This window comes from Xanthomonas sp. NCPPB 3569 (genome assembly GCF_041475645.2).
GTDB classification, from domain to species: Bacteria; Pseudomonadota; Gammaproteobacteria; order Xanthomonadales; family Xanthomonadaceae; genus Xanthomonas; species Xanthomonas phaseoli.
Genome location: NZ_CM192969.1, coordinates 4,755,531 through 4,813,201 on the forward strand (window position 1 = coordinate 4,755,531; position 57,671 = coordinate 4,813,201).

Genomic DNA, 57,671 nt, shown 5'->3' on the forward strand with positions numbered 1-57,671 from the left:
TGGTTCGGCGCAGTGGCTGCGTGCCTGGGCCGCAGCTTGCGCGCGCGCACCGATGCCACCGGATTCGATGCCGCGTTGTGCGCGCTCGGCGTGCCCGGCGCGCCTTCCAGCATGCATGCACCGGTGCCCGGCCAATCGCTGTGGTGGCGGCTGGGCGCGGCCGCGCACTCGATCAACGGGCTGCCCACCGCCCAGATGTATCTGGAGTGGTTGCTGGCCGAGCAGGACATCACCGAGGTGACCCGATGAACGCGCCCTACCAATCGGCCGGGCACACCGAAACCGGCAAGGTGCGCCGGCTCAACGAAGACGCCTTGCTGCTGCGCGAAGACGCCGGCCTGTGGGTGGTGGCCGATGGCCTGGGTGGCCACAGCGCCGGCGATTACGCCAGCCAGTTGCTGGTGCAGCGACTGAGCGCGTTGGTGCGCCCGGCGGATCTGTGCGATTTCCTGGATGCCATCGACGACACCCTGGCGCAGATCAATCGCGAGCTGCTGCAGGTGGCGCGCGAGCGCCGCGTGGACATGATCGCCACCACCGTGGTGGTGTTGGTGCACGACCCGGATTTCATGCTGTGCGGCTGGGTCGGCGACAGCCGCATCTACGCCCAGCAGGGCGGCCCGCTGCGCCAGCTCACCCGCGACCACGTGCACGGCGTGCGCGATGACCTCACCCAGTTCGGCAGCGCACACGCCAGCGCCGCAGCGGCCGGCGTGCTCACGCGCGCGGTGGGTGCGCAAGAGCCGCTGTTCGTCGATTGGGTGTTGACGCCGAGCCTGCCGGGCACGCAGTTTCTGCTGTGCAGCGACGGCATCAACAAGGAAATTCCAGACCCGGAGCTGGATGCCGAATGCCATCGCTTCGGCGATCCACGCGCGCTGCTGGCGCGTCTGTTCGAATTGGCGATGGGGAGGGCGGCACGCGACAACGTCACCGCCGTCGTCGTTCGCCTGCAGGAGTAAGTGCATGCACGAAGACACTGCCACCGTCACCGAACTGGTCACCGCCATGCGCCGCGGCGCACTCGACCTCGATGCCGTCCTGGCCGCGCTGGGCAAGCGCGCCGCGGTACCGGAGGCCGAATACCGCGCCGGCATGGAAACGCTGTGGACGCTGCAACGCCAGCACCTACTCGACGATGCCACCGTGACCACGCTGGTAAGCCGGCTGGATGCGTTGCGCGATCGCGCGCCTGCGATTGCGCCTGCGCCATCGGCAACGCAGCAGCCAACACCCACGCCAACCGTGGTCGACGACGATGCCACGGTGGTGATGCCACGCCCCGGCCCGGCGCGCATGCTCGAAGACGACATCACCCGCGTGCAACCGGCCCAGCCCCTGCCCGGCGAGGCGCCCAGCCTCACCAGCCTGGGGCTGGGCGCACCCACCTACCTTGGCACGCAGACCGGCACCGGCACCGGCACGGCCGGTACCGCCAGCCTGTCGAGCTGGCAGCACCTGGCCGAAGCCGCCGGCGGCGATCATGCTGGTGTCGGCAGCCTGCTCAAGGGCCGCTTCCAGCTCGAACGCGAACTCGGCCGCGGCGGCATGGGCGTGGTGTATCTGGCGCGCGACGAACGCAAGGTGGAAGCGCGCGACCGCGACCCGTGGCTGGCAGTCAAGGTGCTCAGCGACGAATTCCGCCGCCACCCCGACGCACTGGTCGCCCTCCAGCGCGAAGCGCGCCGCTCGCAGAAACTGGCCCACGACAACATCGTGCGCGTGTACGACTTCGACAAGGACCGCACCCTGGTCTTCATGACCATGGAATACATCGACGGTTGCGACCTGAAAACGCTGATCCGCGAGCAGGCCTACCACGGCATGCCGCTCAAGCAGGCCTGGCCGCTGATCGATGGCATGGGCCGGGCGCTGATGCGCGCGCACACGGCCGGCATCGTGCATTCGGATTTCAAGCCCGGCAACGTCATGGTCACCCGCGATGGCGTGGCCAAGGTGTTCGACTTCGGCATCGCGCGCGCCGGCAAACACGCCGCCGATGTCGCCGGCGAACAGACCGTGTTCGATGCGGCCACGCTGGGCGCCTTGACGCCGGCCTATGCCAGCCTGGAAATGATCCGTGGACAGGCCCCCACACCGGCCGACGATCTGTACGCGCTGGGCTGCGTGTGTTTTGAATTGCTGACCGGCAAGCACCCATTCGACAAACTCAGTGCCGAAGTGGCGCTGCGCGAAGGCCGCCGCCCGCCGCCGGTGCCGGGCCTGACCCGTCGCCAGTACGCCACGTTGTGCGCGGCCGTGGCGTTCCCGGCTGCGCAGCGGCTCACGCGTGTGGACCAACTGCTCGACGGCCTGCGCCAGGTGCCGCTGCGCGAGCGCGCGCTGCCGCTGATCGGCTATGGCGCCACCGCGCTGGCGTTGGTCGGCGTGGGCGGGTGGGGCGCATCGCGTTATCTGCATCAGCGCCATCTGGACGAGGTCATCGCACGCTTCGGTGCGCAGGACCGGCAGCAATACCGCGACGAAACCCAGGTCATGCAGGCGCTGTCCAGCCTGAGCGCAGACGACCGCCGGCGCGTGCTCATGGACCGCAGCGACCTCATCGAAGATTTCCTGCTGCGCCGGCTGGACGCGCTGTGGAATCCGGCCAACGGCCGCGACGATTACCGCGGCGCGCTGCAGGTGTTCGCCTTGCGCGACCGGCTGCGGCTGTATTCGCCCGCGCTGGATGCGCGTCGCCAGGCCATCGAGCGCGAAAAGAACCAACGCCTCAACGCGCTCGACACCACGCTCAATCGCCAGCTCGATGCCGGGCTGTTGTTCCGCACCCAGCCCGACAACGCGCTGGCCACGCTCGACCAGGTGCGCCGCATCGATCCGGGCAGCAGCCTGCTGCGCCATTCGGCGCTCGAGGTACGGCTGGACGCCGCCATCGCCGAAGCAGTCGCAGCAGGGCAGCTCACCACCGCGCGGACGCAGGTAGAACAGGCGCGCGCCGCGTTCCCGGACTCGTTGCGCCTGCAGTTGCGCAGTGCCGAGGTCGGCGTGGCCGAGCAGCAGGCCAAACGCACGCCGGTGGCCGCCGCGTTGCGCGATGCGGACAGCGCGCGCAAGGCACTGGCTGCCGATCTGGCCAACCCCAGCACCGACCCGGCCTGGCGCGCGCGTATCGACGCCGAACTGGCCGCACTGCCGGCGGCCGAGCGCAGCAGCCAGGGCAGCGCGCTGGCCGAGGCCATCGGCACGGCGGTTGCCGCACAAAGCGACCCCGCACAGCTGGCGGGCGCGCAGGCGCTGGTGGATTTCGGCCTGGGCCTGGCCCCGCAATCGGCCAGCCTGCTGGCCCAGCGCACGCGCCTGCAGACGCTGGAGCACCAGCTCGAACAAGCGCTGGCACGCGAAAGCGCCGAGTCCGAACTGGCCGCGCGGATCGAATCGCTACACCGCGCCGCCGCCGCCAACGATTTGGGCAAGACCGGCGACGCACTGGCGCGCATTCGCGCGCTGCAACCGGGTCATCCGGTGTTGCGCAGCGAGGGCCCACAACTGCTCTCGCAGGTGTATCGCAACACCGCCGGCGATGCGTTCGCACAAGGGCGTTATGCGCAGGCGGCCGACCTGCTGGCGCAAGCGGTGCAGACGCTCGGCCAGCGCGCCGAATTGCGCAGCGCGCAAACCCGTTATGCGGTGGCCGCCGCCGTGATGAGCGCGGGCACGCTGGCGCCCAGCGAACGCCAGCAACTCGCCGCGCGCCTGCAGACGCTCTATCGCACCGATGCCACCGCGCTGGCGCAGCTGGAGGCGCAGATGAAGGCGGCCGGCCAATTGCCGGAAGGCGCGTTGTCGGCCCGTCTGCAACGCGCGCCCGCTGCCGATGCGCCGGCCGACGACAGCGTGCCGCCGGGCGGCGCCCCCGAGAACGCTGCGCCTGCCGCCGGCGCAAGACCGGCGCGCGGCAAATCCGCTGCCAAGCCCGCCGCTGCCGCCGCCACCGCTGCGCGCAACTCCGCCGCCGCTGTGGCAGCGCCCGCCAACGTGGACGATGCCGACAGCCTGCCGCCGCTGCCCACCGGCCCGGATCCCTGTGCCGGACTGGCCGGGCGTGCTGCAGCGTGCTTCGACACACTCGGGCAGACCCGCGGGCCGATGCTGGTGGTGATCCCGGCCATCGCCGGCGGCAAGCCGTACGCCTTGTCGCGCGGCGAAGTGGCGGTGGCCGATTTCAACCTGTTCTGCCAGGCCACTGGCCGCTGTACCGCCCAGGCCGCCGCCACCCCGGAACTGGCGCGCGCGCCGGTACGCAATATCAGCCTGACCCTGGCGCGCGCCTATCTGCGCTGGCTCACCATCGGCAGCGGCGGCTGGCGTTACCGCCTGCCCAGCGATGCCGAGTGGCTGCACGCCGCGCAGGCGGCCAGCAACTGGCGGCAGGCCGAAGACAGCAATTGCGTGCCGCCCAACGCCAGCGCCGGCGATGCCGCGCGCGCACCGGTGTCGGCGCGCGGACGCGATGCCAATCCCTGGGGCCTGATCAATCTCACCGGCAATGTCTGGGAATGGGTATCGACCGGAACCGGCGTGCAGGCGCGCGGCGGAAGTTTTTCCAGCTACTGGTCCGATTGCACGGTGCAGGCCAGCCGTGCCGACAACGGCTCGGCGCAGCCGGACGTGGGCCTGCGCGTGCTGCGGGAGCTGCCATGAGCGCCGCCCCGCCGTCGCCCGCTGCAACGGCGCATCCGGCCAATGCGCAGCTGCAGGCGCTGGCGCTGGCGCATCAGCAGGGCCAACTCGACCGCGAGCAATACCGCGCGCGCCGTCGGCGCGTACTGGACGCCGCCCGCCAGAGCCAGGGGGTGACCCTGCGCAATGCCTTGCCGAGTTCGCCTGATGCCCGGCCGGGCCCGCTGTCTGGGCATCCGGTGGCACGCAAGCTGCGCAGTCAGGTGGTAGCGGTCTTCATAATCGTGACGCTCATCGCAATAATACTGCTAACATTGCATGAATGTACGTTGGGGTTTGATCGGCGTTCAGCAAGGGGCGAGGTCAGACACGCCGATCGCCGTGCAGTCGCCGCCGTGGCGCCTGCATGCGCAGCGGGACACGTCGGCCATGCGCAACAACGGATGGTCTCAGGGGAAATGGACGTATGCGTATGACGTGTCTGGCCGCGGCGGTGTCCGCGTGCCTACTGCTGGCCGCACCTGCGTGGGCGCAGTCGCCGACCGATGCCACCGCTGCTGCGCAGTCGGCAGCGGCGGTGCCGGCCATGAAGGACCGGACCGACGCGGTCACCCTGCAGGTGCGCGGCTTTCGCGTGCGCGATGTGGGCCACTACCCGGAGGCCGGGATCGACCCGGCCCGCATGCAGGCCGTGGCCGACGCTGCCTTCGCCGAGCTGGCCCAGGGTCAGCCGGTGGTGGCGTTGCGCTTCGATCAACTGCAGGCGGTCGCCGATGCCGTCACCCGCGCCTACCGGCAGGCCGGCTTCATCGTCAGCACCGCCTATCTGCCGGCGCAGACGCCCGGGCCCGACCAACTGATCGAGATCCGCGTGCTGGAAGGGCGCATCGGCCAGATCAGCGTGCAGGGCGCCGCACGCTACCGCGGCAATGCCTTGTCGGCACCGCTGCGCCAGCTGCAAGGCCGCCCGCTGCGCAAGCAGGACGTGGACACCGCGCTGTTGTATGCGCGCGATCTGCCGGGCGTGTCGGTGTCCTCGGTGCTGCAGCCGGGGCAGAAGGACGGCGAGACCGACGTGGTGCTGGTCGCCAGCGAAGCTGCCCGCCCGTATGTGATCACCCTGGGCGGCAACAACTACGGCACCGAGCTGACCGGCCGGTATCGCGCCCAGGCCGGCATCACCTGGAATAGCCCGCTCGGCCTGGGCGATGTGTTCGCCGCCAACTACGCCTATTCGCTGGCGCCGCGGCAGAGCCAGATCGGCGCGCTGTCGTATGGCCTGCCGATCGGCAGCGTGTCCGGCCTCAGCGCGGTGATCGGCGCCAGCCGCAGCGAACTGGAAGTGCGCAACGGCGTGTTCGCCCGGCTTGGCCTGAAGGGGCCGACCTCCATCGTCTACACCGGCGCCGACTGGAAATTCATCAACACCGAAACGCTGCAGCTGCAGGGCTCGGCGCGCTATCTGCGCGAGCAATCCAAGCTCAGCGCGCTGGGCATGCAGTTGTCCGACCAGCAGTTCGATGTCGCCGAGCTGGGCCTGTCGTTGCGGCGCACCGATCTGCGCTGGCGCGGTGTGGATCTGCTGCAGGGCAGCGTGCGTCAATCCTTGCGCGACCGCTCGGCGCCGGTGGACCAGATCAGCCCCGGCCGCGACAGCTATTTCACCATCGCGCGGCTGGCCTACACGCGCCTGCAATACCTCACCCGCACGCAACGGCTGTATTTCAAGTTCAACGGCCAATACAGCGACGACACGCTGACCCCGATGGAGCAGTTTGCTGTCGGTGGGCCGGACAGCGTGCGCGCCTATCCGGTCTCCGATGCCTTGGGCGACCGCGGGTACTACACCGCGCTCGAATACCACATCGATGCTCCCGGGTTTGCCGATGCCGCATCGCCGTTCAATGGTCGGCCCTGGCGCGAACTGCTGGAGCTGGATGTCTTTGCCGACCACGCCCGCGTGTTCGCCGCCAATGGCCGCCTGGCGCCGGCCAGTTTCGATGCCGCCGGCGTGGGCCTGACCTTCCGCTTGCCGCAGTACGCCAATTTCGAATGGCGCATCAGCGCCGCGCTTCCGACCGGTGCGCGCGCTGCCTCCGACGGACGCGACGACGCCCGCCTCTACACGCGTTTCGGCTTCACTTTCTGAGGGATCTGCGCATGCACGCCACCATCCATCCCGCGACCTCGCCGCGCACGCTCCCGTTGCGCCACTGCCCGCTTGCCATTGCGCTGGCAGCTGCCCTGCTGGCCATGCCGGTCAGCGGCCTGGCCCAGGTGGCGGCCAACCAGCTGCCCACCGGCGGCAGCATCGCCGGCGGCACCGGCACCATCAATGCCGCCAACGGCAGCAGCCGGACCGTCGACCAGACCTCCGCGCGCATGGCGCTGACCTGGTCGGCGTTCGACATCGGCTCGTCGGCGACGATGATCTTCAACCAGCCCAGCACCAGTTCGGTGGTGCTCAACCTGGTGCAGAGCAGCGACGCGACACAGATCTACGGCAACCTCACTGCCAATGGGCAGGTGTTCCTGCTCAACAGCAACGGTGTGTTGATCGGAAGTACGGCCAACATCAATGTCGGCGGCTTGGTGGTCAGTACGCTGGGTACCACCGCGTTGCAGTTCATGCGCGGCGACTACAGCCTGGATGCCGGCGGCACGACCGTGGCGCAGGTCATCAACAGCGGCACCATCAACGCTTCTGCCGGGTCGGCGGTCCTGATCGGCGGCCGGGCGTCCAACAGCGGCACCATCACCGCCACCGCCGGCAACATCACCCTGGCCGGTGCCGACGCGGCCACGCTGACGTTCGAAAGCGGCGGCTTCGGCGTGTTGATCGACAAGCCGCTGCAGCTGAGTCTGGCGACCGAAGCGGTGGACAACTCCGGCACCCTGAGCGCGCCGGGCGGCGCGATCCAGCTGCAGGCGCGCGCGGCGCAAGGCCTCTTCGATCGACTCATCAACAACAGCGGCACCATTCGTGCGTCGTCGCTGTCCAATGGCCCCGACGGCAGCGTGTCGCTCATCGCCTCCGGCGGTGGCAGCCTCGATGTCGCCGGCGGCGGCAGCATCGATGCCGGTACCGGTGCGATCACCTTGAGCACCGGTCGCGGCGTGCAGCAGACCGGCATCTACACCGCCGGCAGCCTGGATGGCTTTATCGGCGGCAGCGCCACCTTCAGCGGGGCCAACAAGATCAGCAGCCTCGGCAACCTGGACGTGGGCGGCAACCTCAGCCTGAGCAACACCGTCGCGTTGTCCCAATCCGGTGCGCTGGCGGTGACGGGCACCAGCCAATTCCTGCAGTCCGGCAGCGCGCTGTCGCTGACCAACGGCAGCAATACCTTCGGTGGCTTGTTCAGCGCCAGCGGCAACGGCATTGCAGTGAACGCGGCGGGCAATCTCTCGATCGGCACCTTGACCCTCGACAGCAACAGTGCGCTGTCGTTGAGCGCCGCTGGCGCATTGACCTTGCCGACCACGGCGATCAACACCGGCAGTGCCAATCTCACCCTGTCCAGCGGCGGCGGCCTCAGCACGCGCGCTGCGCTGGCAGGCACGAACGTGGACCTTACCGGTCGCGGCGGCATCGCGCTGGCGCATGACGTGACCGCAAGCGGCACGCTGAAGCTGACCTCTACCAACACCGCGATCACCCAGACCGCCGGCAGCGTGGCCGCGACCGGCACCAGCACCATCAATGCCGGAACCGGTCCCATCACCCTGGACGGCGCGAGCAACGACTTCCAGGGCGCGGTGACGCTGACCGGCGGCAACACGCGCATCAGCGACAGCGGCGCGCTGACATTGGGTGCGGTGAACAGCAACGATCTCACCGCCACCAGTAATGGCGCGTTGAACTTAGGCAGCGGCCGGGTGGGCGGTGCGTTGCTCGCCACCAGCAACAACGGCGCGATCACGCAGTCGGGAACCGGTAGCTTGAGCATCGTCGGCACCAGCAACCTCAACGCCGGCACCGGTGTGATCACGCTGGGCAACAGCGGCAACACCTTTGGCGATCTGGTCAGCGCCAGCGGGCGCGGTATCACGTTGAATGCTGCCGGCAATCTGTCGATCGGCAGCTTGAACCTCGGCAGCAACAGCGCGCTGTCGCTGCGTGCCACCGGTGCATTGACGCTGCCGACAACCGCGATCAATACCGGCAGCGCCAATCTCACCCTGTCCAGCGGTGGCAGCCTCACCACGCGCGCCGCGTTGACGGGCACGAATGTGGACCTCACCGGTACCGCCGGCATTGCCCTGGCGCATGACGTGACCGCAAGCGGCACGCTGGCACTGACCACGACCAACAGCGCAATCACCCAGACCGCCGGCAGCGTGGCCGCCACCGGCACCAGCACCGTCAGTGCCGGAACCGGCGTCATCGAACTGGATGAAGCGGCCAACGACTTCCAAGGCGCAGTGACGCTGACCGGCGGCGCCACGCGCATCGCCGACACTGGCGCGTTGACGCTGGGTGCGCTGAATACCGGCAACCTCACCGCCACCAGCAACGGTGCGTTGAACCTGGGCAGCGGCCGCGTTGCCGGCGCCCTTGCGGCGAGCAGCGGCAATGGCGCCATCAGTCAGAGTGCCGGACTGATCGTCGATGGCACCGCCACCCTCAACGCCGGCAGCGGCGCCATTGCGCTGACCGACGGCAATAACGATTTCCGCAGCGACGTGAGCCTGACCGGCACCGGCATCAGCGTGGTCGATCGTGACGACCTGCGCATCTCCTCGATCAGCAACGGCACCAACGGCGGCATCGCCCTGACAGCGGGCGGCGCACTCACGCTGCCTGCCCAGAACCTCAGCACCGGCACCGGCGCGCTCAGCCTGACCGCCAATGGCGGTGCACTGAGTACGCTCGGCACCTTGGACGGTGGCAACGTCAGCGTGAGCGCGCGCGATGGCGTGGTGCTCAATCACAACGTCACCGCCAGCGGCCTCCTTGGCTTGACTGCCACCAACGCCGCCATCACGCAGAACGCAGGGGTGCTCGACGTCGGCGGTCTTGCGACAGTCAATGCCGGCACCGGCGCCGTTTCGCTTACGGGCGACAACGACTTCAAGAACGGCATTGCATTGACCGGCCGCACTATCGCGGTGGTCGATGCGAACGATCTGGCCGTGCTCTCGCTCAACAACGCTGGCGCCGGCGCCATTGCGCTCACCGCAGGCAACTCGCTCACGTTGCCTGGCAGCGGATTGACCAGCAGCGACAATCTGACGCTGCGTGCAGAAAACGGCACGCTCACATTGGGCGGCAATCTCGTCGGCAATGCGGTCTCGCTGTTCAGCGCCAACGCACTCTCGCTGGCGACCAGCATCGACAGCAGCACCTTGTCGGTGTCCACCCGCAACAGCGCGATCAACCAGACTGCAGGCGCCTTGCGTATCGGTTCGACTTCCAGCTTTAACGCCGGCATCGGTGCGATCGCGTTGGGCGGTGCAGGCAATCACTTCGGCGGTGCAGTGAGCCTGGCCGGCAACGGCGTGTCGATCAGCGACAGCGGCGCCTTGACGCTGGGCACGCTGAACACCGGCAACCTCACCGCCGTCAGCAACGGCGCGTTGAACCTGGGCAGCGGCCGCGTTGCCGGCACCCTTGCAGCGAGCAGCGGCAATGGCGCCATCAGTCAGAGTGCCGGACTGATCGTCGATGGCACCGCCACCCTCAACGCCGGCAGTGGCGCCGTTGCGCTGACCGACGGCAATAACGATTTCCGCAGCGGCGTCAGCCTGACCGGCGCCGGCATCAGCGTGGTCGATCGTGACGACCTGCGCATCTCCTCGATCAGCAACGGCACCAATGGCGCCATCGCCCTGACAGCGGGTGGCGCACTCACGCTGCCTGCCCAGAACCTCAGCACCGGCACCGGCGCGCTCAGCCTGACCGCCAATGGCGGTGCATTGAGTACGCTCGGCACCTTGGACGGTGGCAACGTCAGCGTGAGCGCGCGCGATGGCGTGGTGCTCAATCACAACGTCACCGCCAGTGGCATCTTGGGCCTGACCGCCACCAATGCCGCGATCACGCAGAATGCAGGGGTGCTCGACGTCGGCGGTCTTGCAACAGTCAATGCCGGCACCGGCGCCGTTTCGCTTACGGGCGACAACGACTTCAAGAACGGCATTGCATTGACCGGCGGCACCATCGCGGTGGTCGATGCGAACGATCTGGCCGTGCTCTCGCTCAACAACGCTGGCGCTGGCGCCGTTGCGCTCACCGCAGGTAACTCGCTCACGTTGCCTGGCAGCGGATTGACCAGCAGCGACAACCTGACGCTGCGTGCAGAAAACGGCACGCTGACACTGGGCGGCAATCTCGTCGGCAATGCGGTCTCGCTGTTCAGTGCCAACGCACTCTCGCTGGCGACCAGCATCGACAGCAGCACCTTGTCGGTGTCCACCCGCAACAGCGCGATCAACCAGACCGCAGGCGCCTTGCGTATCGGTTCGACTTCCAGCTTCAACGCCGGCATCGGTGCGATCGCGTTGGGCGGTGCAGGCAATCACTTCGGCGGTGCAGTGAGCCTGACCGGCAACGGCGTGTCGATCAGCGACAGCGGCGCGTTGACGCTGGGCACGCTGAACACCGGCAACCTCACCGCCACCAGCAACGGCGCGTTGAACCTGGGCAGCGGCCGCGTTGCCGGCACGCTTGCAGCGAGCAGCGGCAATGGCGCGATCAGTCAGAGTGCCGGACTGATCGTCGATGCCACCACCACCCTCGATGCCGGCAGCGGCGCCATCGCGCTGATCGACAGCAGCAACGATTTCCAGGGCAGCATGAGCCTGGCCGGCGCCGGCATCGCGGTGCGCGACAGCAACGATCTCACGCTCTCGGCGTTGACCAGCAACAACGGCGGCACGATCGCGCTGACCGCGGGCGGCAATCTGGTCCTGCCAGGCACGACGTTGAACAACGGCAGCGGCGACATCAACCTGGTCGCCAACAGCCTGAGCCTGTCTGCCGCATTGCTTGGCGACGAAGTGAGCCTGCGCGCCAACAGCGGCTTGAGCTTGGGCCAGAACATCACGGCGCGCTCGTTGTCGCTGGCCAGCAGCAATGCCGCAATCACGCAATACGGCGGCGCATTGCTGGTCAGCGGCGCCACCACGGTCGATGCGGGCACCGGCGCGATTTCGTTGCTGCAAGCCGGCAATCACTTCACCAGCGTGGACCTGACCGGCAACGGCATCGGCGTGACCGACAGCGGTAACCTCAGCCTTGCCGCATTGACCAGCACCGGCAACGGCGCGGTCGTCGTGACGGCCGGCGGTACCTTGAGCCTGCCGGCACAGGCGCTGACGGTCGGCAACAGCAACCTGACCCTGGCGTCGAACGGCGGCGCACTGAGCACGGCCGCAGACCTGGGTGGCAACGACGTCACGCTGTTCGGACGCGACGGCCTGACGCTCGGCCACACCGTCACCGCCAACACGCTTGCCCTGCGCAGCACCAACGCCGCCATCGTGCAGAACGCCGGCGCACTGGCGGTGGCGGGCGCCAGCACCGTCGATGCCGGTAGCGCCAGCATCGCGCTCAATCGCGGCAGCAACCGCTTTGGCGCCGGCATCAGTCTCACCGGTACCGGCATCACGGTGGCCGATCGCGGCAACCTCACCATCAATGCCTTGAATGCCGGCGCCAACGGCACCATCGCGTTGACCGCCGGCGGTGCACTGAACCTCTCCGCGCAGAACCTGGATACCGGCACCGCCGATCTTGCCTTGATCGCCAATGGCGGCAGCATGAGCACCGGCGGTAACTTGCGCGGCCGCAACGTCACCCTGTCCGCACGCGATGGCCTCACCATCGGCCACAGCATCATCACCACAGACGCGCTGTCGCTGAGCAGCAGCAACACCGCGATCACCCAGACCGCCGCGGCACTCGACGTTGGCACCATCACCACCGTCAATGCAGGCAGTGGCAACGTCGCGCTCGATACCGCCGGCAACACCTTCAACGGCGTGGTCAATCTCACCGCAGGCGACGTGCAGATCGCCGGCAACGCGCTCAACTTCGGTACGCTGTCCACCAATGCACTCACCGCCAACAGCAGTGGCGCACTGCATCTCGGCAGCGGCGTGGTGCGCGGCGCGTTGAACGGCACCAGCGGCAATGCAGCGATCACCCAGAGCGGCGGTCTGTCGGTCGGCGGGGCATCCACCTTGAATGCCGGCAGCGCCGACATTGCCTTGACCGATGCCAACAACGACTTCGTCGGCGCGGTTGCGCTCACCGGCAACGCCATCGCCGTGCAGGATCGCAACGACCTCAGCATCGCTGCAGTGCGCAGCGGTGCCAATGCGGCGATTTCGCTGGTCGCGGGCGGCGACTTGAACCTGCCGGCCAGCCAGATCGACGCCGGCACCGGCGCGCTGACGCTGACGGCCAACGGCGGCACCTTGCGCACTGCCGGCGCCTTGCGCGGCGGCACCGTGCAACTGACCGGCGCCAACGGCATTGCGCTGAGCAACACGGTCACGGCAGGCAGCGCGCTGCGCTTGAACAGCACCAATGCCGCCATCACCCAGGCCGGCGGCGCATTGCTGGTCGCAGGCGACACCACGGTCGATGCCGGCAGCGGTGCCATTACCCTGGAGGCGGCGGGCAACGACTTCCAGGGCGTGCTCGCCCTGACCGGCGGTGCCAGCAACGTGCGCGATGCCAATGCCTTGACCCTGGGCACGCTCAACACCGGCAACCTGCAGGTGAGCAACAGCGGTGCGCTGACCCTGGGCGTTGGCCTGGTCAATGGCGATCTGGATGCGGCCAGCAACGGCGGCGCCGTCACCCAGAGCGGCGCCTTGACCGTCACCGGCAGTACCCGCATCAACAGCGGTGGCGCCGCCATCGCATTGACCGATGCCGGCAACGATTTCCAGGCAGCGGTGAGCCTGAGCGGCGGCACGGCCAGCCTGCGCGATCGCAATGCGCTGGTGTTGGGCAACCTGGATGTGGACGCACTGGATGTCGCCAGCGGCGCCGGCCTGGATCTGGGCCAGGGGCGCATCGCCGGCGGCTTGGTCGCCCGCAGCGGCACTGCCGCCGCTGCCGCCGGCGCAAGCAGCCCCCGCTTGCAATCGACAGCGGCGCCGGTGGCGCTGGCGACCGACATCACCCAGCAGGGAGCGTTGACGGTGGTCGGCAGCAGCCTGCTCGATGCCGGCACCGGCGCGATCGTGCTGGATGCGGCCGGCAATGACTTCCAGGGCACGGTGCAGGCGCGCGGCAGCAGCATCGCCATCGTCGATCGCAACGACCTGGCGGCGACTGCGCAAGCCAGCGATGCCCTGCGCCTGCAGGCCGGTGGCCAGCTCACCACCGCTGGCGCGCTCAGCGCCAACACCATCGCCCTGCGCGGAGGCAGCGGCGTCGTACTCGATCACGACGTTGCGGCCGCCAGCCTGGCCTTGAGCAGCGGCGGGGCGATCACCCAGAACGCCGGCAACCTGCGCGCCGGGCAGCTCAGCGGCAACGCCGCCGGGGCGGTCGTGCTCACCGGCAGCGGCAACGCCATCGACACGCTCGGTGACTTCAGCGCGCAAGGCCTGGATCTGGTCAGCAACCGCTCGCTGCTGGTCAGCGGCCGCGTCGACGGCGGCCCCTCGCTGCGCTTGCGCAGCGGCGGCGAGCTGCAGCTGAGCGGCCAGCTCAGCGGTGCCGCCAGCTGGTTGCAGGCCGTCGCCGGCATCCGCCAGCGCGCCGGCAGTTCGATCACCGCCGGCCTGCTCAGCGGTGGCGCCGGCGGAGCGGTGGTGCTGGGCGATGCGGCCGGCTTCATCGACAACCGGGTCGTGCGCCTGGGCGATTTCACCGCCAGCAATGGTTTCAGCTTCACCAACGGCGGCGATCTGTTGCTGGTGCTGGCCAATGGCAGCAGCTACAGCGTGGATGCGGGCAACAGCGCGATGTTCCTGTCGGTCCGCGGCAATCTGTTCCAGGACGGCCGCGCGCCGCTGCGCAACGGCACCGGCACCTTTGCCGCCACCGGCCAGATCGGGACGCAGCAGAACCCGATCTATGTGATCGGCACCGGCACCCAGACCGTGGCGGCGATCGGCGCGCCGCCGGCGTATTTCAACGCCACGACGGTCGACGGCAGCCTGCTCGATCTGGCCGGCGGCTCAGGCTTCAATGTGCCGGCCTCGGCGTTCGCCGGCCGTGCGCAGAGTTCGGCCAGCCGCACCGTGGCCTTCGTGGACCTGTCGGCCAGCGGTACCCCGTATCGCGCCTTCGGCCTGGTCCGCCCCGGCCTGCGTCTGCCCGACGACCAGCAGCCGGCCTGCGATGCCGGCGACCCGGATGCCGTCTGCAACCCCGAGTGACTTGCCTGCCGCCGCTCACCGCGGCGGCTTCCCCGATGGAGGCCGTGCCATGCAAGACGACCGTTCCCTGGAGACCCTGCTGGCGCCGCTCGGCGACGACGCCCCGGCCGGACCGGATCTGGAATACGACCCGGAGTTCCTGCGCCTGGAGCGCGAATCGGCCATCCGCGCCGAACGCGCGCTGGGCGAGAGCGTCATCGCCGCCGAAGAACCGGACTGGGACAAGGTGCAGGCGCTGGCGCTGGAGCTGTGCCGGCGTAGCCGCGACCTGCGCGTGGCCGGCAAGCTCGGCGCTGCCTGGCTGCGCCTGCGCGGCCTGCCCGGCTGGGCCGATGCGCTGGCATTGATCCACGGCCTGCTTGAGCGCCATTGGGACAGCGTGCATCCGCAGCTGGATGCCGACGACGACAACGACCCAACCTCGCGCATCAATGCGCTGGTCGGCCTCAGCGACCCGTTGGGTGTGCTCGGCGCGCTGCGCACCACCGCGTTCGTGCAGTCGCCGCGGCTGGGCCGCTTCAGCCTGCGCGATCTGCGCGTGGCCAACGGCAGCATCAAGCTGCCCGACGGCCAGAGCGGCCCCAGCCTGGCCGAAATCGAAGCCTGCTGCCAGGACTGCGCGCCGGAAACGCTGGCCACCTCCGCGCAGGCCATCGCCGAGGCGCTGGTGCAGGCGCGCGCGATCGATGCGCTGCTGAGCGAGCGTGTCGGCACCGCTGCCCCGGACCTACGGCCGCTACTGACCGACCTGCGCGATCTGGAGCGCTTCGTGCTGCCGCATTGGCAGGCGCGGCAGGGCATCTCGGCGCTCACCGAAGACGACGCGCAGGCTGCCGACCAGGGCCACGCCACCGCCACGGCAACCAGCGCCACGCGCCGCAACGACGAGATCGCCGGCCCCGACGATGTGAAGCGGCGGCTGGACGAGATCTGCGCCTATTACGCCCGGCACGAACCGTCCAGCCCGGTGCCGATGCTGCTGCGCCGCGCGCAACGCCTGGTCGGCTGCGATTTCCTGGCGCTGATGAAAGAGTTGGCCCCGGCCGGCATCGACGAATTGCAACGCGTCACCGGCCCGCTGGAAGAAAACTGAGCCGCTGAAAACGCATCGCCAGGCAAACAAACCCGGGCAGCTGGTGTCCGGCCGGGCAGCGCACGCCAGACAGCGGTTGTGCCGGACATGCAGGGCACGCTGAGCGGTGCGCCCAGCAGTCGTGAGCACGGTTGGGCAGCGCCCAGCCGTGTGAAAGAGCGCCGGGCACTGCTGCATGCCGGCCGCCCATCATCAGCGCCACCGCAAGCGCATCACCGGTTTGCGGCGCGCGCAAGCGTGGATCTTCGCAGGCGCGGCCAAGGCAACGCACCGCAGATCAAAAACGCAACGCCACCGGGCGTCTCAACGTCCGACGCATGCCCCACGAATCCCGAATCCCAACTCCCAATCACCAGCTATAGAGCTGCCAATACACCTTATTAACCTTGTCCTTTTCCGCGTCGGTGTGGCCGTCGTGGTCGCGGTCGTACAGGAAGTAGGGCGCCCCGCGCGCTGGCGTCACCCTCACCATCTCCAGCTGGCCGTTGACGCGGTATTCGTCGACTTTGTCGCCATTGCCCATGGTCTTGCTGGTGACATCGGCGCCAGCCGGGATATCGCCACCGGCGCGGTCGCCGCCGCTGGTGGCACAGCCGCCGAGCAACAGTAACGGCAGCAGCAGAAGACGTGCTTTGTTCATTGTCGTTATCCGGATTGATCGCCGGCCAGTATGCGCTGGCGCGGTGTGCCCTGGGCGTGCAGCGTAGAATCGGGCCATGAGCAGATTAGTCCTGATCGACGGGTCCAGTTACCTGTATCGCGCGTTCCACGCGCTTCCGCCGCTGACCAATGCCCAGGGCGAGCCCACCGGCGCCTTGTTCGGCGTGGTCAACATGTTGCGCGCCACCTTGAAGGAGCGCCCGGCCTACATCGCCTTCGTGGTGGATGCGCCCGGTAAAACGTTTCGTGATGACTTGTATGCCGACTACAAGGCCAACCGACCGTCGATGCCCGAGGACCTGCGCGCGCAGGTGCAGCCGATGTGCGACATCGTGCATGCGCTGGGCATCGACATCCTGCGCATCGACGGCGTGGAAGCCGACGATGTGATCGGCACGCTGGCGCTGCAGGGCGCCGCCGATGGCCTGGCCGTCACCATCTCCACCGGCGACAAGGACTTCGCCCAGCTGGTGCGCCCGGGCATCGAACTGGTCAACACCATGAGCGGCAGCCGCATGGATTCGGACGCGGCGGTGATCGCCAAGTTCGGCGTGCGGCCCGATCAGATCGTCGACCTGCTGGCGTTGATGGGCGACACCGTCGACAACGTGCCCGGCGTGGAAAAGTGCGGCCCCAAGACCGCCGCCAAATGGCTGGCCGAATACGACTCGCTCGATGGCGTGATCGCCAATGCCGACAAGATCAAGGGCAAGATCGGCGACAACCTGCGCGCCGCGTTGCCACGCCTGCCGCTCAACCGTGCGCTGGTCATCATCAAGACCGATGTCACCCTGGCCAGCGGCCCGCGCGCGCTGGACCTGCGCGAGCCCAACGCCGAGGCGCTGGCGGTGCTGTACGCCCGCTACGGCTTCACCCAGGCGCTGCGCGAACTCGGTGGTGCGGCCGCCGCCCAGGTCGGCCTGCTGGCCGAACCGGTGGCGCTGGGCGCCGCTGCTGCCACTGCGCGCACCGAGCCGGGCCGCGCGCGCGGTACCGGCTTCGTCTCCGGCCCGGTCAACGCAGCGGTGGATCTGGATCCATCGCTGTCGGCGCCCGGCCAGTACGAAACCATCCTGACCCAGGACCAGCTCGACAGCTGGATCGCGCGGCTGCGTGCCGCCGGGCAGTTCGCCTTCGATACCGAAACCGACAGCCTGGACCCGCTGCAAGCCGATTTGATCGGCCTGAGCGTGGCGGCCGAGCCCGGCCAGGCGGCGTACCTGCCGTTCGGCCACAACTTCCCCGGCGCGCCGGTTCAACTCGACCGCACCCAGGCGTTGGCGCAACTGGCACCACTGCTCACCGACCCGGCCGTGCGCAAGCTCGGCCAGCACGGCAAGTACGACCTGCACGTGATGCGCCGGCATGGCGTGGCGCTGGCCGGCTATGCCGACGACACCTTGCTGGAGAGCTTCGTGCTCAATTCCGGCAGTGCCCGCCACGACATGGACAGCCTGGCCAAGCGCTATCTCGGCTACAACACCGTCAAGTACGAGGACGTCTGCGGCAAGGGCGCCAAGCAGATCCCGTTCGCGCAGATCAGCCTGGAGGACGCCACCCGCTACGCCGCCGAAGACGCCGACATCACCTTGCGCCTGCATCGCGTGCTCGGCCCCCGGCTGGCCAGCGAACCGGGCCTGGAGCGCGTCTACCGCGACATCGAAATGCCGCTGGTGGACGTGCTGGCCCGCATCGAGGCCAACGGCGTGTGCGTGGACGCGGACGAACTACGCCGCCAGAGCGCGGACCTGTCCAAGCGCATGCTCGCCGCCCAGCAGAAGGCCACCGAGCTGGCCGGGCGTAGCTTCAACCTGGATTCGCCCAAGCAGCTGCAGGCGCTGCTGTTCGACGAGCTCAAGCTGCCTGCGGTGGTCAAGACACCCAAGGGCCAGCCCTCGACGAATGAAGAAGCGCTGGAAGCCATCGCCGACCAGCACGAGTTGCCGCGGGTCATCCTGGAATACCGGGGCCTGACCAAGCTGCGCAGCACCTACACCGACAAGCTGCCGGAGATGATTCACCCGCAGTCCGGGCGCGTGCACACCAGCTACCACCAGGCCGGCGCCGCCACCGGCCGGCTGTCCTCGTCGGACCCGAACCTGCAGAACATCCCGATCCGCACCGAAGACGGCCGCCGCATCCGCCGCGCCTTCGTCGCCCCGGCCGGGCGCAAGCTGATCGCCTGCGACTACTCGCAGATCGAGCTGCGCATCATGGCGCACCTGTCCGGCGACCCCGGCCTGGTGGGCGCGTTCGAGTCCGGCGCCGACGTGCATCGCGCCACCGCCGCCGAAGTGTTCGGCCGCACCATCGACACCGTCAGCGCCGACGAACGCCGCGCCGCCAAGGCGATCAACTTCGGCCTGATGTACGGCATGAGCGCCTTTGGCCTGGCCCGCCAGCTCGGTATCGGCCGCGGCGAGGCGCAGGACTACATCGCGCTGTACTTCAGCCGTTACCCGGGCGTGCGCGACTTCATGGAAACCACCCGCCAGCAAGCGCGCGACAAGGGTTACGTGGAAACCGTGTTCGGCCGCCGGCTGTACCTGGATTTCATCAACGCCGGCAGCCAGGGCCAGCGTGCCGGTGCCGAGCGCGCCGCCATCAACGCGCCGATGCAGGGCACCGCCGCGGACATCATCAAGCGCGCCATGGTCAACGTGGACGGCTGGATCGCCGATCACGCGCAACACGCGAAGATGATCTTGCAGGTGCACGACGAACTGGTGTTCGAAGCCGATGTCGATTTCGTCGACACGCTGCTGCGCGAGGTCACCACGCGCATGGCGGGCGCAGCCGAATTACGCGTGCCGCTGGTAGTTGATTCGGGCGTTGGCGATAACTGGGACCAAGCGCATTGATGCGGTGAATGGGTGCGATATGCTGAATACGCAGATCAGCAATAATCCGTTCCAAACATAATGTGAATTCAGCTGAGTTAATGGAATGAATACCCCCTAAATTCTACATTTTTTTAACAGTTATCTTCACGATCCATCAATGTAGAAAATGTTGATATATCCCTCGACGGGCGCAACGCCTGTCGGTAGATCTCTCCCATCCCCTGGAGCAGATCTCGGAGCGGAAACTCCTCCCCAAGTTTCCGTTCCCTGGCCCCGCCGACCTCCCCCTGGTCTGCGGGGCTTTTTATTTGCGTCCTCCCACTATGCGCAAGCGTTGCAGCGTGAGTTGCGATGCTGCAGGCGCTTCGGTTGCGCAGGCGCGTGGCGTGTAGTGCACGCGTCAGCGACCCGCTGCAGGCAACGCGTTCGCTTGCGCCAGCGCCAATGCATGCCGCGTTGCAGCGTATGTGCCCCGCTTAACTCGCCGGGTGCGGCTATGCGGATGCATGCTGCGCCAGCGGTCTGGTAGCCACGTTACTCATTCAGGTTTATGGGAGTGCCGAAGCGCGCATTCATCTGTCGGCCTGCCGTCGTTGCGTCGCACACGCCAGCCCTGCACGCGCTTGCCGGGGCACGCTGCAATGCAGGCGATGGTGTGAGTTTGATTCTGCAGAAGAACAACGCGCCTCGCGTCACGCGATCGGCGCCTCTGCTGTGCCGTCACCGGGCGGCATGGCGCACGATGACGCAGTTGATCGAGCCGTCAGCAGGCAAGGCGCTTGCCCGCCACGCGCGCCGTAACGTGTCTGCCAGTGCCACCACCTGCGTGGACATCCGCCAGGACGCCCAGCCTACGGCGACGTTTCGATCAACCCAGCCAGTCGCGTGGAATCAGGTAATCGGCCAGACCTGCTTCGGCACTGCCTGGCTCCGGCGTGAAGCCGTACTCCCAGCGTACCCGCGGGGGCAAACTCATCAGGATGCTCTCGGCGCGCCCACCGCTCTGCAGACCAAACAGGGTGCCGCGGTCGTAGACCAGGTTGAATTCCACGTAGCGCCCACGACGGTACAGCTGGAACTCGCGTTCGCGCTCGCCATAGGGTGTGTCCTTGCGACGCTGCACGATTGGGATGTATGCATCCAGGAAGCCATCGCCCACTGCGCGCTGGTAGGCAAAGTCGCGCTCGAAGTCCTGACCCAGATCGTCGAAGAACAGCCCGCCCACGCCACGCGTCTCGTTGCGGTGGCGCAGGAAAAAGTATTCGTCGCACCAACGCTTGTGCGCGGCATAGCGCTCTTGGCCAAACGGCACGCACAGCGCCTGCGCCACGCGGTGCCAGTGCTGTACGTCTTCATCGAAGGGATAGAACGGGGTCAGGTCGAAGCCACCGCCAAACCAGGCGGCCACCACCGCGCCATCGCGCTCGGCGCGGAAGTAGCGCACGTTCATGTGCGTGGTCGGGATATACGGGTTGTGCGGATGAAACACCAGCGAGACGCCGCATGCACGCCAGGTCGCACCGGCAAGTTCGGGCCGGTGCGCACTGGCCGACGGCGGCAGGCGCGTCCCGGACACATCCGAAAAACCGATGCCGGCCTGCTCGAACACCGCACCGTCGCGCAGGATGCGGGTCCGGCCACCGCCGCCTTCTTCGCGCTTCCAAACATCCTCGGCAAAGCGTGCCTTGCCGTCGGCAGCTTCCACAGCGGCGCAGATCCGGTCCTGCAGGTCGGTCAGATAATCGCGTACACGGTCGAATTCGTTCATGTCCCAATTCTAAGCCGTGCACTGGGCGTGGTGTATCCCGCGCAAGCGCGCCCGTTTGTCGCAGTGCGATGCGCGAAACGGATGTAAGCGCAGCGATCACTGCTGGGCAATGACCAGTCGAGTTGGTCGGTGCGCAAACTCCAGCGCGGCAGCCAACAGTCAGCCAACCGTGCGAGGTGTGCTTTCGTTTCGCGACAAGACCACCAGCAAACTGTCTGGTGAGGGCGCCGCTCCCTCGAGGTCTTTGCGCTGGCTGCAGCGCCCTTGTCTGCCCACCATCGCGGGACACGCTGCAAGCACGTCCCTGTAAGCTCCTTGGCGGCATCCATGCCGCCAAGGATCCCGCGACGGTGAGCGGCCAAGGACGCGTCAAGATGGTCGTATGCCAGTGCAACCGACCGGCGACACGTGCGTGTTCTGCAGCGCCGTTTCCGTATGAAGAGCACCTTCAGCAACTGCCGACCAATGTGCTGGTGCAGTGTCCTCGCCGCAAGGATGGGTTTACGGCGTGCGCCGCAAGCGATGGGCGCGCGGTGCATTCGACCTGGGCTTGGAGATACGCCAGGCAATCGCACACGCAAGCTTCCAGTGTTTTTATGCGCAGCTGGCGAGCGAGGCGTATTGCGTTGCAAGGCAGCTGATCGGCTGCAGACTGCAGTGTCCTTACCCGCTTCCAAGTCGCTAGAGCGTTATGTACTTTGAGGTGAATGCGAAGCGTCCTGTGGCGTGCCCAGACAAGGCGTGTTGGCCGCCTGGGCAAGGCGCGCAACGCGGTCTCGGCGCGCCACAGGACGCTTCCCGGAGGGTTGGTCGCCAGCGGCACGGAGCGGGCGCCGCGCGGCTTGCCTTGGCGCCAGCCAAGCCGGCGCCACGCAGCACCCGCTCCGCACCGCTGGCGGCCAACGCATCTCATCTCAAAGTGCATCACACGCTCTAAGGTTGCGAAAACTCCGCGCGGACAGCGGGCGTGCACAACCGCCAAGCCAATGCTGCGTGGACGCAGCCGATCGCCAGCGCACCCAGGCCGGTCAGCACCAGTGACAGTTGCTGGGTGGCCTGCAAACGCGCCTGCATCTGCGGCCATTCCGGGCTTTGCAGCACATCGGCGGGCAGCAGCATCTGCACATTGTCGAACAACGGCCCGATCAACGCCAGTCCGCCGAAATTGAGCAGGCCGGTCACCAGCAACACCGCCACGAAACCAAGCCTTGCCCACTCGCGCCGCTGCAGCAGCGCCCAACTCAACCCGCAGAACGCAGCCGAGAGCACCACGCCGGCGACGGATAACGATAGCGCGTGATCGATCAGCCACTGCCAGGAGGGGGGCAGGGTGATGCCTTCGGGCAGCCCTAGCGATGCCGCACCTGGCGTCAGTGCGATCATGGCGATCTGCACCAGATTGGCCAGCACGCTGACCACCCCCAGCAACAGCGAAACCCACGCCAATGGAGTGACGAAGCCACCACGCTGCTGCGCCGATGCTGGCCGGACGGCGCTCATTGCAGCGATGCGATGTGGGCCGCCACCATCGCCTGCCCGGGCGGATCCAGCGCAGGTTGCAGTTGCGCGTACCACTCGGGCACTGCGTCGGCAGGCAGGCATTGGCGCAACAGCGGCGTGCTGCGCTCAAGAAAGGCTTCGAGGAACGGCAGCCCGCGCACGTACAGGAAGTGGCTGTCGGTGATGGACATGCCAGCGTATGCCTCGCGCAGCCATTCCAAGTGCGGCAGCGCGTGCGCGCCGTGGCCGGCGCGGGTGAGCGCGGTGAGGAAGCTGGTACGCGCGGTCGCCGGCGAGGTGGACCGCTCCTGCGCATTGAGATCGTCGAAGGTCAGCAGCCACTGCTCGCCCTGGGCGATCTCGTTGCACATCGCCGAGGTGGTTGCCAGCTGCAGTGCGTTGTGTGCGGTGGGCTCCAGCGCGTACAGCGCCAGCCAGTGCGGGTAGGCTTCGCGATAGCGGTCCAGCGCACTCAACGACAGCGCGCACAGCCGCTGCGCATCGGCACCAAGGTGGAGCTGCGCCTGCGCAGCGTTGTAGGCACCGACATGATCGCCGCGCTGAAACGCGCTCAGCGCCGGCTGTAGCACGGGGTCGATCTCGGCCGCCACCTCCGACGCGTCTGCGGCAGCGACAGACGCTGCCGTGGGTGCCGTGAGCGGCGTGTCTGCCGCAGTGCTCTTGCGTCCAAACAAACGGTCCCACAGGCCCATCGCGTCTCCCTTCCCTGCGCCCGTGGTGAGTGGAAGCGCCATCATGCCGGCGGCGCACCGGTCATGCGGCGGACCGGTGGGCAGCACGCGTGCAGCGATGGCAACTTGCCGGTCCTGCGCCAAGCTTAGAGCCACTGGCGTAGCAACAGGTGAGTGCGAAGCAACCCAGACGCCGAGGTTGGTGAGCCTGCGCACGTGCTGCGACGTGGATCCTGATCGCAACGTCGTCGCTGCCGATGGGCGGATCGGGACTGCGAGATGGCCTGACCCCGGCATCGACCAGCATGTTGCCGGTGGGGGCGCCCATGAACACCTTGATGCCTGGTGCATCTGCGTGCAATACGCGCAACACCCGAGCCCTGCGCGTGTCGTCCATCTCTATGCGCGGACGGCACGCACAGTCTCGACGGGTTTGGAGCGTGTTATGCACCTTGAGATGAGATGCGTTGACCGCCAGCGGTGCGGAGCGGGTGCTGCGTGGCGCCGGCTTGGTAGCACCAAGGCAATCTGCGCGGCGCGCGCTCCGTGCCGCTGGCGGCCAATCTTTTGGGGAAGCGTCCTGTGGCGCGCCGATACCGCGTTGCGCGCCTTGCCCAGGCGGCCAGCCTGGGACGCAGCGCAGCGCAGCGCACGCCTTGCCTCGACGCGCCACAGGACGCTTCGCGCTCACCTCAAAGTACCGAACACGCTAAGGAAGGTCTGAACAACGCGATCGGAGGATGTGGTAAGCCATATCGGTCGCGGTGACCGCGCTCAGATCCTCGGTTTTTCGCCGTTTTTGGCGCTTTTTCGGGGTATCGTCCCGATTACGGGCGCACCTACCCCGCGGCGGTAATGAACTCTTTGCGCTTCAGCCACAGATTCGACAGCGCAAACAGCATCAGCATCTGTGCGGTGTTCTTCGCCAAACCGCGATAGCGCACCTTGACGTAGCCAAACTGGCGCTTGATCACCCGAAACGGGTGTTCCACCTTTGCACGCAGGCTGGCTTTTGTGTGCTCCCAGCGCTTGGCCAACTTCAGTTCGCGCTTGTTCTTAATCTGCTTCAGCTTCGAGGGCTTCTCCGCGATCAGGTAGCGCAGTTTGCGCTTGCGCTTCATCTCCTCGCGTTTCTCAAGCCCGGTGTAGCCGCTGTCCGCGCACAGCGTGTCCTCCTTGCCGTGCAGCAGCTTGTGCGCTTGTGTGATATCGGCCACGTTGGCCGCCGTGCACTCCACGTGGTGCACCAGCCCGGAGTCATCGTCCACCCCGATGTGCGCCTTCATCCCGAAGTAGTACTGGTTGCCCTTCTTGGTTTGGTGCATCTCCGGATCGCGCTCGCCATCCTTGTTCTTGGTCGAGCTGGGCGCAGCGATGATCGTGGCGTCCACGATCGTCCCGCCGCGCAAGCTCTGCCCCTTGCGCGACAGGTGCGCGTTGACCCGATTGAACAGCTTGCGCGCCAAATCGTGCTGCTCCAACAGATGGCGGAAGTTGAGAATCGTCGTCTCGTCCGGCACCTCATCCAGCCCGCCGATCTTGGCGAAACGGCGCATCGACACCGTGTCGTACAGCGCTTCTTCCGCCGATGGATCGCTCAGTGCATACCACTGCTGCAAAAAGTGGATGCGCAGCATGGTCTCCAGCCGATACGGCTGTCGCCCCGGCTGCCCCGACTTCGGGTAGTGCGGCTCGATCAGCGCCAGCAGGTCCTTCCACGGCACGACCTGGTCCATCTCGGCCAAGAACACCTCACGCCGCGTCCGCTTGCGCTTGCCGTTGTACTCCGCGTCGCCGAAGGTCAGCTGCATCGAAATCGTCTACTCGGGTCGTTGATCGATTGTGGCAGATCACGATGGATTGTTCAGAGTTTCCTTAGTGCTCTTGCTTTCTAAATCAGTTGTGATTTAACGCACTTTAGGTCAGACGTCATGGCTAACAGCGGCCTATCCCCGTGTTATCTAAGGAAGGTCTGAACAACGCGATCGGAGGATGTGGTAAGCCATATCGGTCGCGGTGACCGCGCTCAGATCCTCGGTTTTTCGCCGTTTTTGGCGCTTTTTCGGGGTATCGTCCCGATTACGGGCGCACCTACCCCGCGGCGGTAATGAACTCTTTGCGCTTCAGCCACAGATTCGACAGCGCACACAGCATCAGCATCTGTGCGGTGTTCTTCGCCAAACCGCGATAGCGCACCTTGACGTAGCCAAACTGGCGCTTGATCACCCGAAACGGGTGTTCCACCTTTGCACGCAGGCTGGCTTTTGTGTGCTCCCAGCGCTTGGCCAACTTCAGTTCGCGCTTGTTCTTAATCTGCTTCAGCTTCGAGGGCTTCTCCGCGATCAGGTAGCGCAGTTTGCGCTTGCGCTTCATCTCCTCGCGTTTCTCAAGCCCGGTGTAGCCGCTGTCCGCGCACAGCGTGTCCTCCTTGCCGTGCAGCAGCTTGTGCGCTTGTGTGATATCGGCCACGTTGGCCGCCGTGCACTCCACGTGGTGCACCAGCCCGGAGTCATCGTCCACCCCGATGTGCGCCTTCATCCCGAAGTAGTACTGGTTGCCCTTCTTGGTTTGGTGCATCTCCGGATCGCGCTCGCCATCCTTGTTCTTGGTCGAGCTGGGCGCAGCGATGATCGTGGCGTCCACGATCGTCCCGCCGCGCAAGCTCTGCCCCTTGCGCGACAGGTGCGCGTTGACCCGATTGAACAGCTTGCGCGCCAAATCGTGCTGCTCCAACAGATGGCGGAAGTTGAGAATCGTCGTCTCGTCCGGCACCTCATCCAGCCCGCCGATCTTGGCGAAACGGCGCATCGACACCGTGTCGTACAGCGCTTCTTCCGCCGATGGATCGCTCAGTGCATACCACTGCTGCAAAAAGTGGATGCGCAGCATGGTCTCCAGCCGATACGGCTGTCGCCCCGGCTGCCCCGACTTCGGGTAGTGCGGCTCGATCAGCGCCAGCAGGTCCTTCCACGGCACGACCTGGTCCATCTCGGCCAAGAACACCTCACGCCGCGTCCGCTTGCGCTTGCCGTTGTACTCCGCGTCGCCGAAGGTCAGCTGCATCGAAATCGTCTACTCGGGTCGTTGATCGATTGTGGCAGATCACGATGGATTGTTCAGAGTTTCCTTAAAGGCGCCGGCCGGTTCAGACTGCGCGAATTTGGATAGTTTCACTAAAAAAACTTCTTTGCACTTTGAGCCCGCTTGGCTTCCTTATTTGCTGACGGCGATCGAAGGTGTTGCAGCGGTTGAATACCTCAACAAAAATGAAGCGCTGCCTTCCATGATAAAAGACGATGATGGAAAGTTGGAATTTATGGGGTTTAATACGTTGGAAGATATCCATCTAAGGAAACTCTGAACAATCCATCGTGATCTGCCACAATCGATCAACGACCCGAGTAGACGATTTCGATGCAGCTGACCTTCGGCGACGCGGAGTACAACGGCAAGCGCAAGCGGACGCGGCGTGAGGTGTTCTTGGCCGAGATGGACCAGGTCGTGCCGTGGAAGGACCTGCTGGCGCTGATCGAGCCGCACTACCCGAAGTCGGGGCAGCCGGGGCGACAGCCGTATCGGCTGGAGACCATGCTGCGCATCCACTTTTTGCAGCAGTGGTATGCACTGAGCGATCCATCGGCGGAAGAAGCGCTGTACGACACGGTGTCGATGCGCCGTTTCGCCAAGATCGGCGGGCTGGATGAGGTGCCGGACGAGACGACGATTCTCAACTTCCGCCATCTGTTGGAGCAGCACGATTTGGCGCGCAAGCTGTTCAATCGGGTCAACGCGCACCTGTCGCGCAAGGGGCAGAGCTTGCGCGGCGGGACGATCGTGGACGCCACGATCATCGCTGCGCCCAGCTCGACCAAGAACAAGGATGGCGAGCGCGATCCGGAGATGCACCAAACCAAGAAGGGCAACCAGTACTACTTCGGGATGAAGGCGCACATCGGGGTGGACGATGACTCCGGGCTGGTGCACCACGTGGAGTGCACGGCGGCCAACGTGGCCGATATCACACAAGCGCACAAGCTGCTGCACGGCAAGGAGGACACGCTGTGCGCGGACAGCGGCTACACCGGGCTTGAGAAACGCGAGGAGATGAAGCGCAAGCGCAAACTGCGCTACCTGATCGCGGAGAAGCCCTCGAAGCTGAAGCAGATTAAGAACAAGCGCGAACTGAAGTTGGCCAAGCGCTGGGAGCACACAAAAGCCAGCCTGCGTGCAAAGGTGGAACACCCGTTTCGGGTGATCAAGCGCCAGTTTGGCTACGTCAAGGTGCGCTATCGCGGTTTGGCGAAGAACACCGCACAGATGCTGATGCTGTTTGCGCTGTCGAATCTGTGGCTGAAGCGCAAAGAGTTCATTACCGCCGCGGGGTAGGTGCGCCCGTAATCGGGACGATACCCCGAAAAAGCGCCAAAAACGGCGAAAAACCGAGGATCTGAGCGCGGTCACCGCGACCGATATGGCTTACCACATCCTCCGATCGCGTTGTTCAGACCTTCCCTAACACTTTAATTGAGCGACGCCGCGAAGCGATTTGGCAGCTCATAAGGAAAACGGCATTGCCAACGCAGAGCTGCCATTAAGAGAAATCCGAAGCCGCTGATCAGGGTACCGGCCTCACCCTCGCGTACTTTTCCCGCCAAAAACCAGCGCCACCAGCAAATCGCCCGTCGTTGCGAGCATGACGCCGGCAAGGCCGGCAAGCAGCTTCAGTAGGTTTTGATAATGCATTCTTCGCGTCCTAGTTTTTGCATTACGCTGCACTTCCGAGTGGCGTTGGCTTGAGGCCTGCTAGGACTTGTGACGCCGATAGTGGTTATTGGTGCTTGTGCTGCGGTAGCTGCCACCCTTGTGCGAGGCACCGTGGCCTGCGCTGTAGTGACCGCCGTGACTGGTGGTATGGTGCGAGCCGGCGGCTCTGGTGCGCGCTTGCGCGGATGCGGTAAACAATCCTAGTGCGGCCACAGTCAGTGCCACCATGCTCCATGCCTTGCTCAACATTGTTTCTTCCCCTGAAGAAATGTGTGGCTTTGCGGCTGCATTAAGTACTGCGTGCCTTGATCCTCGCCGAGTTTTTGGGTTGCGTCAATGCGGTTGCGCGAGTGGTCGTTGGCTTTATCGGCTTTGCCCTCATCCGCCCTTCGGGCCCCTTCTCCCGCGTGCGGGAGAAGGGATTGGTGTGTTGGGTTATTGGCTGTTTTTTGCGGTTGCCGACTTGGCTGGGGTGGGTAGAGCAAGATGATTGTTGAGGTCGGTAATCTCTGGGGCGTTGCTTTCGGTCACCACACGCACCTGCGCGGTTTTTAGATTTGCCGCGTTGGTGAGCGGCAGGCGTACCTGGGCGGTGATTGGCTGCAGATTGCGTGGTGCCGCGAGTGCCGGAAACGCGCTCCGCGCCAACTCCTTGCCACGCGCATCTTCCAGCACCACAAACCCGGCCGGTGCATCGGCATGGCCGAGGCTGTGCACGGTCACTTCGATGGCATCGGCAGTCACGCGGACGTCGCCGTGGCCGATACCCAGGTCCGGGCGCAGCTCGACAGGTGTGGCTTCGGCAATGCGTTCGAGTTGCAGCACGGTGGTGCGGCCTGCGGGGAAGTCGATGTCGATGGACGCGCTTTTTTCGAAAGCAAACTCTTGCGTTTTGCTTGCGCTGTCGAGCTTGCCGTCGTTGGCTTTGCTTACGCCTTGGGTGATGCGCCATTGGCCCGGGGCGACGTTCCAGCCGGTCATGCTGGCGCGCTGAGGTTTACTGGAGGTGTTGTAGGCGATGACGGTAAAGCGGTCTTGCTGGGGTGCGGGGATAGCGATGGCGACTTGCGTGGCGGCCTCCGGGTCATTGAAGCGCCAGCTGACGGTATGGCCGGGGTAGGTTTGATTGCGCTTGAGCGCCACACCCCCTAAGCGTGCGCGTTGGAGGTTGACCGTAGGGGATTCCACGCGGTCGCTCCACCAGTGACCTTCGGTGTTCATGTAGAAGTTCTGCAGTTTCTCGCGTGCTTCGCTCCGGTAAATGGCGGCGAGATATTCGAGATTGCCGGTTTGTTCCCAGGCCACATGGTGCGGGAAGTCCGGGGCGCTGCCGTCGTCCTTGTTTGCGGCCTCGATTAACTTGCTGGCCCAGTCATTGCGCTTGCCCATGACATCGAGAAAGTTTTCGTTGAGCAGCGATAAACCGTTCGGGCCGCTGTTGGCGACGCGGTAGTTAATGGCTTTGAGATAGCGGTCTTCGCCGGTGAAGCGGTAGGCGGCCCAGAAGGTGTGCAGGGTGTCGGCGCCGCCGCTGCCTTCGAACAGTTCGCCACCGCGGGTTTTGCCGGTTTGCCAGTTGATCTCGTTGGGCAGGGCCCAGTTGCCCTTGGCGTTGGTGTAGGCGTGGGCGAGATAGCCATCCGCTAACCCGGTGACGATACGGCGGCTGTTGGGGTCGGCGTTATAGCCGCCCAGCAGGATGGCCGGGTGCACGATGGGGAAGGAGTACGGTTTTTGCCATTGCCAGTTGGGTTCGCGGTAGACGGTGCGGCCGCCGAACCAGTTGCTGGCAAACAGCAGGTGGCCTTGCGGGTTGACCTGGATGATGGTGTCGAAGGCCTTGACGGTTTGCATCAGGCGCTCGACGGTGCGCGGGTCGCCCCAGTTGAGGTATAGCAGGGCGCTGTTGAGGTTGATGCCCTCCTCGTAGGAATGCAGCTCGTCGGTTTCGATGGTGGACAGGCCGTTGGTGAACATGCCGTTGCGGTAGTTGGCATCGGACAACGCCAGCATGGAGGCGTTGAGCATGTCCGGGTCCACGCCCATCAGGGCGACGCCGGGCCATTGCTGCACCAGGTCCGAATCGTCGGAGATGCCGCCGCCGAAATCGCCGTAGGCCACCTGCCGCTGCTCGATCCACCAGCGGATATAGCGGCGCGTGGCTTTGAGGTCTTCCAGCTGCCAGAACGCCCAGGCCGGCACGCCCTTGGGCACGCTGGGCATCTCGACGGGCAAGGTGCCCTGGTTGGCGTAGCTGATGTCGTTCCAGTACTGGCGGCCGAGGGCGTGGTCCGGGTCGACGCGCAGTAAATCGGTGATGTCGGCATCCAGGCGTTTGTAGAGCAGCTGGCGCTTGGAGGTGGTGTGTTCTTCCACCAGAAAGCCCCAGTTGTCCTTGACCTGGTTGAAGCGGTCGGCGACGTGCTCTTTGATGGCCTCGGCGCGCGACTTGAACACCAGCTGCAGCTGGGTGCCATCGAGCGCGTTGGCATCGAAGCCGGGCGCGGCGGCGGCGATGCTGAGCATCAGGCTGTCGTTGCTGAGGATTCTGTCGCGCAGGTCCAGCCACAGCGTGCGGGCCTGGCCGGGGGCGACGGCGACCGAGACGTCGATCATGTCGCGTGCGGGCCAGATGGGGTCCTTGATGCGGATGTTGAGCGGGATGCTGCCGTTGTGGGTGGCCGGCAGGTTCAGCGCCGGCAGGGTGATGGCGATGCCGTCCAGGCCGTCGTGCATGTTTTCCCAGCCGTAGGACCAGCTGCGCATCAGCGCCTGGTCCGGCGGCGGGTTGCCCAGGCTGGACGGCACCAGGATGTGCACGATGGGTTGCTGCGCGCTTGCTGCGGCCTTGTCGCTGGGGCGCTTGCGGGCGGGCGCCTTCGTGGGCAGCGCGATCACGGTCTGGCGCTCGCCCGGTGGGTAGCGGCCGGCGATGACATCGCGCAGCTCGGCAAGGTTGTCGTAGTCGGGCTGGATGTCGCTGCGCACGGTGTAGCTGAGTTGCGCGCTGCCTTTGGGCACCTGCCCTGGTTGCACGTTGTAGGCCCAAATTTCCTGGATGGGGGTTTCCTGCGCGGTGTTGGCAAAGCGCAGCGTGCCGCCGCGGCGCTCGGGGAACTGGTCCACGCTGCGCACCACGCCTTGGCTGCGTGCGAACAGCGGTTGCGGTGGTGCGTTGGGCGCGGCGTACGTGGCTTGGCCGTAAGCGGCGCCGCGCAGCTCGATGCGGTTGAAAGGTTCGTCCGGCAAGGTGAGGTCGAGCGCTTTTCCGCCTTCGACATAGGTGTTCCAGTCCGGCAACTGGAAGTAGTCGTTGCGGCCGGGCAGGCGCGAGCGGTTGTAGACGCCGGGCCAGGTGGTTTCGGCGATGCCGTCGGTGGCCTTCCACATCCATTGCTTGAGATCGCGTGCGTCGGTGAATTCCACCTTGCGGATGCGGGTGACCGGTGCGGTCAATGCAGGCGGTGCGTGGCCGTTGTCCCAGCCGTAGCGGTGCAGGAAGGCGGCGTGTTGCGCATCCGCAGCGATGGCCGGGGCGGTGGTGGGTTCCTGCAGGCGTGCGAGCGCACTGGCGCCTGCGCCATCGAGCATGCGGTCGTAGATGCGGATCTCGTCGAAGTCGCTGCCGCGCAGGAAGTTGTAGCGGCTCTGCACCTGGTGCGGCGACATCACCCGGCCGGCCAGGCCGAACTGGTCGAGCGCGGCATCGTAATCGAGCGCGCCACCGTTGGCGCAGGGTGCACCGCAGTCCACGCGTGCGGCTTCCTTGCCGTCCACGTACAGGCGCACGCCGCGGGTTTCGTCCCAGGCGAAGGCGATGTGGGTCCAGTCATTGGGCTTTGGCAGCGTGTCGAGCTTGAAGGAGACACGGGTGCGCGCGAGGTTGGCGTCGGTGACGAAGGCATCGAAGCCGTGGCCGTTCCAGTCGATGCGCAGCCAGGCCATGTCCCAGCTGGTGTGGTCGGCGTAGCCGACGCGGAAGATCACGAACGGCGCTTCGCCGACCGGGTAACGCGCGCGCCAGAAAAAGCCGAGCGTGCCGCGCTGGGTGTAGAGATTGCCGGGCGCATTCCACGACAGCACGCCGTCGTCGGCCCATTCGATGGCGTTGCCGCGTTTGCCGGTGGGCACCAGCGCGATCTTGTCGCGGAAGTTGGGCACGCCATCGCCGCGGGCGACATCGGCTTGCAGACCCTGGTCGGCCGAGACGCGGAACAACAGCTCCGGTGCATCGGCAGCGGCCGCACGCACCGGCAGCGCAACCAACAACAGCACACCCATCCACCACTTCTGCACGCTCACTGCCTGACTCCTCAAAACGCATCGCCGCACGGGATCACCGCGCGGCGAATATTCGATACTGCATGGCGTTGACAGCCCCACGCCGGCACGGGTCTGCCACATGTCCTGCCCGGCGCCGCGATGGCCTGCATAGACTACGCGGTGCCAGGCTGCGCTTGCATCGCACCTGGGCCACCACCGCATGCACGCTGATGACCCAGGCGGTCGTCGTGCGCGGCGCGAAAGGGTGCAGTGCACACCACTGCATTGCGTGCAGCGATGTACGGCTACCGGTGCGTCGTACAGATGCGTTGCAACGTCCATATCACGCCCGCTACGCGATGTGCGTAGCGGGCAGATATCTTTTGGCGCGACTTGGCTGCACTTAGAACTTGTAGCGCAGGCCCAGCAAGTACTGGCGGCCGGTTTCGGTGTACTGCAGCGGCAACTCGCCGGTCTGCGGCGACCACACCCATTCGTCGGACGCTTCGTTGGTGAGGTTGATACCCTCCAGGCTCAGTTCCAGTTGCTTGCTGATCTTGTAGCGCAACGAGGCGTCGATCATGGTGGTACCGGTCATGCCGTGCACGCCATCGACGTTGAATCCCGCTTCGGTGCCGGGGGCCTGGGTCAGGTAGTCGTCGCGATTGGTGGCCGAGATGCGGCCGGCGAAAGACTCGCCCTCGTAGAACAAGGTCGCATTCCACGACGAGCGCGACAGCCCGGTCAGGTCGTTCTTCATCACCGGTGCGCCGGTGCTGGACAGGTACTGGATCTGCGAATCCACCCAGGTGTAGTTCAGTTGCACGCCCAGGTTGGCCCACTTGCCCGGCAGGAACGTAAATGGCTGGACATAGTTCGCTTCCACGCCCTTCAACTCGCCACCGGGTGTATTCAATGGAATGCTGAAGGTGAAGTCGTCGTTGATGCTGGCGCCGGTGCCATCCAGCAAGGAGGCCGGCAAGCCACTGCTGGCATACGGGCGCACTTCGCGTGCGGTCTGGATGAAACTTTCGATGTCCTTGTAGAACACGCCGACACCGAGCATCGCGCCTTCGTTGAAGTACCACTCCAGGCCAAGATCGACATTGGTGGCTTCGATCGGATCCAGATCCGGGTTGCCGCCGGACACGGTGCGTGCGCCACCGGCCACGGCCACGGTCACACCGGGCGTGAGGCTGCCCAGCCCGGGGCGCGACATCACCTTGGCCGCGCCCAGACGCAGCAGCAGGTCGGGCGCGAGCTCGGCCACCAGGTTGAACGAGGGCAACGTGTTGTTGTATTTGCGGCCCACCGTGGTCAGCGCCGGCGCGTTGTTGATCAACGCATAGCCGGTGGATTCCTGCTCGGTGCGCACATAGCGCACGCCGAAATTACCCGACAGCGGGATGGAGCCCAGGTCGGTGGAGAACTCGCCCATCAACCAGACGCCGCGGTCCTTTTCTTCGACGCTGCGGGTGTTGTTGGCACGCGGCGCCACGGCGTAGGTGCCGGCGTTGCTGTAGATGCCGAGCTGGTTGGCCACTGCATCCAGGTTGGGAACGACCCAGTTGGACGGGCTGCCGTTGATGCCCTTCAGGCCGGCCTGCTCGGTCAGGTCCGTCGGCACGATACGGGTGCCATCGGCGAAGGTCGGCACCGCAATTTCGCTGGCGCGACGCAGTTCAACCGTGCTGAAGGTGTAGTCCTTGGCCAGCACGCCACCCTTGAGGCGGAACCCGGGGCTGATGTTCCAGTTGAAGTCGATCTGCGCCGTATCGAAATCGTTGTCCACCGTCTGCGGACGCAGGCGGATTTCGGCCAGTTCCCACCCGGCAGGATTGGTCGGGTCGATGCCGTAGTTCAGCACCGGCGCACGGTTGTTGCCGCGATAGTCGTAGCTGTAGCCGTCGACGTCGTACTTGTCCATGATGATGGTGGTCTGCACCGGGTTCTCGTGCGCCGAGCGCGAGGTACCGACACGGCCGGACACGGAGAAGGCATCGCTGAAGCGGTGCTCCAGATCCAGGCTGACCTGCTTGAACTCGGTGTTCCACTCGTCGTGGCGGTTTTCCGAGCGGATATCGACGTTGTCGAATTCGCCGTACACCAGCGCGTTGTTGCGGATCTCACCATTGCGCACGATGGTGGCCGGCTTGCCGTCGCGGTCGGCGCGCCGCGGCGTGCCGCTGTCGCGACCGCGGCTGAAGGAGATGGCCTCGATGTAATGCTCATCGCGCGTGGCGTCGATCTTGGAGTACAGCGCGTCCAGCGAGATGGTGGTGCGGTCGGTGGGCTTCCACTGCAACGACCCGGTCACGCCCAGGCGCTGCTGGTCGTGTTCCATCTGCACATAACGCGGGAAGCGCGGGTGGTACACGTCGGCCGAGCGTGCGGCCGCAAAGGGCGATGCCGCACTGAAGTTGCCGTTGCTCGTCCCATTGGCCCAGCGGCCGGTGTTGGAGCCTTCTTCCAGCACCTGCCGTTCGGTATAGGCCACCGACAGCAAGGCGCCGAAGGTGTTGTCGGCCCAGGTATTGGCGATCAGCGCCGCTACACGCGGGTTGGCCTTCTCGGCCATGGCGTTGTAGGCCGCCTGGCCGCTGGCGGCAAACGTAAAGCCGCTGTAGTCGAACGGGCGCGCGGTGCGCAGGTCGATGGTGGCCCCCAGCGAGCCCTCTTCCACATCGGCCGAGGCCGTCTTGCGCGCGATCAGCTGCGAGAACAGGTCCGAGGCGAAGACGTTGAAGTCGAAGCCGCGGCCGCGGTTGGTGCCACCGCTCTGGTCGCCGGCGCCCACGGTGGTGAGCGCTTCCATGCCGTTGATGCGGACGCGGGTGAATTCCGGGCCCAGGCCACGCACCGTGATGGCGCGGCCTTCACCGGCGTCACGGGTGATCACCACGCCGGGAATGCGCTGCAGCGACTCGGCCAGGTTGAGGTCGGGGAACTTGCCGATGTCCTCGGCAACGATGGCATCGACCACGCCGGCTTCGCCGCGCTTGATGTCCAGCGCCTTCTCGACGCTGGCGCGGTAACCGGTCACCGTGACAGTGTCCAGGTCGACGGCGGGCTCGGCGGGCGATGGGGCGGCGTCTTGTGCGGCAGCCTGGCCGCTCAGCGCCATCCCGATCGACAGCGCAAGCAAGGTAACCGGTGTCTTCCGGCTGGTGGTCCGAAATTGCATGTCCTCCCCTCCCAAGGGTCCATGAACAATGTGAAATAGCGGGTTGAGAGCGGCAATGACACCGCTGGTCAAAATGACGTTACCAGCTGAATCGTCCCGTAACATCTTGCAGCGCAGCAGAAAACGCCACCAAATTTCCGAAAAACGGGTGCAAGCGGTCACTTCACGTCGCATCATGGCCGTAGCAGCCGGCATTTCGCGCCGGCTAGAATGACACCGATGGTCATCTCAGTGCGCGACGGCGCCCCCACCCGTCACGTACCACCCAGCCGAGGTAATTGCCGCATGAGCCGTGCCCGTATCCTGTGTTTTGGTGAGTTATTGCTGCGCCTGGGGGCGCCTGGCCATGCGCTGCTGCTGCAGCAGCCTCGGCTGGACGTGCACTGCGGCGGCGCGGAGGCCAACGTCGGCGTCTCGCTGGCGCATTTCGGCCATGCCGTGGCCATGGTCAGCACGGTGGCGGACAACCCGTTGGGCGCCGCGGTGCTGGGCGAACTGCGCCGGCACGACGTGGATACCCGCCATGTGCGGCGCGTGGACGGCCGCATGGGTCTGTATTTCCTGACGACCGGTGCGATCCATCGCCCCAGCGAAGTGATCTACGACCGCGCCGACTCGGCCTTTGCACTGGCACCGGCCGATGCCTACGACTGGCCGCGTCTGCTGGAAGGCGTGCAGTGGCTGCACCTGTCCGGGGTGAGCCCGGCATTGGGCGCGGAGGTGGCGCAGGCCACGCTGGCGGCGGCACGTGCCGCGCGTGCGGCCGGGGTGAAGGTGTCGTTCGACGGCAACTACCGGCCCAAGTTGTGGCAACGCTGGCAGGGCGATGCGCGCGGCATCCTGCATCAGCTGTTTGCCTGCGCGGATGTGGTGTTTGCCGATTACCGCGACATCGGCGTGGTGCTGGGCGGCGAGTTCGCGCAGGACACGCTGGAAGCGCGCGTGGAAGCGGCCGCGCAGCAGGCCTTCGCTGCATTCCCGCAGCTGCAGTTGATGGCCTGCACGCAACGCGTGGCGCATCACGTGGACCACCACAGCCTGGGCGCGATGCTGGTGCCGCGCGACGGCGCCGTGGCGCGTGCACCCAGCGAAGAACTCACCCCCATCATCGACCGCATTGGCGGCGGCGACGCGTTTGCGGCCGGCGTGCTGCACGGCCTGATCGAAGGCTGGTCGCTGGAGGATACGGTGCGCTTCGGCCTGGCCGCCGGCTGCTTGAAGCATTCGATCCCGGGCGATTTCAATCCGCTCTCGGTGGCCGACGTGCAGGCGTGCGTGGGGGATGCGCGGTTTGATGTGCGGCGCTGACGCACCGGGATTGGGGAGTCGGGATTGGGGTTGGCAACAGCGCCGGAGATTCGGTGCTCTGGCCGGGCGCGTTGCTCCCAGCGCGGTGCGCTCAGGGATGATGCGCCCGTGGCTGACAGCGCTTACGTGTTTCAGGCGAGTGCACGGGTGCGAGGTTTGTTGGTGATCCGTCTGAGTGCTGCGCTCAGCAACACCACACATAGCGCCGCCGGGAGGCTGAAGAACAGCGTGACCAACAAGGCGTGGTTCCAGGGCGGTGCAGAGTCGTCCTGCATCACCGCGGCGCAGACGACGCCGTGGTGATCAACAGATTGGCGATCGCCTTCAATGACCAGTACAACCTGACGGAGCCCAGCAATGCAGCGCAGGCCACGCTGACCAGGAAGGCCAGGACGAGATGGGCGATGCATTTGTCCATTGGGTGCCGTGATTTGGGATTAGGGAGTTGGGATTCGTCACGGCAAGGACAACCAGCATCGCGTGCCGGTTGTCCTTGCGAAAAACGTTCGGGTCCGCTGAAGATCAGCGATGCAGACACCGCTCTTGCGAATCCCCAATCCCGGCAATCACCCCAACTCGATGCAATCGAAGCTGACATCCGTCGCCACATCGGCGTCGTAATCCACGTCGTCGCGCTCGAAGCCGAACAGCTTGAGGAACTCGTGCTTGTAGCCGGCATAGTCGGTGAGCTCGAACAGGTTCTCGGTGGTGACCTGCGGCCACAATGCCTTGCAGGCGTCCTGCACGTCGTCGCGCAATTCCCAGTCGTCCAGGCGCAGACGATTTTCGTCGTCCATCTGCGCCGGCTGGCCGTCTTCGCGGTACAGGCGCTCGCGGAACAGGCGGTCGAGCTGCTCGATGGTGCCTTCGTGCAAGCCCTTCTCCTTCATGATCTTGTAGACCATGGAGATGTACAGCGGCATCACCGGAATGGCTGCGCTGGCCTGGGTGACCACCGATTTGAGCACCGCCACATTGGCGCCGCCACCGTGCTTGGCCAGGCGCGCGTTCAAGCGCTGCGCGGTGTGGTCCAGGTCGACCTTGGCCTTGCCGAGTGCGCCATGCCAGTAGATCGGCCAGGTGATTTCGGTGCCGATATAGCTGAAGGCCACGCTGCGTGCGCCATCGGCCAGCACGCCGGCGCCGTCCAGCGCATCGATCCACAGTTCCCAATCCTGCCCGCCCATCACGGTGACGGTATCTTCGATCTCCTGCTCGGTGGCCGGCTCGATCGAAGCCTGGATGATGGTGTCCTTGTTGGTGTCGATGGCGGTGGCGGTGTAGGTCTGCCCGATCGGCTTGAGCGCCGAACGCTTCACTTCGCCGCTGCCCGGCAGCTTGCGCACCGGCGAGGCCAGCGAATACACCACCAGGTCGACCTGCCCGCCCATCTCGGTCTTGATCAGCTCGATCACCTTCTCGCGCGCGGCATCGGAAAACGCGTCGCCATTGATCGACTTGCTATACAGCCCCGCGGCCTTGGCATGTTTGTCGAAGGCGGCCGAGTTGTACCAGCCGGCGGTGCCGGCCTTGCTCGCGGTGCCGGGCTTTTCGAAGAACACGCCCAGCGTGTCCGCACCGAACCCGAAGGCAGCGGTGATGCGCGAGGCCAGGCCGTAGCCGCTGGACGCGCCGATCACCAGCACCTTCTTGGGGCCGTCAGTGCGTACGCCGCGCGCACGCGTTGCGGCGATCTGCTCGAGCACATTGCGCTCGCAGCCAAGCGGATGCGTGGTGGTGCAGATGAAGCCGCGCACTTTGGGATGGATGATCAACGTGGACTCCTGGTCAGCAAGATGCTGGCGGCATCTTAGTGCGTGTGGCGCGCGCGAAACAGCCTGATGCGTAAACACACGCCGCTGTATGGAAGCGCATGAGGTCCGCGGCACGGCGACCTGACGCCAGCACCTGCGCGCACCCAGCAACGAACAGCGACCACAATCGACTTTCGCGGCAGCGAGCTGTGCTACGTTTTCGCCTGCCGTGCCGTGCCTGGCCGCGCCTGATGGCGATTGTCGAGGCCCCTTCCAGTTGTGCGACCGGTATTTGAGCGATGTCTCTTCGAAGCGAGCGCGTCACGCAGCTGGGCTCCGTTCCGCGGTTCCGTCTTGGGCCATTGCTGGTCGAGCCGGAGCGGCTGACGCTGATCGACGACGGCCAGACCATCACGCTGGAACCGCGCATGATGGAAGTGCTGATCGCGCTGGCCGAGCGCGCCGGCGAGGTCATCAGCGCCGAGCAGTTGTTGATCGAGGTGTGGCACGGCAGCTTCTACGGCGATAACCCGGTGCACAAGACCATCGCCCAGCTGCGCCGCAAGCTCGGCGACGACAGCCGCCAGCCGCGCTTTATCGAAACCATCCGCAAGCGTGGCTACCGGCTGTTGCCGAAGGTGGTGTTTCCCGACGATTACCGCGGCGCGGTGATCGGCACGCAGGCGTGGGCGCATGGCAACCCGTACATGGGGCTGCAGGCATTCGACCCGGCACATGCAGACGTGTTCTTCGGCCGCAGCCACGCCATTGCGCAGGTGCTGGGCGCGTTGCGTGCGCAATTGCACAGCCAGCGCGGGCTGGTGCTGGTGAGCGGCGCCAGCGGCTGCGGCAAGACCTCGTTGCTGCGCGCCGGCGTGGTGCCGTTGTTGTGCCAGCCCGGCGGCCTGGATGGGCTGGAGGCCATCGCGGTGGCGTACTGCAACCTGGCGCAATGCCGCGGCGGCGATGTGCTGGAGACGCTCGCACGTGCACTGGGGCAATGGGCACCAGGCGAACGCGCGGTGTTGTCGCCGGCGCAGATGGCACGCCTGCCCGAATGGCTGCAGCAACCTGCGCCGCTGCACGCGGCCATCGACGAGGCGATGCGCCAAACCGGCCCAGCGCGCGAGAACGTGCACACCCAGCGCCATCTGCTGCTGGTCATCGACCATGCCGAAGCGATGGTGGCCACGCCCGGCATCACCGCCGCCGACCGCGCTGCGCTGGCGGCAGCGATGCACGCGCTGTGCGCCAGCGCGCACGTGGCCGTGCTGATGCTCACCCGCAGCGATTTTTATCCGCGCCTGATCGATGCACTGCCGGACATCGTCGAGCTCAAACGCGGCGATGGGCACGTGGATCTGCTGCCGCCACGCGATGGCGAGATCGGCCAGATCATCCGCGTGCCGGCAGCGATGGCCGGGCTGCGCTTCGAAGAAGACCACAGCGGCGCCGGTCGCCTGGACGATGTACTGCGCGATGCCACCACGCGCCAGCCCGATGCGTTGCCGTTGCTGCAACATCTGCTGCATGCCCTGCATGCGCAGCGCAGCGACGACGGCGTGCTGACGTTCGCCGCGTATCGCGCCCTGGGCGGCCTGGAAGGCGCGCTGGCGCATCATGCCGAGCAGACCTTTCGCGCATTGCCGTCCGATGCGCAGGCCGCGCTGGGCCAGGTGCTGGCGCTGCTGAGCGTGATCCACCCCGACAGCGATGCCGTCACCGCGCGGCGTGCGCTGTGGTCGGCCCTGCCGGCCAGCAGCCCAACGCGCGTGCTGGTGGATGCGTTCGTGCATGCGCGTTTGTTCGTCAGCGAGCTGGTGGCCGGCGAGCCGGGCTTTGCGGTCGCGCACGAAGCCTTATTGCGGCAGTGGCCGCGTGCGGCCGAGTGGATCCATGAAAACCGCCGCCTGCTGCAGGCGCGCAAGCGGCTGCAACTGGCGGCGCAACGCTGGGCCGCCGAAGGCCGGCGCAGCGATCACTTGCTCAACAGCGGCCGCCCGCTGAGCGAAGCACGCGAAGCTGCGCGGCGCATGCCGCAGGATCTGGACGCACTGGATCATGCCTTCCTGCGCGCCTGCGAACGCTCGCAACGCCAGCGCCGCGGCCTGTACGCCGCCGCCGCCGCCTTGCTGGTGGTGCTGGCCAGCGCCTCGCTGCTGCTCGGCTGGCGGGCGCGCCAGGCCCAGCAGGTGGCCGAACAACGCCGCGATCAAGCGCAGCAACTGGTGGGCTACATGCTGGGCGATCTGGCCGAGCAGTTGCGCACCGTGGGCAACCTGAAATTGCTCGACAGCGTGGGCAGCCGTGCGCTGCGGTATCTGTAAGATTTGCCCAGTGCCGAGATGCACACCGGTGATTTGATCAACCACGCCCGTGCCCTGCGCACCACCGGCGAAGTGTTGATGAACCAGGGCAAGGGGAAAGAGGCCCATGCTGCGTTCACGCGTGCCGCCGCTACCGCCGAACAGGCGCGCATGCAGGCGCCAGATGCATTGGAAGCGCAGGCGGAAGCCGGCCAGGCCGCGTACTGGCTCGGCTATTTGGCGTATCAGGCCAAGCAGCTGCCGTTGGCGCGCACGCACTGGTTGCAGTATCTGGGGGCCTGCGAACACTTGGTACGCGCAGCTCCACAGGATCCGCGCTGGCAACTGGAGTTGTCGTATGCGCTGAACAACCTGGGCACCTTGTCCAGAAGCGAAGGTCACACCACTGCGGCGATCGAGTTCTTTGCACGTTCCATCGCACTCAAGCGCCAGGTATTGGCGCGCACGCCGGATAACGCGGCAGTCCGCTACGAACTCGTCGATAGCCTGTCTTGGCTAAGCCTTGCGCAGGAAAATCAGGGCTTGCTGGCGCCAGCAGAACAAGGCTACCGCGAGCAGATCGCGGTGCTGCGCGTGTTGGTGAAGAACGATCCGGATGCCAATGCGTGGCGACGGCGCATGGCCACCTCGTTGCTACGCACCTCCAATCTGGCGCTGGCGCGCGGCCACCTTGCGCAGGCGCAGGCCGACGCGCAGGCCAGCGTGGACATCCTGGAACCGCTGGTCGCGCTGCAGCCGGACAACCGGACGTGGCAACGCGATCTGGCGCATGCCTACGCGCAGGCCGGTTGGGTTGCCGCACTGGATGGGCGCGCCGATGCTGCCACCCGCCAACTCACCCAGGCGCGTCAGACGCTGGCAGGCTTGCTGCAGCGACAACCGCTGCCGGAATGGCAATGGCTGGATGCCATCATTGCTCTGCGCTTGAACCGGGTGCAGGGGCTGCATGGCAGCGAGCAGACCTCCAGCCTGGCGGCGATCGTGGCGCGGCTGGACGCCTTGCATCGGTCCAGGCCCACCGATCTGCTCGGCGTGTCGGCGCTGGCGCATGCCCTGGTTTGGTATGGCGAACAACTGGACGCCAGCGGCGATCACGTCGGTGCACGCGCCGCCTGGCAACGCACGGTGGCAGTGCTCGGCGCCGATATCGGCAATAGTCGCGACAAGACCTTGCTCGATCCCTGGATTCGCGCACAGATCCATCTGGGTCGGCGCGCTGCCGTGACGCAACAGCTCGGATGGCTGTATCAAGCGGGCTACCGCCACCCGGGATTCGTTTCCCTCTATGCCCCGCTCTTCAAGGAATCACCAACGTCATGACCGATCCCAAGATCATCACCATCACACTGACCGTGGCGCACGTCGAGTTCGGCGGCAATACCGGCAGGGGCGCCTACTTCTACAGCTTCTCGCCGGACCTGCTCATCTGTGGCAAAGGCGAACAGGATGTGACCCTGCGCTATGCGTTCTGCGAATCGGTGCCCCACCGCTTCAAGATCATCAGCCTGCTGAATTCCGATTCGACGGGGCAGATCGGCCCGCCGGACATCGCCCATGACGGCAGTTGGGTGAAGGTGGTGAACGCCAACAAACATCCGACACTGATCTTTTTCACCGTCGTGGTGAAGGACACGCACACGGGCGCGCATTTCAGCTGCGACCCCCAGGTCGGCAACGACCCGGAAATTTCGCCGACCGAATTCGGGCGTCACTGATCCTTGCGTCCATTTCCGTCCGACGGTTCGCCGCCGGACGGGAGCCGCCGCGCGATCAAGCGATGGCTCAGGCGCACACGACAAGGGACCCGGCCGCAGCGGACTTCCTGCACGCGCGATGCGCCTGCAGGCAGGTGCTCAGTTGGTGTCCCGAACGTAGGTATCGATTGCCTTGGGCGTCAGGGCAATCACGCGACCGGCAGGAACACTGGATATCACATAGTTGTCTGGCGCATCGCTTTTGAAAGGCACGTCGAACGTGGACGCGAGAATGCGCGCCCACCCTTCCGGGTAGGTGCTGCCGCTGACATGGACAACACTCATCGAAGGCCAATGCACTTGGCGTTTTGTCTGCGGATCCGTCAGGTCGGCCTGGCCGATCAGCACCCGACGCGATTGGAGTTGATGTGTTTTGGCACGTGCTGCGGGCTGAAGCTTGAAGCTATAGGTTCCGCTTTCAGGGTAATGCAGCTCGATGATCGATGCCGGCGAGGCGACGGTGACTTGAAATTCTTTCTCGTACCCGGCCTTGGTTGACCTGGCGCCCTCAAGCAGGCGCCACTGGCGATCGGCAATCGGACGCGCCGATACGATGACCGCGCCCCCCTGTTCCAGCATCGGCGCGTCGACGGTCACGATCAGTCGCGACGATAACGTCGGCTGTTTTGCACAGCCGGTGGCGGCCATGAGCAAACAGGCGATAGCCAAAACGGCGCAGCCAATCCGATACCTGCCCATCGTGTCACTTCCTCAACGCGGCCCACCAGCATGGCCGCTCCATGCGGCCTTGCGTCTTTATACGTTCCTTCGCATCGACCGTGTTGCTGCGCGTCTCGCGCGTGTCGCCCGATCCTGCAGGTTGACGGCGTGCTGCTGCCCGCCCGCGGCATCGATCTGGCGCCGCATGCACTGCGTGGCGCCTGCTCCTAGCCGCCGCTGCGAGCGTGGTGCATCCCAGGTCACCCTGGGAGCGTGGCTAGCTGTCGGCCGATTTGCGCAGCCGCTCGTCGCGCTCGGTTCCGTTGCTGAAAGCCGGCTTGATCTGGCCACGGCTCGACCACGTGCCGGCCGTGCCCGTGCCGATGCCCGCGCGTTCAGGGTCATCGGTTTGGCCGACCTGGCGTGGGCGACTCGCCAGACCTTGCCGGCAACCTGCTCCATCGAAGCGCCTGATCAGTCGATCGCAGGCATGGGCAGCGGTTCCCTGCACTGCCGACGCGCATCCCACGACGACCCGCATGTCGCGTTCGGCGACCGCTTGGGTCGGCAAGGCTGCGCGGGGCCAACTGACCGGCAATTCGGCCTGGGTTGACGCCCCCCAGGCGCTGGTGGACAGCGCGACGATCAACACGAACCACGACCGGGCCAGGCGCATGACGGACTCCGCAAAGACCGGAGCGCGGCGCGTCCCCGGGCGGCATCGCTGGCCGCCGGATCACCTTCGTGCGTGGCCTCGCGCCAGACCTGACGGCAACCTTACGGTTGCCTGCCGAAGCTGACGGCTGGCTATAAATCCTTATAAAACAGTCACATAGAAATGTAGGCCTGTACAAGCTCGGTACCCGGGACAGCGTGTCTGGGGGCGAAATGGCAGCAAGTGGTATTGGCCGTACCCTCACCCCAACCCCTCTCCCGAGGGGAGAGGGGCTTGCGTCGTGTCGGGCAGCAGCAGACTTCGGTCGTTCTGCGGCGGGACAAGGTGGCACGTAGTTGCAGGATGACGGTGCAAGGCTGCGCACTGTTCTGGGATGCCAGGCGGAAGCAGCCGGTGAGGCCGACTGCAAGTTCAGGTGATGGCTGAGCTTGTCCGGGTTGGCTGTCTGCCGCCGTACCCTCGCCCCAACCCCTCTCCCGGGGGAGAGGGGCTTGCGTCGTGTCGGGCAGCAGCAGACTTCGGTCGTTCTGCGGTGGGACAAGGTGGCGCGTAGTTGCAGGATGACGGTGCAAGGCTGCGCACTGTTTTGGGATGCCAGGCGGAAGCGGCCAGTGAGGCCGACTGCAAGTTCAGGTGATGGCTGAGCTTTGTTCGAGTTGGCTGTCTGCCGCCGTACCCTCACCCCAACCTCTCTCCCGAGGGGAGAGGGGCTTGCGTCGTGTCGGGCAGCAGCAGACTTCGGTCGTTCTGCGGCGGACAAGGTGGCACGTAGTTGCAGGATGACGGTGCAAGGCCGCGCACTGTTTTGGGATGCCAGGCAGAAGCGGCCGGTGAGGCCGACTGCAAGTTCAGGTGATGGCTGAGCTTGTTCGAGTTGGCTGTCTTCCGCCGTACCCTCACCCCAACCCCTCTCCCAGGGGGAGAGGGGCTTAGGGAAACTCTGAACAATCCATCGTGATCTGCCACAATCGATCAACGACCCGAGTAGACGATTTCGATGCAGCTGACCTTCGGCGACGCGGAGTACAACGGCAAGCGCAAGCGGACGCGGCGTGAGGTGTTCTTGGCCGAGATGGACCAGGTCGTGCCGTGGAAGGACCTGCTGGCGCTGATCGAGCCGCACTACCCGAAGTCGGGGCAGCCGGGGCGACAGCCGTATCGGCTGGAGACCATGCTGCGCATCCACTTTTTGCAGCAGTGGTATGCACTGAGCGATCCATCGGCGGAAGAAGCGCTGTACGACACGGTGTCGATGCGCCGTTTCGCCAAGATCGGCGGGCTGGATGAGGTGCCGGACGAGACGACGATTCTCAACTTCCGCCATCTGTTGGAGCAGCACGATTTGGCGCGCAAGCTGTTCAATCGGGTCAACGCGCACCTGTCGCGCAAGGGGCAGAGCTTGCGCGGCGGGACGATCGTGGACGCCACGATCATCGCTGCGCCCAGCTCGACCAAGAACAAGGATGGCGAGCGCGATCCGGAGATGCACCAAACCAAGAAGGGCAACCAGTACTACTTCGGGATGAAGGCGCACATCGGGGTGGACGATGACTCCGGGCTGGTGCACCACGTGGAGTGCACGGCGGCCAACGTGGCCGATATCACACAAGCGCACAAGCTGCTGCACGGCAAGGAGGACACGCTGTGCGCGGACAGCGGCTACACCGGGCTTGAGAAACGCGAGGAGATGAAGCGCAAGCGCAAACTGCGCTACCTGATCGCGGAGAAGCCCTCGAAGCTGAAGCAGATTAAGAACAAGCGCGAACTGAAGTTGGCCAAGCGCTGGGAGCACACAAAAGCCAGCCTGCGTGCAAAGGTGGAACACCCGTTTCGGGTGATCAAGCGCCAGTTTGGCTACGTCAAGGTGCGCTATCGCGGTTTGGCGAAGAACACCGCACAGATGCTGATGCTGTTTGCGCTGTCGAATCTGTGGCTGAAGCGCAAAGAGTTCATTACCGCCGCGGGGTAGGTGCGCCCGTAATCGGGACGATACCCCGAAAAAGCGCCAAAAACGGCGAAAAACCGAGGATCTGAGCGCGGTCACCGCGACCGATATGGCTTACCACATCCTCCGATCGCGTTGTTCAGACCTTCCTTAGGTTCTATTTAGCTTTAGGGCTTTCCGATCCGATCCCCACCTGCCCGCTTTTCCGAATCCCCAATCCCCAATCCCCAATCTCAAATCCCGAATCCCGATTCCCCATTCCCGATTCCCCGCCCTCAAATCACCCGCAACGTGATCGCCTTCAACACCGCCCGCGTGCGGTCGCGGGTGCCCAGCTTTTCCAGGATGGTGGAGACGTAGTTCTTCACCGTGCCTTCGGCCAGGAACAGGGTGCGGGCGATTTCCTTGTTGGAATAGCCTCCGGCCAGCAGGCGCAGGATCGCCACCTCGCGTTCGTTGAAGGTCTCCCGCGGGGCCTGCTGGTCGCGGAACTGGTAGCGGGCGCGCACCGGGTCGGTACTGACCGGTTGCAGCAAGGTGTCGCCTGCGGCAACGCGCTCGATCGCCTCGCGCAGGTCTTCCGGGGCGGCGTCCTTGAGCAGGAAGCCCTGCGCGCCGGCCTCGCTGGCGCGGAGCAGCAGGTCGCTGTCGTCGAAGGTGGTGAGCAGCAGCACCGGGGTGCGGTCGCCGCGGGCGCGCAGGTGCTCCAGTGCCTGGATGCCGTCCAGGCCGGGCATGCGGATGTCGCTGAGCACCACGTCCACCGTATGGATGGCCAGCGCAGCCAGCAGGCCCTGGCCGTCGTCGGCTTCGCACACCACCTCCACGCCCTGCTGCTGCAGCAGCGCGCGCAGGCCGGCGCGCACCAGGATCTGGTCGTCGGCAAGGGCAATACGACGTGAACTCATACCGGTAGTCTCGCGATCAGGTGCATGCCGCCGGTGGGCGTGCGGCCAAGGTCCAGCTGGCCGTGCAATGCGGCCAGGCGTTCGCGCATGCCGGTAATGCCGTTGCCTTCGCGGATGCGCTCGGCGCGGCGGCCATCGTCGCAGATGTCCACGTGCAACTGTGCGCCTGCGCAATGCAGGTGCACGGCCACTTCATCGGCGTCGGCATGCCGCGCGGCGTTGGTCAGTGCCTCCTGCACCAGCCGCAGCAGCAGCTCGGCCACGCGCGCATCGGTGACACGCACGTCGGCATCGATCTGCAGGCGCAGCGCCGGGCGCGGGAAGGGGGCGGCCAGCGCGCGCAAGGCGGTCTGCAGGTCCAGGCCCTGGTCGTCGCGCAGCGATTGCACCACGTTGCGGATGTCCGACAGCAGTTCGGCCGACAACTGCTCCACCACCGCCACCTCCTCGCGCTGTGCCAGGGCCGGGTCGGCGCTGAGCAGGCGCAGGTTGATGCGCATGGCGGTGAGCTTGTGCCCGGCCACATCGTGCAACTCGCGCGCCAGCCGCAAACGCTCGGCATCGCGCGCACTGTCGGCCAGCAACGCGCGGGTGGCCAGCAGATCGGCGTTGACATAGGCCAAGGTGTCGCGTGCGCGCTCGGCACTGCGGGCGTAATGGGCGGTGAGTGCGGCAAAGGCCTGGAAGCCGGCATAGATGCTCACGATCAACAAGGCGCGATCAAAGCCTGCGTGCACCAGCACCGCGTACATGCCGGCGTTCAACACCAGCGCCAGCAGCAGCACGCGCAACGGCGGCCAGGTCATGCCCGCCTGCGCCACCAGCATCACCAGCAGGACCGGCGCGGTGCCGGCACGCGGCTCGATCCAGACCAGCAGCAATGCCAACACCGCTTGCAGCAGGGTGGCCACCGTGCGCAGTGCATGCGTTTGCGGCAACACGGTGTGCAACACGAACAATGCGGTGAAGCCGGCCAGCGCGCCCCAGCGCCAGGCACCGTGGGCAGAGGCATCGGGCATGAACGACAGTGCGACCGCGGCGATGGTGAACGCAGCGGCCAGACGCAGGGGATGTAACAGGTGGCGGAAGGAAGAGTTCATGCGGCGATGCTGACCGCCATGCAGGCGCTCGGCAATGGTGCGCAGGCAGAAGGTGACTTCTGGCAGGTGGGATCGATGACCTGCGGCCCCTGGCACGGGCGCGGTGCGCGCGCAGACTGGCCTCATCCACTCACCGCGTTGCCACGGAGTCACACCATGTCTGCTTCCAGTCTGTTTATTGCGCTCAACCTGGTCTGGGGTGGCTATGAGCTGCTGCTCAGCCGTCGTCGCCGCGCCAGCGATGGTGGCGCCCACGATCAAGGCACCCTGAAACACCTGTGGCGGGTGTTGTCTGCGGCAGTCGCTGTTGCGGTGGTGCTGGCCTATAGCGGCCTGGCGCACTGGCCGCGGGGCTGGGATGCGCCGCTGCAGTGGGCCGGCTGCGCCTTGATCGGTAGCGGGCTGGCGTTGCGCGTATGGGCCATCCAGGTGCTGGCGCGCTGGTTCACGGTGGATGTGACCATCCAGCCCGATCACCAGTTAGTGCGTCGCGGCCCGTATCGCTGGCTGCGGCATCCATCGTACACCGGCGCGCTGCTGGCCTTTTACGGGCTGGCGCTGGGCATGGGCAATGCGTTGTCGGTGATGGCGATCGTGGTGCCGGTGACCTGGGTGTTCCTGCACCGCATTTGCATCGAAGAGGCTGCGTTGCGGCGCGCCTTCCCGGTGGCTTACCCGGCGTATGCGAAACAGAGCCGGCGCCTGCTGCCGCTGGTGTGGTGAGGCCAGCGACTGTGTGGCAGGCAACGCCAGGCATCGAGACGCCCCGCAATCTCGCCGCCCGGCCGCAGCGGGCCTGGCAACCCACCGGCCCCACCGATCGTCTTACACTCGGCGGCTCCCCCGCCGCTGCCGTGCCGTCTTCGATGATCATTTCCGCCGCTTCCGACTACCGCGCCGCCGCCGAAGCACGCCTGCCGCCCTTCCTGTTCCATTACATCGATGGCGGCGCGTATGCCGAGCACACCTTGCGGCGCAATGTCTCGGACCTGGCCGACGTGGCGCTGCGCCAGCGGGTGCTGCGCAATATGTCGGATCTGCGCCTGAGCACCGAGCTGTTCGGCGAAACCCTGGCGATGCCGGTGGCATTGGCGCCGGTCGGCCTCACCGGCATGTATGCACGCCGCGGCGAAGTGCAGGCCGCGCGTGCGGCGGCCGCGCGCGGGATTCCGTTCACCCTGTCCACGGTGTCGGTGTGCCCGATCGAGGAAGTGGCGCCGGCCATCGAACGGCCAATGTGGTTCCAGCTCTATGTGCTCAAGGACCGTGGTTTCATGCGCAATGCGCTGGAACGGGCCAGGGCCGCGGGCGTGACCACGCTGGTGTTCACCGTGGACATGCCCACGCCCGGCGCGCGCTACCGCGATGCGCACTCGGGCATGAGCGGGCCCAACGCGGCGCTGCGGCGCATGCTGCAGGCGGTGACGCACCCGCGCTGGGCCTGGGACGTGGGCTTGCTGGGCAAGCCGCACGATCTGGGCAACATCTCCGCCTACCGCGGCAGCCCCACCGGCCTGCAGGATTACATTGGCTGGCTGGGCGCCAACTTCGACCCGTCCATTGCCTGGAAAGACCTGGAATGGATCCGCGAATTCTGGACCGGGCCGATGGTGATCAAGGGCATCCTGGACCCGGAGGATGCACGCGATGCGGTACGCTTCGGCGCCGACGGCATCGTGGTCTCCAATCACGGCGGCCGTCAGCTCGACGGCGTGCTGTCCAGCGCACGCGCGCTACCGGCCATCGCCGATGCGGTGAAGGGCGAGCTGAAGATCCTGGCCGATTCGGGCATCCGCAGCGGGCTGGACGTGGTGCGCATGCTCGCCCTGGGTGCCGATGCGGTATTGCTGGGCCGCGCGTTCGTCTACGCGCTGGCGGCTGGCGGCCAGGCCGGCGTGGAAAACCTGCTGACCCTGATCGAAAAGGAAATGCGCGTGGCGATGACGCTGACCGGCACGCAGTCCATCGCCGACATCAGCGCCGACGCGTTGAGCCGGGTCACGCGCGAGCGGGCAGAGACGATCTCGCCCTGAAGCGGCTGGCAATGTCGCAACCGTCGCCCGGCACGTGTGCAAGGCGCGCCCAGACCAGCGCGGTACTGCCGATTCCAGGCACCGGCCAGGCACGCATGGTGGCAGGGCACTTTCTTGGTTGCTCTGGACGCGGCGAACGACACTGACCTCATCGCTTGCCGGCGCAGGTAGCCCGGAAACGGGTGTCGATCTCTCGCAATTCAACGACGCTCATACAGCGTGTTGTTGCTCTGGCGCCACCGGCCCGGCTGATGAGGACGGCGCTGGTAGTCCAGCGTTGCTCCTGGCGGCGCCAGGTGCACAGCATCGCTGCGGGACGTGCGCCACCTCAGCTGCACGCCAGGCATGGTGCGCTTGGCGCGCCCGGTTATCCGGCCTTGCGCCGGGGTGCAGCGCTCTTGGCGGCAGTCTTCTTGGTCGCCTTGCCTGCGGTCTTCTTGACGGCCTTCTTCGCCGCTTTTTTGCTGGCCGTTTTCTTCGCAGGTGCGCTTGCCGTTTCGGCCGTGCTGGATTTCTTGGCTGGCGTGCGCGTGTTGGCCTGCAGGCTCTTCTGCAGCAACGACATGAAGTCCACCACGTTGGTGGTGGCGTCTTCATGCTGAGGGGGCTCGACGTCCACGGTGGTCGTGCCGCCCTTCTCCTGGATGCGCTTGCGCAGGATCTTTTCCAGCTTGCCGCGGAATTCGTCGTGGTAATCCTCCGGCTGCCAGGTGCCGGACATCGACTCGATCAGCTGCTTGGCCATCTCCTGTTCCTTGGGCGTGATGCGGTACTCGCCCACCGCACCGGCCGGCAGCTTGAAGTCCTGCGGGTCCACCACTTCCTGCTGATAACGCAGCAGCAACAAGATCAATGCATCGCCCTGCGGCATCACCGCCGCCAGATACTCGCGGGTGCGGATCACTACCTTGGCAATGCCCACCTTGCCGGTGTCGCGCAAGGTTTCGCGCAGGAGCACGTAGCCCTTTTCGGCCTTCTTGCCCGGCACCAGGATGTAGGGCTTTTCGAAATAGCGTGGATCGATGTCGGCGGCATCGACGAAGGTTTCCACCTCGACCGTTTCATGGCTTTCCGGCGCCGCAGAGCGGATATCCTGTTCTTCGACGATGACGTAGCTGCCCTTGTCGTATTCGAATGCCTTGACGATCTCCTTCCACGGCACCTCGTCGCCGGTGTCGGCATTGACGCGTTCGAAGCGGATCGGTTTCTTGTCGCGCGAATCCAGCATCCGGAAATGCAGATCCACCTTGCGCTCGCCCGACATCAACGACACCGGCACGTTGAGCAAGCCGAAGGAAAGGGTTCCGGTCCAGATCGGTCGTGCCATCAGTGCGCTGCTCCATGAATTGCCGCTTCGGGAATGTGGTCCAGGGCCAGCCAGGCATCTTCGACGATGTCGCGCACATGCGGCCAGTCCAGTCGCGAGGCACCACGCATGCTGTCCCACTGCGCGGCCAGGGCCTGCTCGCAATCGATATCGGCCCCACGCGGCCAGTCGGCGGCATGGGTGAACCGCGCGAACGCATAGGCCGGCGATAGATCGCGCCAGGTAGGCCCGCCACGCCGGCGGCGGCGCTGGTAGTCGGCCAGGCTGTAGCAATGGAAGTCCTGCGCCACGCCCGCGGTGTCCGGCATGGGCGAAGTGCGATGCGCGCGCCTGGGCGGAGCGGGCTCGACATGGGCACTGAACAGGCGACGGTCGGGGCGGCGATCCTGGGGGCGCATGGCGGCTCCACGGTGCGGCATTGGGGGGCTGACATCAGTAACGCCGCTGCCGTGAGCCATGCGTGAGAAATTCGCTTGCACGACGCGATTTGCGTGCCCTTCACCGCAGGCGCGGTGAACTGCTCGCCCGTCTTGCTGTCAGGAGTCCACCATGTCCCGCGACCCGTTACGCGACCAACCCGCCCAGCCGGGCGAACAGCATGGCAAGCGCGATGCCGAACACTACGAAGACCGCGGCGCTGGCGATGCGCCCGGGCGCCTGATTCCCGCCGATGACCAGACGCCGGCCAAGAAGCCGGGAAGCGCGCCATCAACGGGGGAAGCTGACTGAAGACGCGTTCCTGGCAGCGATCTGGCTGCAAGCAGGGTGGTTTAGCGCAAGCCAACCGTCACCAGGCCAGCGATGTCGGATTTTCGCTGTTGCGTCGCGCCATGCCGGTGCGCCGCGGCGGATTGGCCGAGCGGCTGCGCCAGGCCGACGGCAGCGTACCGCTCCCGGACGAGATGCCCGGCCAACCGCCTGTCCGTTCGGCGCTGGCAGACGCACGCCGTGGGAAGCGCGCCCATCGCGACGCATGCCGTCGCGACGTTCACCGCCCAAACAAGATCAGGCATGTTGGGCGACGCATCGGCTACGACGTCACCGCCTCACTCTGTCCCGTTCTCCATCGATGGCCGAGGGCGCGGCAGGAACGGAGCGAGCAGGTCCCTGCGGGAAATGCGCGAGCCTTTCGATATCGCTGGCTGCGCCTGCATGGGAGCGAAGATGCGCCGCAGCTCGGCCGGTTGGATCGTGGACAGGAAATAGGGGCGCCACAGCGTCAATTCGTGGTTGTCGGCCAGATTGATCCTGCTCGCCGGCTGGTCGGTGGAGGTGACGAACTGCGCGAAGCGATCGCCGCAGCCGCTGCCGGCACGCTCGGCAGCGGCTGCGGCATCGCTGTCGTGGTGCCAGTGCGGGTGATGCATGAACAACGGCGTGGACTGGATCGGATCCAGCGCACGGACGAACTGGCGTAGCGCGAATCGCAGTGCGCTGTCCTTGGATTTCAGTGTCTCCATATAGACCGTCTCGATGCCCGCCTGCCCCAGGCGTGGCGGGTTGAAGGCATACACGCTGACATTGCCGCTGACCCCGTCCGCACGCAGGAAGTGCGCAATATCGAAGCCGGCGACCGTGGCCACGGCCGCGCCCAGGCTATGCCCCGTCAATGAGATCGACAGCGCCTTGCCGCTGCCCCGCGCGCGGCCCGCATAGCGTGTCAGCACGTCCTTCATGACAGCGCCGTCGGTGCGCGGCAGCTGCGCCTCGGACTGCCACCATTCCTGCCAGCCGGCGCCCACATTGCCCAACGTCGGCAAGCGCTCGTCCAACAGATTGACGTGCGGCCGTGCGATTTGGCTCTTCAAGTCGCATAACACATCGTCCGAAGCATCCAGGCGCGTGCCGGAACAGCCCAGCACCACGACGATCGCCTCGTCCGTCGCGCCCTCCCACAGTTTCAACCGCGGCGTGGACATCGGCGCATCGAGATGGAGCCCACCGATATCGGCGACCGCCGCCAGATCCGCCGTGTACGCTTCGCTGGCGCAGGCGCGCATGCATTCGAGCACCACGCAGCAGTGCATCTCCCATTGCCGATCCCGCCCGGGCGACTGCGCCACTGTGCCATCTACCTGCGCAATCGCAGCGGCGAGATCGCAGGTTTGCGCATCGATCTGCAGCAGGCGCGCGCCAGAGGACGGTGTCGCGTTTGCCGCGACCGAACGCGGCGCCTGGCGCACACGCCTGACCGGCGAAGCGCCGAGGCCGGCGAATACCCCTGCGCGGTCGCGCTCGCGGCAGGGAGAGACGGCAACGCAGACAGGCACGCTGGCGCCGGCGCCGGGCGACTGCACGGACGGCCGACTTGGCAAGGACGTCGCAGTCGTTCGCATGGCGCAGCTTCCGGACCAGTCTGCCGGGATCTTAGCCTTGGCCCTGCCTGGCGAGCGGCACGCAGCGAACTACTGTATGAAAAACGGTAGCCGGCAATGCGCGGTGGCGCGGCGCAGACAGGCTGGACTCAGTGCGCGAAATCCCACTGCAGGCCCACCGTGTAGGTGCGGTCCGGGCCAGGTTCGTCATAGCGGCCGTTGCCATCGTTGACGATGACCGAGCCCACGTACTGCCGGTCCAGCACATTGTCGATGCGTGCGAAGGTGCGCAGTGCGCCGTAGGTCGTCGTCCAGCGACGCGAGGCTTCCAGGTTCACCAGCGCGTAGCCCGGCGCGCGCTCGGTCGCCAAGTCGTTGACCACGGTGGCGCCGGAGGCCACCGATTCGGCAGCGAACTGCCACTGCGCCGGCTGCCATTGCCAGCGTGCAAACAGCTGCTGGCGCGGCACGCCCGGCAGGCGCGAACCACTGGCCACCACTGCGGTAGGCGTGGCGCAGCCGCTGCTGGCACAGGTGAGGTAGCCATCGCGCACGGTGGCATCGACGAAGGTATAGGCCAGCTGCAGCTGCTGGGCGGCACCGATTGGCTGTTGCCAGCTGAGCTCTGCACCCTGGCGCCGGGTGGCGCCGATGTTGCGATAGGTGCTGCGCCCGTTGGTATTGCTGGCCACCGCCAGCTCGTCGTCGGTGTCGGCGCGGAAGACCGCAAATTCCAGCGCCGCGCCGCTTTGCGCGCGCCACTTGCTGCCCACTTCGTAGTTGCGGCTGGTGGCCGCGCCCAGGTCCAGCGCCAGGCCGGCGCCGCCATCGCTGCGGTAGCCCAGTTCGTTGAAGGTGGGCGTTTCGAAGCCGCGTCCGACCGAGGCGTAGAAACGCAGATCCTCCGCGGCACGGAACACGATGCCGGCGACCGGCGTGGTCGCCGAATAATCGCGCCGGCCGCTGTCGTCGGGATTGCGCCCGACGATGTAGTGGTCGTCCGAGTCGAAGCGCACCTGGCTATGGCGCACGCCCAGCAGTGCCGACCAACGCTCGCTCCACTGCCACCACAGTTGCGCAAACTGGTCCACGTTCTCGACCTGGTCGCGCTGGTTGCGGCGCAGTGCGCCCTTGACGCCCAGCGTATCGCCGAGGAAGTTTTCGTAACCGGTGCGATGCTGGCGCTGGCGGTCGGCATTGGCGCCGACGGTCAGCTGCAGGGGCCGGCCCAGCGCGTCGCCCTGCCAGGCCCAACGCGCATCGGCACCGTCGTAATTGCTGTCCAGATCGATCACGCCACCCGAATGCAGCGGGTTGCGCTGCACCGCCACCGGGATCGCCAGGAACTGCTCCACGCTGCGCTGCCCGCCATAGGCCATCAGGCGCAACGTCTGGTTGTCCCATTGCTGGGTGAAGATCGCACCGGCCTGCGACTGACGCACCGATTTGCGGGTGTTGAACTGGGTGGCCACCGAGGTGGCTTGCGCCGGGTCGGCGTTGAACTGGGCGCGGGTCAGACCAAGCGGATCCTGGGCATCGGGTGCGTCCAGATAATTGAGCACCAGGTCCAGCCGGCGGCCGGCGGCGAGATCGAACCCCAGCTTGGCATTGACCGACTCGCGCCTGGCGCGGCTATGGGCGCGGAAGCCATCGGTGTCGAAATGATTGGCCGCCACGTTGTAGTGCACCGCGCCCTGCTGGCCGAGCAATTGCGCACCGACATTGACGGTGGCGTTGCTGCCATAGGTGGCGCGCAGCCGCCACGGGTCGTCCGGCTGGCCGTCGGCACTCCACAGCTGCAGCACGCCGCCGGAGGAATTGCCGTACAACGCCGAAAACGGTCCGCGCAGCACTTCCACCCGCTGCGCGCCCAGCACGTTGAAGTGCGATAGCTGGCCCTGGCCGTCGGGCATGCTGGCCGGAATGCCGTCCACCAGCAGGCGCACCCCGCGCACGCCGAAGGTGGAGCGCGCGCCGAAGCCGCGGATCGACAGCTGGGTGTCCTGCGCGTAGTTCTGGCGGTCGCGCGCCACCAGCCCGGGGATGCCGTCCAGCAACTCGGAGACCTGCGCGCCGCGGCGGTTGTCGTCATCGGCCGCCACCACGGTGAACGAGGCCGGCAGGTCGAAGTCGTCCACCCCGCGCACACGCGCGGCGTCCACCTGCACGGTGGGCAAGCGCTGGATCGGGGTGGCGGCGGGCGGCGCCGGATCGGCGGCCAGGACGGGCGATGTAGCGCCCGTGGCGAACAGGCCGCAGGCGGCGGCCAACAAGGTGAGTCTGGACATGCACCTAGTGTCCCTCATCCGTACTGTCAGTGCATTGTTGCGTACGGAACGAAGCATGCTACGCCGGCCATGGGCTGCTACGATGAGGTGGTTTGGCCCAGCAGCGGCCAACGATCCGGAAGTACCCCACTCTTTCGTCCTTCAGCGAGTCTTGCCGTGTCCTTCTTTGCAAACGTGGAACAGGTTCCAGGCGACCCCATCCTGGGCCTGACCGAGGCCTACAACGCCGACAGCCGCCCCAACAAGGTCAACCTGGGCGTGGGCATCTATTACGACGAGAACGGGCGCATCCCGCTGTTGCGCGCCGTGCACAAGATCGAGCAGCAGCTGGCGCAAGACGCCAAACCGCGCGGCTATTTGCCCATCGACGGCCTGGCTGCATACGACAAGGCCACCCAGGAACTGCTGTTCGGCGCCGACTCTGCGCTGGTGACCTCCGGCCGCGTGGCGACCTCGCAGACCGTGGGCGGCAGCGGCGCATTGCGCGTGGGTGCCGACCTGCTCAAGAAGCTGCTGCCCACCGCCACCATCGCCATCAGCAACCCCAGCTGGGAAAACCATCGCGCAGTGTTCGGCGCGGCCGGCTTCGAGGTTGTCGATTACACCTACTTCGATGCCGCCAGCCATGGCCTGAACTTCGACGGCATGCTCGCCGACCTGGCCAAGCTGGAGCCGGGCACCGTGGTGTTGCTGCACGCCTGCTGCCACAACCCCACCGGCGCGGACCTGAGCCGCGAGCAGTGGAAGCAGGTGGCCGGGCTGCTGAAGGAACGCAACCTGTTCCCGTTCGTCGACATCGCCTACCAGGGCTTCGACCAGGGCATCGAGGCCGATGCCTACGCGGTGCGCCTGCTGGCGGCCGAAGGCATCGACAGCTACGTGGTGGCCAGCTCCTACTCCAAGTCGTTCTCGCTGTATGGCGAGCGCGTGGGCGCGCTGTCGGTGGTCTCGGCCACCGCCGCCGAAGCCAAGGCCGTGCAGTCGCAGGTCAAGCGCATCATTCGCACGATCTACTCCAGCCCGTCCACACACGGCGCCGCACTGGTGGCCGGCGTGCTGACCAGCCCGGAGCTGCGCGATCTGTGGGAGCAGGAACTGACCGAAATGCGCGAGCGTATCCATTCCCTGCGCGCCGGGCTGGTGGAAAAACTCGCCACGCTGGGTGCGCCGGAATTCGACTTCATCCAGCGCCAGGCCGGCATGTTTTCGTACTCGGGCCTGACCCGCACGCAGGTGGACCGCCTGCGCGACGAATTCGCGATCTACGCCGTCGGCACCGGCCGCATCTGCGTGGCAGCACTGAGCCAGCGCAACCTGGACTACGTGGCCCAGGCCGTGGCCACTGTCAGCCGGACCTGACCGGCAGACCGTCCAGCTAAACCTTAGAATCACCCAAGCCATATTCTCCTAATTTTTAATATTTAAATGAAATTATTTGTTACTTGACTTCATGCCCGGCCATTCATACCTTGTTTAGGTGCCCGAACCGGGCACCTAACGTAAGGATACGGCAATGCGGCT

At 66.1% G+C, this 57,671-nt stretch carries 35 protein-coding genes and 5 pseudogenes (1 of these 40 only partly in view); 20 read left to right on the forward strand and 20 right to left on the reverse strand.

Annotation, left to right across the window (positions count from 1 at the left end):
• The 9 genes and pseudogenes from tagF to tssA form a co-directional block, all read left to right on the forward strand.
• Positions 1–249, forward strand: the 3' end of a protein-coding gene (gene tagF / locus ACCQ03_RS20555; protein WP_209227830.1) for a type VI secretion system-associated protein TagF. It extends 327 nt beyond the left edge of the window; the window shows 249 of its 576 coding nt (coding positions 328–576); the start codon falls outside the window, past its left edge; the stop codon is at positions 247–249.
• Positions 246–962 carry a PP2C family protein-serine/threonine phosphatase gene (locus ACCQ03_RS20560; protein WP_039569523.1) on the forward strand — a complete coding sequence of 239 codons (717 nt, stop codon included), beginning with the start codon at positions 246–248 and terminating at the stop codon, positions 960–962. The genes tagF and ACCQ03_RS20560 overlap by 4 nt, the downstream gene beginning before the upstream one ends.
• Before the next feature lie 4 nt (positions 963–966).
• A complete protein-coding gene (locus tag ACCQ03_RS20565) occupies positions 967–4,662 on the forward strand; it encodes a bifunctional serine/threonine-protein kinase/formylglycine-generating enzyme family protein (protein ID WP_209227832.1) in 3,696 nt (1,231 codons plus the stop codon).
• Entirely contained in the window at positions 4,659–5,117 is a 459-nt protein-coding gene (locus ACCQ03_RS20570; RefSeq protein ID WP_057679720.1) for a hypothetical protein, read from the forward strand. Before ACCQ03_RS20565 ends, ACCQ03_RS20570 begins: the two co-directional genes overlap by 4 nt.
• Positions 5,114–6,790, forward strand: a complete 1,677-nt coding sequence (locus tag ACCQ03_RS20575; protein WP_017159423.1) for a ShlB/FhaC/HecB family hemolysin secretion/activation protein — start codon at positions 5,114–5,116, stop codon at positions 6,788–6,790. Before ACCQ03_RS20570 ends, ACCQ03_RS20575 begins: the two co-directional genes overlap by 4 nt.
• 11 nt (positions 6,791–6,801) lie before the next feature.
• Positions 6,802–9,729 (forward strand): annotated as a pseudogene (locus tag ACCQ03_RS20580) (beta strand repeat-containing protein); the annotation flags it as partial.
• A gap of 255 nt (positions 9,730–9,984) precedes the next feature.
• Positions 9,985–10,074, forward strand: a pseudogene (locus tag ACCQ03_RS20585) (hypothetical protein); the annotation flags it as partial.
• A gap of 30 nt (positions 10,075–10,104) precedes the next feature.
• A pseudogene (locus tag ACCQ03_RS20590) lies at positions 10,105–14,988 on the forward strand (beta strand repeat-containing protein); the annotation flags it as partial.
• 49 nt (positions 14,989–15,037) lie between these two features.
• On the forward strand, positions 15,038–16,081 hold the full coding sequence (gene tssA / locus ACCQ03_RS20595) for a type VI secretion system protein TssA (protein ID WP_017156325.1): 1,044 nt from the start codon (positions 15,038–15,040) through the stop codon (positions 16,079–16,081).
• A gap of 349 nt (positions 16,082–16,430) precedes the next feature.
• Here tssA and ACCQ03_RS20600 read toward each other — a convergent pair whose 3' ends face one another.
• The gene (locus ACCQ03_RS20600) at positions 16,431–16,721 is read right to left on the reverse strand and encodes a DUF2782 domain-containing protein (protein ID WP_017156324.1); all 291 of its coding nucleotides are present in this window, start codon (positions 16,719–16,721) and stop codon (positions 16,431–16,433) included.
• Between the two features lie 76 nt (positions 16,722–16,797).
• On the opposite strand from ACCQ03_RS20600, the gene polA reads away from it, so the two are divergent.
• Positions 16,798–19,602, forward strand: coding sequence for a DNA polymerase I (gene polA, locus ACCQ03_RS20605; RefSeq protein ID WP_209227836.1), 2,805 nt, complete (start codon positions 16,798–16,800; stop codon positions 19,600–19,602).
• A gap of 850 nt (positions 19,603–20,452) precedes the next feature.
• Here polA and hemF read toward each other — a convergent pair.
• The 5 genes from hemF to ACCQ03_RS20630 all read right to left on the reverse strand — a co-directional run bounded on the left by hemF (position 20,453) and on the right by ACCQ03_RS20630 (position 26,607).
• Positions 20,453–21,352, reverse strand: a complete 900-nt coding sequence (hemF, locus tag ACCQ03_RS20610; RefSeq protein WP_057680009.1) for an oxygen-dependent coproporphyrinogen oxidase — start codon at positions 21,350–21,352, stop codon at positions 20,453–20,455.
• Between the two features lie 933 nt (positions 21,353–22,285).
• Positions 22,286–22,852, reverse strand: a complete 567-nt coding sequence (locus ACCQ03_RS20615; RefSeq protein WP_057680051.1) for a hypothetical protein — start codon at positions 22,850–22,852, stop codon at positions 22,286–22,288.
• The gene (locus ACCQ03_RS20620; protein WP_170922297.1) at positions 22,849–23,688 is read right to left on the reverse strand and encodes a hypothetical protein; all 840 of its coding nucleotides are present in this window, start codon (positions 23,686–23,688) and stop codon (positions 22,849–22,851) included. Before ACCQ03_RS20620 ends, ACCQ03_RS20615 begins: the two co-directional genes overlap by 4 nt.
• A gap of 695 nt (positions 23,689–24,383) precedes the next feature.
• Complete coding sequence (locus tag ACCQ03_RS20625) at positions 24,384–25,355, reverse strand: IS5 family transposase (protein WP_150147813.1); 972 nt, start codon at positions 25,353–25,355, stop codon at positions 24,384–24,386.
• A 280-nt stretch (positions 25,356–25,635) separates the two neighbouring features.
• Complete coding sequence (locus ACCQ03_RS20630; protein WP_372359820.1) at positions 25,636–26,607, reverse strand: IS5 family transposase; 972 nt, start codon at positions 26,605–26,607, stop codon at positions 25,636–25,638.
• A gap of 97 nt (positions 26,608–26,704) precedes the next feature.
• Between ACCQ03_RS20630 and ACCQ03_RS20635 the strand changes: the two genes are divergently transcribed.
• Positions 26,705–26,905: a hypothetical protein gene (locus tag ACCQ03_RS20635; protein WP_506185203.1), complete on the forward strand. Its 201-nt coding sequence runs from the start codon at positions 26,705–26,707 to the stop codon at positions 26,903–26,905.
• Between the two features lie 53 nt (positions 26,906–26,958).
• On the forward strand, positions 26,959–27,930 hold the full coding sequence (locus ACCQ03_RS20640) for an IS5 family transposase (RefSeq protein WP_150147813.1): 972 nt from the start codon (positions 26,959–26,961) through the stop codon (positions 27,928–27,930).
• Between the two features lie 417 nt (positions 27,931–28,347).
• On the opposite strand, the gene ACCQ03_RS20645 is transcribed toward ACCQ03_RS20640, so the two are convergent.
• From ACCQ03_RS20645 to ACCQ03_RS20655, 3 genes are all read right to left on the reverse strand, one after another.
• The gene (locus ACCQ03_RS20645; RefSeq protein ID WP_057679212.1) at positions 28,348–28,557 is read right to left on the reverse strand and encodes a hypothetical protein; all 210 of its coding nucleotides are present in this window, start codon (positions 28,555–28,557) and stop codon (positions 28,348–28,350) included.
• Between the two features lie 186 nt (positions 28,558–28,743).
• Positions 28,744–32,589 carry a LamG-like jellyroll fold domain-containing protein gene (locus ACCQ03_RS20650; protein WP_150147788.1) on the reverse strand — a complete coding sequence of 1,282 codons (3,846 nt, stop codon included), beginning with the start codon at positions 32,587–32,589 and terminating at the stop codon, positions 28,744–28,746.
• A 385-nt stretch (positions 32,590–32,974) separates the two neighbouring features.
• Positions 32,975–35,755 (reverse strand): TonB-dependent receptor, encoded by a 2,781-nt coding sequence (locus tag ACCQ03_RS20655; protein ID WP_057679213.1) that lies wholly within the window; start codon positions 35,753–35,755, stop codon positions 32,975–32,977.
• 285 nt (positions 35,756–36,040) lie between these two features.
• Between ACCQ03_RS20655 and ACCQ03_RS20660 the strand changes: the two genes are divergently transcribed.
• The gene (locus tag ACCQ03_RS20660; protein ID WP_022557851.1) at positions 36,041–37,063 is read left to right on the forward strand and encodes a sugar kinase; all 1,023 of its coding nucleotides are present in this window, start codon (positions 36,041–36,043) and stop codon (positions 37,061–37,063) included.
• A gap of 131 nt (positions 37,064–37,194) precedes the next feature.
• On the opposite strand, the pseudogene ACCQ03_RS20665 reads toward ACCQ03_RS20660, so the two are convergent.
• Both ACCQ03_RS20665 and fabV read right to left on the reverse strand, forming a co-directional pair.
• A pseudogene (locus ACCQ03_RS20665) lies at positions 37,195–37,481 on the reverse strand (hypothetical protein).
• Positions 37,482–37,629: 148 nt separating this feature from the next.
• A complete protein-coding gene (gene fabV, locus ACCQ03_RS20670) occupies positions 37,630–38,838 on the reverse strand; it encodes an enoyl-ACP reductase FabV (protein ID WP_209227960.1) in 1,209 nt (402 codons plus the stop codon).
• A 278-nt stretch (positions 38,839–39,116) separates the two neighbouring features.
• On the opposite strand from fabV, the pseudogene ACCQ03_RS20675 reads away from it, so the two are divergent.
• A pseudogene (locus ACCQ03_RS20675) lies at positions 39,117–42,464 on the forward strand (nSTAND1 domain-containing NTPase).
• A complete protein-coding gene (locus tag ACCQ03_RS20680) occupies positions 42,461–42,859 on the forward strand; it encodes a hypothetical protein (protein WP_017154858.1) in 399 nt (132 codons plus the stop codon). The pseudogene ACCQ03_RS20675 and the gene ACCQ03_RS20680 overlap by 4 nt, the downstream one beginning before the upstream one ends.
• A gap of 138 nt (positions 42,860–42,997) precedes the next feature.
• On the opposite strand, the gene ACCQ03_RS20685 is transcribed toward ACCQ03_RS20680, so the two are convergent.
• Together ACCQ03_RS20685 and ACCQ03_RS20690 are read right to left on the reverse strand one after the other, a co-directional pair.
• Positions 42,998–43,546 (reverse strand): hypothetical protein, encoded by a 549-nt coding sequence (locus ACCQ03_RS20685; RefSeq protein ID WP_057687110.1) that lies wholly within the window; start codon positions 43,544–43,546, stop codon positions 42,998–43,000.
• A gap of 289 nt (positions 43,547–43,835) precedes the next feature.
• The gene (locus ACCQ03_RS20690; RefSeq protein ID WP_057680101.1) at positions 43,836–44,234 is read right to left on the reverse strand and encodes a hypothetical protein; all 399 of its coding nucleotides are present in this window, start codon (positions 44,232–44,234) and stop codon (positions 43,836–43,838) included.
• Positions 44,235–45,231: 997 nt separating this feature from the next.
• On the opposite strand from ACCQ03_RS20690, the gene ACCQ03_RS20695 reads away from it, so the two are divergent.
• Complete coding sequence (locus ACCQ03_RS20695) at positions 45,232–46,203, forward strand: IS5 family transposase (protein WP_150147813.1); 972 nt, start codon at positions 45,232–45,234, stop codon at positions 46,201–46,203.
• A gap of 251 nt (positions 46,204–46,454) precedes the next feature.
• Here ACCQ03_RS20695 and ACCQ03_RS20700 read toward each other — a convergent pair whose 3' ends face one another.
• Together ACCQ03_RS20700 and ACCQ03_RS20705 are read right to left on the reverse strand one after the other, a co-directional pair.
• Entirely contained in the window at positions 46,455–47,087 is a 633-nt protein-coding gene (locus ACCQ03_RS20700; protein WP_057678975.1) for a response regulator transcription factor, read from the reverse strand.
• Positions 47,084–48,283 carry a sensor histidine kinase gene (locus tag ACCQ03_RS20705; protein ID WP_209226286.1) on the reverse strand — a complete coding sequence of 400 codons (1,200 nt, stop codon included), beginning with the start codon at positions 48,281–48,283 and terminating at the stop codon, positions 47,084–47,086. The genes ACCQ03_RS20700 and ACCQ03_RS20705 overlap by 4 nt, the downstream gene beginning before the upstream one ends.
• 60 nt (positions 48,284–48,343) lie before the next feature.
• Between ACCQ03_RS20705 and ACCQ03_RS20710 the strand changes: the two genes are divergently transcribed.
• Positions 48,344–48,910 (forward strand): methyltransferase family protein, encoded by a 567-nt coding sequence (locus ACCQ03_RS20710; RefSeq protein ID WP_057678973.1) that lies wholly within the window; start codon positions 48,344–48,346, stop codon positions 48,908–48,910.
• A gap of 143 nt (positions 48,911–49,053) precedes the next feature.
• Positions 49,054–50,220: an FMN-dependent L-lactate dehydrogenase LldD gene (gene lldD / locus ACCQ03_RS20715; protein WP_039574437.1), complete on the forward strand. Its 1,167-nt coding sequence runs from the start codon at positions 49,054–49,056 to the stop codon at positions 50,218–50,220.
• Between the two features lie 367 nt (positions 50,221–50,587).
• Here the strand turns inward: lldD and ku are convergent, their stop codons facing one another.
• A complete protein-coding gene (ku, locus tag ACCQ03_RS20720) occupies positions 50,588–51,547 on the reverse strand; it encodes a non-homologous end joining protein Ku (protein ID WP_039574436.1) in 960 nt (319 codons plus the stop codon).
• Positions 51,547–51,912 (reverse strand): hypothetical protein, encoded by a 366-nt coding sequence (locus ACCQ03_RS20725; RefSeq protein ID WP_335338816.1) that lies wholly within the window; start codon positions 51,910–51,912, stop codon positions 51,547–51,549. The genes ku and ACCQ03_RS20725 overlap by 1 nt, the downstream gene beginning before the upstream one ends.
• Positions 51,913–52,096: 184 nt before the next feature.
• Between ACCQ03_RS20725 and ACCQ03_RS20730 the strand changes: the two genes are divergently transcribed.
• A complete protein-coding gene (locus tag ACCQ03_RS20730; protein ID WP_057678971.1) occupies positions 52,097–52,276 on the forward strand; it encodes a hypothetical protein in 180 nt (59 codons plus the stop codon).
• A gap of 41 nt (positions 52,277–52,317) precedes the next feature.
• Here the strand turns inward: ACCQ03_RS20730 and ACCQ03_RS20735 are convergent, their stop codons facing one another.
• From ACCQ03_RS20735 to ACCQ03_RS20745, 3 genes are all read right to left on the reverse strand, one after another.
• Positions 52,318–52,560 carry a hypothetical protein gene (locus tag ACCQ03_RS20735; protein ID WP_237377068.1) on the reverse strand — a complete coding sequence of 81 codons (243 nt, stop codon included), beginning with the start codon at positions 52,558–52,560 and terminating at the stop codon, positions 52,318–52,320.
• A gap of 33 nt (positions 52,561–52,593) precedes the next feature.
• Complete coding sequence (gene xopAP / locus ACCQ03_RS20740; protein WP_209226284.1) at positions 52,594–53,844, reverse strand: XopAP family type III secretion system effector; 1,251 nt, start codon at positions 53,842–53,844, stop codon at positions 52,594–52,596.
• A 167-nt stretch (positions 53,845–54,011) separates the two neighbouring features.
• Complete coding sequence (locus tag ACCQ03_RS20745; RefSeq protein WP_209226280.1) at positions 54,012–56,150, reverse strand: TonB-dependent receptor family protein; 2,139 nt, start codon at positions 56,148–56,150, stop codon at positions 54,012–54,014.
• A gap of 156 nt (positions 56,151–56,306) precedes the next feature.
• Here ACCQ03_RS20745 and ACCQ03_RS20750 point away from each other — a divergent pair, with 156 nt between their 5' ends.
• Positions 56,307–57,509, forward strand: a complete 1,203-nt coding sequence (locus ACCQ03_RS20750; protein WP_057678968.1) for an amino acid aminotransferase — start codon at positions 56,307–56,309, stop codon at positions 57,507–57,509.
• Positions 57,510–57,671 lie beyond the last annotated feature (162 nt).

Coding starts and splice junctions, on each gene's coding strand:
- hemF (WP_057680009.1), bottom strand. CDS start 21,352: ATGAACGAATTCGACCGTGTACGCGATTATCTGACCGACCTGCAGGAC.
- ACCQ03_RS20630 (WP_372359820.1), bottom strand. CDS start 26,607: ATGCAGCTGACCTTCGGCGACGCGGAGTACAACGGCAAGCGCAAGCGG.
- ACCQ03_RS20625 (WP_150147813.1), bottom strand. CDS start 25,355: ATGCAGCTGACCTTCGGCGACGCGGAGTACAACGGCAAGCGCAAGCGG.
- ACCQ03_RS20745 (WP_209226280.1), bottom strand. CDS start 56,150: ATGTCCAGACTCACCTTGTTGGCCGCCGCCTGCGGCCTGTTCGCCACG.
- ACCQ03_RS20600 (WP_017156324.1), bottom strand. CDS start 16,721: ATGAACAAAGCACGTCTTCTGCTGCTGCCGTTACTGTTGCTCGGCGGC.
- ACCQ03_RS20645 (WP_057679212.1), bottom strand. CDS start 28,557: ATGTTGAGCAAGGCATGGAGCATGGTGGCACTGACTGTGGCCGCACTA.
- ACCQ03_RS20615 (WP_057680051.1), bottom strand. CDS start 22,852: ATGAGCGCCGTCCGGCCAGCATCGGCGCAGCAGCGTGGTGGCTTCGTC.
- ACCQ03_RS20735 (WP_237377068.1), bottom strand. CDS start 52,560: ATGCCTGATCTTGTTTGGGCGGTGAACGTCGCGACGGCATGCGTCGCG.
- ACCQ03_RS20650 (WP_150147788.1), bottom strand. CDS start 32,589: ATGGGTGTGCTGTTGTTGGTTGCGCTGCCGGTGCGTGCGGCCGCTGCC.
- tssA (WP_017156325.1), top strand. CDS start 15,038: ATGCAAGACGACCGTTCCCTGGAGACCCTGCTGGCGCCGCTCGGCGAC.
- ACCQ03_RS20570 (WP_057679720.1), top strand. CDS start 4,659: ATGAGCGCCGCCCCGCCGTCGCCCGCTGCAACGGCGCATCCGGCCAAT.
- ACCQ03_RS20655 (WP_057679213.1), bottom strand. CDS start 35,755: ATGCAATTTCGGACCACCAGCCGGAAGACACCGGTTACCTTGCTTGCG.
- ACCQ03_RS20695 (WP_150147813.1), top strand. CDS start 45,232: ATGCAGCTGACCTTCGGCGACGCGGAGTACAACGGCAAGCGCAAGCGG.
- ACCQ03_RS20660 (WP_022557851.1), top strand. CDS start 36,041: ATGAGCCGTGCCCGTATCCTGTGTTTTGGTGAGTTATTGCTGCGCCTG.
- ku (WP_039574436.1), bottom strand. CDS start 51,547: ATGGCACGACCGATCTGGACCGGAACCCTTTCCTTCGGCTTGCTCAAC.
- ACCQ03_RS20680 (WP_017154858.1), top strand. CDS start 42,461: ATGACCGATCCCAAGATCATCACCATCACACTGACCGTGGCGCACGTC.
- ACCQ03_RS20690 (WP_057680101.1), bottom strand. CDS start 44,234: ATGCGCCTGGCCCGGTCGTGGTTCGTGTTGATCGTCGCGCTGTCCACC.
- polA (WP_209227836.1), top strand. CDS start 16,798: ATGAGCAGATTAGTCCTGATCGACGGGTCCAGTTACCTGTATCGCGCG.
- ACCQ03_RS20730 (WP_057678971.1), top strand. CDS start 52,097: ATGTCCCGCGACCCGTTACGCGACCAACCCGCCCAGCCGGGCGAACAG.
- ACCQ03_RS20560 (WP_039569523.1), top strand. CDS start 246: ATGAACGCGCCCTACCAATCGGCCGGGCACACCGAAACCGGCAAGGTG.
- ACCQ03_RS20575 (WP_017159423.1), top strand. CDS start 5,114: ATGACGTGTCTGGCCGCGGCGGTGTCCGCGTGCCTACTGCTGGCCGCA.
- ACCQ03_RS20685 (WP_057687110.1), bottom strand. CDS start 43,546: ATGGCCGCCACCGGCTGTGCAAAACAGCCGACGTTATCGTCGCGACTG.
- lldD (WP_039574437.1), top strand. CDS start 49,054: ATGATCATTTCCGCCGCTTCCGACTACCGCGCCGCCGCCGAAGCACGC.
- ACCQ03_RS20700 (WP_057678975.1), bottom strand. CDS start 47,087: ATGAGTTCACGTCGTATTGCCCTTGCCGACGACCAGATCCTGGTGCGC.
- ACCQ03_RS20640 (WP_150147813.1), top strand. CDS start 26,959: ATGCAGCTGACCTTCGGCGACGCGGAGTACAACGGCAAGCGCAAGCGG.
- ACCQ03_RS20710 (WP_057678973.1), top strand. CDS start 48,344: ATGTCTGCTTCCAGTCTGTTTATTGCGCTCAACCTGGTCTGGGGTGGC.
- ACCQ03_RS20565 (WP_209227832.1), top strand. CDS start 967: ATGCACGAAGACACTGCCACCGTCACCGAACTGGTCACCGCCATGCGC.